54 protein-coding genes (2 of these 54 running past the window's edge) are annotated in these 55689 nt (G+C 70.5%); 31 read left to right on the plus strand and 23 right to left on the minus strand.

All coding sequences use genetic code 11. The features are described 5' to 3' along the window. Positions 1-137 carry the 3' portion of a Tm-1-like ATP-binding domain-containing protein gene (locus Hrr1229_RS04175; protein WP_123114053.1) on the plus strand. The gene continues 1087 nt to the left of window position 1, outside the view, so only the last 137 of its 1224 coding nucleotides appear in the window; its start codon lies off the left edge, out of view; its stop codon occupies positions 135-137. A 117-nt stretch (positions 138-254) separates the two neighbouring features. Further along, positions 255-2474, plus strand: coding sequence for a (Fe-S)-binding protein (locus tag Hrr1229_RS04180; protein ID WP_123114052.1), 2220 nt, complete (start codon positions 255-257; stop codon positions 2472-2474). Positions 2475-2486: 12 nt separating this feature from the next. Here the strand turns inward: Hrr1229_RS04180 and Hrr1229_RS04185 are convergent, their stop codons facing one another. Next, entirely contained in the window at positions 2487-2816 is a 330-nt protein-coding gene (locus Hrr1229_RS04185; protein WP_123114051.1) for a hypothetical protein, read from the minus strand. A 203-nt stretch (positions 2817-3019) separates the two neighbouring features. On the opposite strand from Hrr1229_RS04185, the gene Hrr1229_RS04190 reads away from it, so the two are divergent. Genes Hrr1229_RS04190 through Hrr1229_RS18385 form a run of 6 tightly spaced genes read left to right on the plus strand, consistent with a single transcriptional unit; the run spans position 3020 to position 8752 of the window. Beyond that, positions 3020-4018, plus strand: coding sequence for a PstS family phosphate ABC transporter substrate-binding protein (locus tag Hrr1229_RS04190; RefSeq protein ID WP_123114050.1), 999 nt, complete (start codon positions 3020-3022; stop codon positions 4016-4018). Between the two features lie 55 nt (positions 4019-4073). Next, positions 4074-5048, plus strand: a complete 975-nt coding sequence (pstC, locus tag Hrr1229_RS04195) for a phosphate ABC transporter permease subunit PstC (protein WP_123114049.1) — start codon at positions 4074-4076, stop codon at positions 5046-5048. Beyond that, positions 5048-6820: a phosphate ABC transporter permease PstA gene (pstA, locus tag Hrr1229_RS04200; protein ID WP_123114048.1), complete on the plus strand. Its 1773-nt coding sequence runs from the start codon at positions 5048-5050 to the stop codon at positions 6818-6820. Before pstC ends, pstA begins: the two co-directional genes overlap by 1 nt. Position 6821: 1 nt before the next feature. Further along, the gene (pstB, locus tag Hrr1229_RS04205) at positions 6822-7658 is read left to right on the plus strand and encodes a phosphate ABC transporter ATP-binding protein PstB (protein WP_123114047.1); all 837 of its coding nucleotides are present in this window, start codon (positions 6822-6824) and stop codon (positions 7656-7658) included. Beyond that, on the plus strand, positions 7659-8357 hold the full coding sequence (gene phoU, locus Hrr1229_RS04210) for a phosphate signaling complex protein PhoU (RefSeq protein ID WP_123114046.1): 699 nt from the start codon (positions 7659-7661) through the stop codon (positions 8355-8357). Positions 8358-8398: 41 nt separating this feature from the next. After that, a complete protein-coding gene (locus tag Hrr1229_RS18385) occupies positions 8399-8752 on the plus strand; it encodes a hypothetical protein (RefSeq protein ID WP_321169505.1) in 354 nt (117 codons plus the stop codon). Here Hrr1229_RS18385 and Hrr1229_RS04220 read toward each other — a convergent pair. Both Hrr1229_RS04220 and Hrr1229_RS04225 read right to left on the minus strand, forming a co-directional pair. Continuing rightward, complete coding sequence (locus Hrr1229_RS04220; protein ID WP_158606079.1) at positions 8739-11027, minus strand: helix-hairpin-helix domain-containing protein; 2289 nt, start codon at positions 11025-11027, stop codon at positions 8739-8741. The genes Hrr1229_RS18385 and Hrr1229_RS04220 overlap by 14 nt on opposite strands. 163 nt (positions 11028-11190) lie before the next feature. After that, positions 11191-12090 (minus strand): VOC family protein, encoded by a 900-nt coding sequence (locus Hrr1229_RS04225; protein ID WP_123114044.1) that lies wholly within the window; start codon positions 12088-12090, stop codon positions 11191-11193. Positions 12091-12226: 136 nt separating this feature from the next. Between Hrr1229_RS04225 and Hrr1229_RS04230 the strand changes: the two genes are divergently transcribed. The 4 genes from Hrr1229_RS04230 (at position 12227) to Hrr1229_RS04245 (ending at position 15749) form a co-directional block, all read left to right on the plus strand. Further along, positions 12227-12646 (plus strand): cobalamin B12-binding domain-containing protein, encoded by a 420-nt coding sequence (locus tag Hrr1229_RS04230; RefSeq protein ID WP_123114043.1) that lies wholly within the window; start codon positions 12227-12229, stop codon positions 12644-12646. After that, entirely contained in the window at positions 12647-13777 is a 1131-nt protein-coding gene (gene meaB, locus Hrr1229_RS04235; RefSeq protein WP_123114042.1) for a methylmalonyl Co-A mutase-associated GTPase MeaB, read from the plus strand. A gap of 109 nt (positions 13778-13886) precedes the next feature. Next, complete coding sequence (locus tag Hrr1229_RS04240) at positions 13887-14843, plus strand: alpha/beta hydrolase (RefSeq protein WP_123114041.1); 957 nt, start codon at positions 13887-13889, stop codon at positions 14841-14843. Positions 14844-14963: 120 nt separating this feature from the next. Next, positions 14964-15749: a response regulator gene (locus Hrr1229_RS04245; RefSeq protein ID WP_123114040.1), complete on the plus strand. Its 786-nt coding sequence runs from the start codon at positions 14964-14966 to the stop codon at positions 15747-15749. Between the two features lie 10 nt (positions 15750-15759). Here Hrr1229_RS04245 and Hrr1229_RS04250 read toward each other — a convergent pair whose 3' ends face one another. Beyond that, positions 15760-16278: a DUF4442 domain-containing protein gene (locus Hrr1229_RS04250; protein WP_123114039.1), complete on the minus strand. Its 519-nt coding sequence runs from the start codon at positions 16276-16278 to the stop codon at positions 15760-15762. 640 nt (positions 16279-16918) lie between these two features. Between Hrr1229_RS04250 and Hrr1229_RS04255 the strand changes: the two genes are divergently transcribed. Then, positions 16919-17899, plus strand: a complete 981-nt coding sequence (locus Hrr1229_RS04255) for a TIGR00269 family protein (RefSeq protein ID WP_123114038.1) — start codon at positions 16919-16921, stop codon at positions 17897-17899. Here Hrr1229_RS04255 and Hrr1229_RS04260 read toward each other — a convergent pair whose 3' ends face one another. From Hrr1229_RS04260 to Hrr1229_RS04275, 4 genes are all read right to left on the minus strand, one after another. Beyond that, the gene (locus Hrr1229_RS04260; RefSeq protein WP_255212556.1) at positions 17900-19036 is read right to left on the minus strand and encodes a hypothetical protein; all 1137 of its coding nucleotides are present in this window, start codon (positions 19034-19036) and stop codon (positions 17900-17902) included. After that, on the minus strand, positions 19033-20115 hold the full coding sequence (locus Hrr1229_RS04265) for a glycosyltransferase family 4 protein (protein ID WP_123114037.1): 1083 nt from the start codon (positions 20113-20115) through the stop codon (positions 19033-19035). The genes Hrr1229_RS04260 and Hrr1229_RS04265 overlap by 4 nt, the downstream gene beginning before the upstream one ends. Beyond that, positions 20112-20489, minus strand: coding sequence for a 6-carboxytetrahydropterin synthase (locus Hrr1229_RS04270; RefSeq protein WP_123114036.1), 378 nt, complete (start codon positions 20487-20489; stop codon positions 20112-20114). Before Hrr1229_RS04270 ends, Hrr1229_RS04265 begins: the two co-directional genes overlap by 4 nt. A 103-nt stretch (positions 20490-20592) precedes the next feature. Then, positions 20593-21468, minus strand: a complete 876-nt coding sequence (locus tag Hrr1229_RS04275) for a hypothetical protein (protein WP_123114923.1) — start codon at positions 21466-21468, stop codon at positions 20593-20595. Positions 21469-21590: 122 nt separating this feature from the next. Here Hrr1229_RS04275 and Hrr1229_RS04280 point away from each other — a divergent pair, with 122 nt between their 5' ends. From Hrr1229_RS04280 to Hrr1229_RS04295, 4 genes are all read left to right on the plus strand, one after another. Next, the gene (locus Hrr1229_RS04280) at positions 21591-23564 is read left to right on the plus strand and encodes an aldo/keto reductase (protein ID WP_123114035.1); all 1974 of its coding nucleotides are present in this window, start codon (positions 21591-21593) and stop codon (positions 23562-23564) included. Between the two features lie 81 nt (positions 23565-23645). Then, complete coding sequence (locus Hrr1229_RS04285; RefSeq protein ID WP_123114034.1) at positions 23646-24032, plus strand: hypothetical protein; 387 nt, start codon at positions 23646-23648, stop codon at positions 24030-24032. A 2-nt stretch (positions 24033-24034) separates the two neighbouring features. Next, the gene (locus Hrr1229_RS04290) at positions 24035-24259 is read left to right on the plus strand and encodes a hypothetical protein (RefSeq protein ID WP_123114033.1); all 225 of its coding nucleotides are present in this window, start codon (positions 24035-24037) and stop codon (positions 24257-24259) included. Further along, positions 24260-25030, plus strand: coding sequence for a CDP-alcohol phosphatidyltransferase family protein (locus Hrr1229_RS04295; protein WP_123114032.1), 771 nt, complete (start codon positions 24260-24262; stop codon positions 25028-25030). Positions 25031-25055: 25 nt separating this feature from the next. Here Hrr1229_RS04295 and Hrr1229_RS04300 read toward each other — a convergent pair whose 3' ends face one another. The 4 genes from Hrr1229_RS04300 to Hrr1229_RS04315 all read right to left on the minus strand — a co-directional run bounded on the left by Hrr1229_RS04300 (position 25056) and on the right by Hrr1229_RS04315 (position 28498). Further along, positions 25056-26096: a zinc-binding alcohol dehydrogenase gene (locus Hrr1229_RS04300; RefSeq protein ID WP_123114031.1), complete on the minus strand. Its 1041-nt coding sequence runs from the start codon at positions 26094-26096 to the stop codon at positions 25056-25058. A gap of 186 nt (positions 26097-26282) precedes the next feature. Beyond that, positions 26283-27500, minus strand: a complete 1218-nt coding sequence (gene ftsZ / locus Hrr1229_RS04305; RefSeq protein ID WP_123114030.1) for a cell division protein FtsZ — start codon at positions 27498-27500, stop codon at positions 26283-26285. Positions 27501-27504: 4 nt separating this feature from the next. Further along, positions 27505-27684, minus strand: a complete 180-nt coding sequence (locus Hrr1229_RS04310) for a ribbon-helix-helix domain-containing protein (protein WP_004595187.1) — start codon at positions 27682-27684, stop codon at positions 27505-27507. Between the two features lie 214 nt (positions 27685-27898). Further along, positions 27899-28498, minus strand: a complete 600-nt coding sequence (locus Hrr1229_RS04315; RefSeq protein WP_123114029.1) for a zinc ribbon domain-containing protein — start codon at positions 28496-28498, stop codon at positions 27899-27901. A 180-nt stretch (positions 28499-28678) separates the two neighbouring features. Between Hrr1229_RS04315 and Hrr1229_RS04320 the strand changes: the two genes are divergently transcribed. From Hrr1229_RS04320 to Hrr1229_RS04330, 3 genes are read left to right on the plus strand one after another with little or no spacing between them, the layout of a single operon-like run. After that, complete coding sequence (locus Hrr1229_RS04320) at positions 28679-29101, plus strand: bZIP transcription factor (protein WP_123114028.1); 423 nt, start codon at positions 28679-28681, stop codon at positions 29099-29101. Positions 29102-29125: 24 nt separating this feature from the next. After that, positions 29126-32716 carry a chromosome segregation protein SMC gene (smc, locus tag Hrr1229_RS04325; protein ID WP_123114027.1) on the plus strand — a complete coding sequence of 1197 codons (3591 nt, stop codon included), beginning with the start codon at positions 29126-29128 and terminating at the stop codon, positions 32714-32716. Then, complete coding sequence (locus Hrr1229_RS04330) at positions 32709-33692, plus strand: ScpA family protein (protein ID WP_255212558.1); 984 nt, start codon at positions 32709-32711, stop codon at positions 33690-33692. The genes smc and Hrr1229_RS04330 overlap by 8 nt, the downstream gene beginning before the upstream one ends. Before the next feature lie 512 nt (positions 33693-34204). Here Hrr1229_RS04330 and mtnP read toward each other — a convergent pair. From mtnP to Hrr1229_RS04345, 3 genes are read right to left on the minus strand one after another with little or no spacing between them, the layout of a single operon-like run. Next, entirely contained in the window at positions 34205-35071 is an 867-nt protein-coding gene (mtnP, locus tag Hrr1229_RS04335) for an S-methyl-5'-thioadenosine phosphorylase (protein WP_123114026.1), read from the minus strand. 44 nt (positions 35072-35115) lie between these two features. Next, a complete protein-coding gene (locus tag Hrr1229_RS04340; RefSeq protein WP_123114025.1) occupies positions 35116-36111 on the minus strand; it encodes a putative sulfate exporter family transporter in 996 nt (331 codons plus the stop codon). Beyond that, positions 36111-36362 carry a hypothetical protein gene (locus Hrr1229_RS04345; RefSeq protein WP_123114024.1) on the minus strand — a complete coding sequence of 84 codons (252 nt, stop codon included), beginning with the start codon at positions 36360-36362 and terminating at the stop codon, positions 36111-36113. Before Hrr1229_RS04345 ends, Hrr1229_RS04340 begins: the two co-directional genes overlap by 1 nt. Before the next feature lie 114 nt (positions 36363-36476). Between Hrr1229_RS04345 and Hrr1229_RS04350 the strand changes: the two genes are divergently transcribed. Next, positions 36477-37928 (plus strand): HD domain-containing protein, encoded by a 1452-nt coding sequence (locus tag Hrr1229_RS04350; RefSeq protein ID WP_123114023.1) that lies wholly within the window; start codon positions 36477-36479, stop codon positions 37926-37928. Positions 37929-38125: 197 nt separating this feature from the next. On the opposite strand, the gene Hrr1229_RS04355 is transcribed toward Hrr1229_RS04350, so the two are convergent. From Hrr1229_RS04355 to Hrr1229_RS04370, 4 genes are all read right to left on the minus strand, one after another. Further along, positions 38126-38389, minus strand: a complete 264-nt coding sequence (locus tag Hrr1229_RS04355; RefSeq protein ID WP_123114022.1) for a hypothetical protein — start codon at positions 38387-38389, stop codon at positions 38126-38128. 174 nt (positions 38390-38563) lie between these two features. Next, positions 38564-40003, minus strand: a complete 1440-nt coding sequence (locus tag Hrr1229_RS04360) for an FAD-dependent oxidoreductase (protein ID WP_123114021.1) — start codon at positions 40001-40003, stop codon at positions 38564-38566. A gap of 162 nt (positions 40004-40165) precedes the next feature. Further along, on the minus strand, positions 40166-41455 hold the full coding sequence (locus Hrr1229_RS04365) for an MFS transporter (RefSeq protein ID WP_123114020.1): 1290 nt from the start codon (positions 41453-41455) through the stop codon (positions 40166-40168). A gap of 3 nt (positions 41456-41458) precedes the next feature. Continuing rightward, entirely contained in the window at positions 41459-42571 is a 1113-nt protein-coding gene (locus Hrr1229_RS04370) for a rhodanese-like domain-containing protein (protein ID WP_123114921.1), read from the minus strand. Between the two features lie 88 nt (positions 42572-42659). On the opposite strand from Hrr1229_RS04370, the gene Hrr1229_RS04375 reads away from it, so the two are divergent. The 3 genes from Hrr1229_RS04375 (at position 42660) to Hrr1229_RS04385 (ending at position 44986) form a co-directional block, all read left to right on the plus strand. Beyond that, positions 42660-43394, plus strand: coding sequence for a helix-turn-helix domain-containing protein (locus Hrr1229_RS04375; protein ID WP_123114019.1), 735 nt, complete (start codon positions 42660-42662; stop codon positions 43392-43394). Between the two features lie 138 nt (positions 43395-43532). Next, positions 43533-44138, plus strand: a complete 606-nt coding sequence (locus Hrr1229_RS04380; protein ID WP_123114018.1) for a methyltransferase domain-containing protein — start codon at positions 43533-43535, stop codon at positions 44136-44138. Positions 44139-44176: 38 nt separating this feature from the next. Further along, complete coding sequence (locus Hrr1229_RS04385; RefSeq protein ID WP_123114017.1) at positions 44177-44986, plus strand: nucleoside phosphorylase; 810 nt, start codon at positions 44177-44179, stop codon at positions 44984-44986. 25 nt (positions 44987-45011) lie between these two features. On the opposite strand, the gene Hrr1229_RS04390 is transcribed toward Hrr1229_RS04385, so the two are convergent. Both Hrr1229_RS04390 and Hrr1229_RS04395 read right to left on the minus strand, forming a co-directional pair. After that, a complete protein-coding gene (locus Hrr1229_RS04390; RefSeq protein ID WP_123114016.1) occupies positions 45012-45659 on the minus strand; it encodes an HD family hydrolase in 648 nt (215 codons plus the stop codon). Positions 45660-45668: 9 nt separating this feature from the next. Continuing rightward, a complete protein-coding gene (locus Hrr1229_RS04395; RefSeq protein ID WP_123114015.1) occupies positions 45669-46364 on the minus strand; it encodes a phosphoribosyltransferase in 696 nt (231 codons plus the stop codon). Between the two features lie 543 nt (positions 46365-46907). Between Hrr1229_RS04395 and gatB the strand changes: the two genes are divergently transcribed. The 6 genes from gatB to Hrr1229_RS04425 all read left to right on the plus strand — a co-directional run bounded on the left by gatB (position 46908) and on the right by Hrr1229_RS04425 (position 53221). After that, positions 46908-48398, plus strand: a complete 1491-nt coding sequence (gatB, locus tag Hrr1229_RS04400) for an Asp-tRNA(Asn)/Glu-tRNA(Gln) amidotransferase subunit GatB (RefSeq protein ID WP_123114014.1) — start codon at positions 46908-46910, stop codon at positions 48396-48398. A 7-nt stretch (positions 48399-48405) separates the two neighbouring features. Then, positions 48406-48654: a ubiquitin-like small modifier protein 2 gene (locus tag Hrr1229_RS04405; protein ID WP_123114013.1), complete on the plus strand. Its 249-nt coding sequence runs from the start codon at positions 48406-48408 to the stop codon at positions 48652-48654. Continuing rightward, complete coding sequence (locus Hrr1229_RS04410; RefSeq protein ID WP_123114012.1) at positions 48642-49145, plus strand: GNAT family N-acetyltransferase; 504 nt, start codon at positions 48642-48644, stop codon at positions 49143-49145. The genes Hrr1229_RS04405 and Hrr1229_RS04410 overlap by 13 nt, the downstream gene beginning before the upstream one ends. A 77-nt stretch (positions 49146-49222) precedes the next feature. Continuing rightward, positions 49223-49672: a hypothetical protein gene (locus tag Hrr1229_RS04415; RefSeq protein ID WP_123114011.1), complete on the plus strand. Its 450-nt coding sequence runs from the start codon at positions 49223-49225 to the stop codon at positions 49670-49672. A gap of 134 nt (positions 49673-49806) precedes the next feature. Continuing rightward, positions 49807-50589: a 23S rRNA (uridine(2552)-2'-O)-methyltransferase gene (locus Hrr1229_RS04420; RefSeq protein ID WP_123114010.1), complete on the plus strand. Its 783-nt coding sequence runs from the start codon at positions 49807-49809 to the stop codon at positions 50587-50589. A 91-nt stretch (positions 50590-50680) separates the two neighbouring features. Then, positions 50681-53221, plus strand: coding sequence for an extracellular solute-binding protein (locus tag Hrr1229_RS04425; RefSeq protein WP_123114009.1), 2541 nt, complete (start codon positions 50681-50683; stop codon positions 53219-53221). Here the strand turns inward: Hrr1229_RS04425 and Hrr1229_RS04430 are convergent. Together Hrr1229_RS04430 and Hrr1229_RS04435 are read right to left on the minus strand one after the other, a co-directional pair. Then, on the minus strand, positions 53218-53793 hold the full coding sequence (locus tag Hrr1229_RS04430; RefSeq protein ID WP_123114008.1) for a dihydrofolate reductase: 576 nt from the start codon (positions 53791-53793) through the stop codon (positions 53218-53220). The genes Hrr1229_RS04425 and Hrr1229_RS04430 overlap by 4 nt on opposite strands. Positions 53794-53897: 104 nt before the next feature. Next, positions 53898-54956: an ornithine cyclodeaminase family protein gene (locus Hrr1229_RS04435; RefSeq protein ID WP_123114007.1), complete on the minus strand. Its 1059-nt coding sequence runs from the start codon at positions 54954-54956 to the stop codon at positions 53898-53900. Positions 54957-55489: 533 nt separating this feature from the next. Here Hrr1229_RS04435 and moeB point away from each other — a divergent pair. Next, positions 55490-55689 carry the 5' portion of a molybdopterin-synthase adenylyltransferase MoeB gene (gene moeB, locus Hrr1229_RS04440; protein ID WP_123114006.1) on the plus strand. It continues 613 nt past the right edge of the window, so only the first 200 of its 813 coding nucleotides appear in the window; the start codon lies at positions 55490-55492; the stop codon falls past the right edge of the window.

Below are 55689 nucleotides of genomic sequence, written 5' to 3' on the forward strand. Positions count from 1 at the left end.
ACGCGCTCCGGCGCGGCGTCGACGACGACGTCGAGGTGATCGAGGTGGACGCCGACGTCAACGACGACGCGTTCGCCCGGGCCGTCGCCGAAAAGCTCGACGAGTACATGCGAGAGGCCGGAGTGGCGCCGGAGTGACGGGGCTGGACAGGGGGGATGGACAGGGAGATCGTGCCGTCCCGCGAGCCGATCGAACCGGGAGACGCGCTCCGCGTTGTGGCAAGTTTTAACCGGGCCGTATCCGCCTGATCGATCATGACTCCGCTGCAGGCGGCCACCCGGGAGACGTTCTGGACGATCGGTCCGGTGGGGAAGGCCGCGTTCTACTGGCTCGCCGCGGTCGCGATCCTCGTGTTCTGCTACGGCGTGTACGCCCGGTTCGCCGCGTACGCCCGCGGGAGCGCGGACCCCCGCAACCGGCTGTCGGACCTCCCGTCGCGGACCGTTGAGGCGACGCGGACCGTGCTCTCGAACGAGAACCAGTTCGACGGGGACGCGTACACCGGCGTGATGCACACGTTCGTGCTGTGGGGCTTCCTCACCCTGCTCGTCGCGACGACGATCCTCGGGTTCGACATCGACGTCTACCGCCCGATCGCGGGCGAGTCGTTCTGGGTGGGCGACTTCTACCTGGCCTACCAGTTCGTCGTCGACGCGTTCGGCCTGCTGTTCGTCGTCGGCGTCGGCATGGCCATGGTCCGCCGCTACCGCGAGCGCGACGGGCGGCTGTGGGGGAAACACACCTCGCTGGAGGACGACGCGTTCGTCTGGACCCTCTTCCTGCTCGGCGTCGGCGGCTTCGTCGTGCAGGCGCTCGGCATCGTCGGCCAGCCGGCGCGCGCCGACGAGACGGTGAGCTTCGTCGGGATGGCGATGGCGGCCGGGTTCCGGTGGGCCGGGCTGACGCCCGGCGGCGCCGAGTCGATCTACGCCGTTGTCTGGTGGAGCCACTCGCTGCTCGCGTTCGCGTTCATCGCGTGGATCCCGTACGCGAAGCCGTTCCACATGATCTCCTCGTTCGCGAACGTCGTCGCCCGCGACGAGAAGGCCGGCGCCCGGCTGCCGAACGTCCCGGCCGACCTCGACCACACGAACGCCGAGTCCATCGAGGACTTCACCTGGAAGGAGCTGATGGACGGCGACGCCTGCACGAAGTGCGGGCGGTGTACCGACGCCTGTCCGGCCGACACGGTCGGTCGAAACCTCGACCCGCGGGACGTCATCCTCGATTTAAAAGCGTACCGCGAGTCCGTCACCGACGACCCGGTGGCGGGGAGCGGCGGCGGGGAAGCGGTGGCGACCGATGGTGGCCGCGCAGCCGACGACGCGGCCACCGATGGCGGCGTCGCGAGCGCAGACGGCGGCACCGTCCCAATCGTCGCCGACGAGGGCGGCGTCATCGCCAGCGAGTCGATGGAGTCCTGTATGTCCTGTATGGCCTGTATGGACGCCTGCCCGGTCGACATCGAGCACCTCACCTCGTTCACGAAGCTGAACCGCCAGCTCGTCGACGAGGGCGCGGTCGACTCGAACCTCCAGGACGTGTTCCAGGACGTGATGCAGAAGGGGAACACCTTCGGCGAGTCGCAGTCGGCCCGCGGCGACTGGGCGGACGAACTGGACGACGCCGTCGAGGTCCCGGACGCCCGCGAGACGGAGGTGGAGTACCTCTGGTACGTCGGCGACTACCCGAGTTTCGACGATCGGAATAAAAAGGTCGCCCGCGCGCTCGCCCGCCTGTTCGAGGAGGCCGACGTGTCGTTCGGCATCCTCTTCGACGACGAGAAGACGGACGGCAACGACATCCGCCGGATCGGCGAGGAGTTCCTCTACCTCGAACTGGCGGGCCACCACGTCGAGACGTTCGCGGACTGCGAGTTCGACTCGATCGTCTGTACCGACCCGCACTCGTACAACACCATCAAAAACGAGTACCCCGAGGTCGACTTCGCGGAGTTCGCGGACGACCCGATGATGCCGTTCGACCGCGAGGAGCCGTGGAACGCCGACGGCGAGGTCGACGTGCGCCACTGGACGCAGGTGGTCGAGGAGTTAGTCGACGAGGGGCGACTCGGCCTGTCGGGCGGCGAGCTCGACTACACCGTCACCTACCACGACCCCTGTCACCTCGGCCGGTACAACGACGAGTACGAGGCGCCCCGCGAGCTGATCCGGGCGACCGGCGCCGACCTCTACGAGATGCCGCGCTCGCACGACGATTCCTTCTGCTGCGGCGGCGGCGGGGGCGGGCTCTGGACCGAACACGAGGAGGACGTGAAGCCGAGCGAGGAGCGCCTCCGCGAGGCGGTCGAGGACACCGACGCTGGCGGGGCAATCGAGAAGTTCGTCGTCGCCTGCCCGATGTGCACGACGATGTTCGAGGACGGTCGGAAGACCGGCGACTTCGAGGACGACGTGGAGATCGTCGACGTCGCGGAGCTGCTGATCGAGGCGGTGGAGGCTGGATCGAATTAAAAGCGAAATCTGTCAGGCGCCGCGCCCCGCGTCCCGCGGGCCCGATCGCGGCCGGGGCTCGACCGCGTCGTCGACCCGCCGCAACAGCGCACGCCCCGGCGCCCGGTCGCGAACGGGCGCGTCGCCGAGGTAGTCGATCAGCGCGTCGCGGAGGAGCTCGGCGCCCTCGGCGTCGAGCGCGCGGTCCCGTTCGATGCGCCGGATCGGTCGGCACTGCGCGGGGGCGTCGTCGCCGGCGTCCACCGCGGCCGCGCCCGCGTCGAGCAGGGCGGCGTGCGCGACCCACGCCTCCTCGCGGGAGAGCGAGAGCCGGATCCGGTTCCCGTTCGTCGGAGGGGTCATCGTCCCGGTCTTCGCACGGAGGGTCTTAAAAATACGCCCAAGTAGCGGGTCCGGACTTCGACGAGGGCGGGGCGTTCTACGCCGGCGCAGGCGGACCGCCGCCGATGAGAACTATATAGAGTATATATCGCACCCGAGTGGTACGTCCCGAGGTGTACTCCTCATAGCATACTATTTAACTCAAAAACGTCCACGGACAGGTGATGGCATCAAGCCACGACGCGGAGACTGAGGGGATCACGCGGCGGAAATCGCTTGCGGCGCTCGCCGGTGTCGGGGCCCTCGGTCTCGCCGGCTGTACGCAGAGCTCCGGAGACGGTTCCGACGGCGGAGACGACGGCCTCTCGGGCTCGATCAACATCGCCGGCTCCTCGACCGTTTTCCCGCTGATGAGCGCGATCGCGGAGGACTTCGCCGCCGAGCACGACCAGCTCTCGATCGACATCAGCTCGACGGGTTCGGGCGGCGGGTTCTCGAACTACTTCTGTGTCGGCGACACCGACTTCAACAACGCGAGCCGAGAGATCCAGCCCGCAGAGGAGGAGCTCTGCGAGGAGAACGGCGTCGAGTACATCGAGCTCATCGCGGCGACGGACGCGCTCACGGTCGTCGTCAACCCCGAGGCCGATTGGATCGACTCGCTCACCATCGAGGAGTTGGCGACGATCTGGGAGGAGGACGCCGTCGAGACCTGGGACGAGGTCCGCGACGAGTTCCCGAACGAGGAGATCGAGCGGTTCGGCGCCGCCGACACCTCCGGGACGTACGACTACTTCATCGAGGCCATCTTAGAGGACCGCGGTCACACCAGCGACTACCAAGCGACCGAGCAGGACAACTCGATCGCGCAGGGGGTCTCGGGCAGCGAGTACGCGATCGGCTACTTCGGCTTCGCGTACTACTTCCAGAACCCCGACCAGCTCAAGGCGCTCGGGATCGACGACGGCGACGGTCCGGTCGAGCCCAGCCTCGAGACGGCGTCCAGCGGCGAGTACACTCCCCTCTCCCGGCCGCTGTTCACCTACCCGTCGATCGAGTCGCTCGGGAAGGAGCACGTCGCCGAGTTCGCCCGGTACTTCGTCGAGCAGACGACGAACGAGGACCTCGTCGCCGGCGACGTCGGGTACGTGCCCGCGACCGAGGAGACCCAGGAGGAGCAGATGGAGCTCCTCGAAGACGCCATCGAGCGGGCGCAGGAGTAACGTCCGCGATGAACCGGTGTATTGATTTACGACAGCGTTCGATACCCGACCGGTTGTGACAGATAGTACCGAGAGCCCCGATCTCCAGCGGCGGAGCGGGCTCAGACGACTGAAGGAGGGAACCTACGGCGGGCTCTTCGCCGCGTGCGCGGCGATCACCCTGCTCACGACGGTGGCGATCTTCGTGACGCTGCTGTCGGACGCGGTGGTGTTCTTCCAAGAGATCCCGATAACCGAGTTCCTGACCGGCACCAACTGGAGCCCGAACCCGGCCGGCGGCGGGCAGTCGTTCGGCATTATCCCCCTGCTGATCGGGACGCTCGTCGTGACGATCACGGCGGCGTTCATCGCGCTCCCCGTGGGGACGTTGACGGCGATCTACCTCAGCGAGTACGCGACGCCGAACGCGCGGTCGATACTGAAGCCGCTCTTAGAGATCCTCGCCGGTATTCCGACGGTCGTGTACGGCTACTTCGCGCTGGTGTACGTCACGCCGGCGCTGAAGGCGACGCTGTTCCCGGAGATGAGCACCTTCAACGCGCTCTCGGCGTCGATCATGGTCGGTATCATGACGATCCCGATGGTGTCGTCCATCTCCGAGGACGCGATGAGCGCGGTCCCGGACGACCTCCGGCAGGCCGGCTACGGACTCGGGGCGACGAAGTTCGAGGTGTCGACCGGGATCGTGGTCCCGGCCTCCATCTCGGGGATCGCCTCTTCGTACATCCTCGCGGTGTCCCGCGCCATCGGCGAGACGATGATCGTCGTCGTCGCGATGGGCGCGCAGGCGCGGATGCCGACGGTCAGAGAGGCCGCCTTCGGGATCCCGATCGTCAACCCCGCCGACGTCCTCTTGGACTCCGGGATGACGATCACCGTCGCCATGGTGCAGATCGCCGGCGGGGACCTCACGGGCGGGTCGATCCCGTACGACTCGATGTTCGCGCTCGGACTCACGCTGTTCGTGGTGACGCTCGTCATGAACGTGATCAGTGATATTATCGCACAGCGGTACCGGGAGGAGTACTGATGGCGACGGACACCGAAAACGCGAACGTTGGCGGGTTCGGCGAGGTGAGCCGGGTCCGCGGAGCCGTCTTCGAGTACCTCTCGCTGGGCGCGAGCGTGGTCGGCCTCGTCGCGCTCGGCGTGCTGCTCGTCTACGTCACGATCGACGCCTTCGACCTGGCGAGCGCCAGTCCGGAGTGGCTGCTGACGTACTTCGTCACCCTCGTCGTTCCCTTCCTCGCGTTCTGCCTGTACAGCGTGAGCGACCCGGCGGTGACCCGGCGGTCCCTCGTCGCACTCGGCGGGGGGCTCGTCGCCGTCGCGTCGATTTTTACCGCGATCGAGGCGTTCGTCGCGTCGATCCCGCGGCTCACCTGGCAGCTCGCGTACCTCTTCGTCGTCGCCATGCCGGTCGCGGCGTACCTCGCGTACGTCGGCAGCCGCGGCCGGGTCGGCGCCGTCGGCTTCGGGCTGGTGGGCCGGCTCGTCGGCGGGATCGCGATCGGCCTCGCCGTGGGGACGCTGTTCTTAGTGTTCGACCCGCTGGTGTGGTTCCTCGCGTACACGCTCGGGGTGTTCCCGGCCGCGGCGCTGTACGCGTACGGCCGTTGGCGGCCGGCGCCGCGGGCGGCGACCGCCGCGATCCCCGTCGGCGTCGTCGGTCTGGTCGTCGCCGTGGTCCTCCGCGGCGTTGTCACCACGTACCCCTCCGACCTCATCATCTACCTCTGGACGCTCGCGGTCCCGATCGCGGTCGCCGGGGGAATCGTCGTCGCCGGCCGGGGGAGCCGGACCGCTGCGGTCGCCGCCGGCGGCGTCCCGCTCGCCGTCGCGACCGCGGGCGGCTTCCTCGCCGGGAGCGTCGGGATCCCCGGACCCACCGCGCTGATCGTGCTCGTCGTGACGGGCGTGCCGACCCTCGTCTACGTCCACCGCGCGATCGACGTCGGCGAGGGACTCGTCGGGCTGGCGCTGCCGGTCCTCCTCGTCGGTGGCGCGCTCGTCGGCGCGTTCCTCGTCGAGGCGTTCGGCTTCCCGGCGCCGAACCCGTGGCTCGACGCCGGGTTCGTCACCGAGGCGCCGTCGCGGACCGCGGCCGAAGCCGGGCTGTATCCGGCGATCGTCGGCTCGGTGATCATCATCGCGCTGGTCGCGGTGCTGTCGTTCGTGCTCGGCGTGGGGACCTCCGTCTTCTTAGAGGAGTACACGGCGGGGAGCGGCCTCGTCGGGTCGCTGACGCGGCTGCTTCAGGTGAACATCGCGAACCTCGCCGCCATCCCGTCGGTCGTGTACGGGCTGCTCGGACTGGGGCTGTTCGCGAACCTGCTCGGGTTCGGGCTCGGGACCGCGTTGACGGCCTCGCTGACACTGTCGCTCCTGATATTGCCGATCACGATCATCTCGGCGCAGGAGGCGATCCGGTCGGTCCCGGACGACCTGCGCCAGGGGTCGGACGCGATGGGCGCGACGCGCTGGCAGACGACGAAGAACGTCGTCCTCCCGGAGGCGTTACCCGGGATTCTGACCGGGACGATCCTCGCGCTCGGTCGGGCGATCGGCGAGACCGCGCCGCTCATTATGATCGGGGCGGCGACGACGGTGTTCAGCGCGCCGGACAGCCTCTTCAGTCGGCTGAGTGCGATGCCGATGCAGATCTACGCGTGGGCGAACTTCCCGCAGGCGGAGTTCCGGTACGGCGTCGTCGCGGCCGGCGTTATCACGCTGCTGATCATCCTCATCGGCATGAACGGAACGGCGATACTGCTGCGGAACCGCGCGGAACGGGGGAACTAACATGAGTAACACCGAAACAGAAGCGAGCGACTCGCTCATCACGACGGACGTAGAGACCGGATCGAACGGCCGAACGGCGGAGACCGGGGGGACCGCAGTCGCCGCGCGCGACCTGGACGTCTTCTACGGCGACGAACAGGCGATCGACGACGTGTCGATCGAGATCCCCGAGAAGCGGGTGACCGCGCTGATCGGCCCCTCGGGCTGCGGCAAGTCGACGTTCCTCCGGTGTATCAACCGGATGAACGACATGATCGAGGTCTGCCGGGTCGAGGGCGACGTGGAGTTCGGCGGGAAGAACGTGTACGACGACGACGTCGACCCGGTCGCCTTACGCCGGAAGATCGGGATGGTGTTCCAGAAGCCGAACCCGTTCCCGAAGTCCATCCGCGACAACGTCGCGTACGGCCTCAAGATCCAGGGGTTCGACGGCGACGTCGACGAGCGCGTCGAGGAGTCGCTGAAGGCCGCCGCGCTGTGGGACGAGGTGAACGACCAGCTCGATTCGTCGGGGCTCGACCTCTCCGGCGGACAACAACAGCGGCTCTGTATCGCCCGCGCCATCGCGCCTGACCCGGAAGTGGTCCTGATGGACGAGCCGACCTCGGCGCTCGACCCCGTGGCGGCCTCGAAGATCGAGGACCTCATCGACGACCTCGCGGAGGAGTACACCGTCATCATCGTCACGCACAACATGCAGCAGGCGGCGCGCATCTCCGACCGGACCGCCGTCTTCCTCACGGGCGGGCGGCTCGTCGAGTACGACGACACCACCAAGATCTTCGAGGACCCCGAGGAACAGCGCGTCGAGGACTACATCACGGGGAAGTTCGGGTAGATGCCCCGCGAGAACTACCAGGAGCGGCTCGAGCAGCTCCGGAGCGACGTGGTCGCGATGGGCGACCTGGTCCTCGACCGGTACGAGACCGCCCTCCGCGCGGCCGAGACGGGCGACGACGACCTCGCCGCCGAGGTGATCGACGGCGACCACGAGATCAACGCCCGGTACCTCGAACTGGAGGAGGAGTGCACGGAGCTGCTCGCACTCCAGCAGCCCGTGGCCGGGGACCTCCGGCTGGTGACGGCGTCGTTCAAGATCATCACCGATCTCGAACGCGTCGGCGACCTGGCGACGAACATCGCCGAGTACGGCGGCGACGACGGCGGGATCCACCCGGCCGTCGACTTCCGTGAGCTCGGCGACGCGGCCGGCGAGATGGTCGCGGACGCGGTCGCGGCCTACGAGGCGTCCGACGCCGAGGCCTGTCGGGAGATCGACGCCCGGGACGACGACCTCGACGAGCGCTGCCGCCGGGCCAGCGAGGCGGTCGTGCGGAGCCTGCTCGAGGCCGACCGCGCCCGCACCGAGGCGGACGGGACCGAGGAGCCGGACCCGGACCGACTCGCGGACACGCTCGACGAGATATCCCACGCCCTGCTGGCGATCCGCGACCTCGAACGCGTCGGGGACCACGGGGTCAACATCGCCGCCCGGACGCTGTACATGATCGAGAGCGACGACGAGCTGATCTACTGAACGACGTCGTCGTCGAGGCGATCGCGGGGGTCGGCCTCGGCGTGAACGGACGAGAGCCGGGACACGTCTCCGAGGAGGCGCTCGCCGCCTCGGACTTCGTCGCCACGATGGGCTGTGCGACGCTGGAGCTGGACGGGGTCGACACCGACGACTGGCACCTCGACGACCCGGGCGAACGCCCGATCGAGGAGGTCCGCGCGATCCGCGACGAGGTCGAGCGCCGCGTGGTCGCCGTCTTCGACGAGCGGTTCGGCGAGGACGGCGGCGAGCGGTACGCGACCGGTCGCTTCTGGAAGGCCTCGCCGATCGAAAAATCGCCGGTCGCCGGTCTGACTCCGGCGATCCGACCGAGCCTCGAGACGGCTCGCGCGTCCGGGGACGCTACGCGTCCGTGATGCTTATCTGTCGGTTGAGGTGGGAGTCGACGTAGTCGCCGTCGTACTCCCAGTTCGTGGACGGGCCCCTGCCGCCGCCGGCGGGATTGAAGGCGCGACTGACGGCCCGCAGTCGGATCCGGTAGGCGCCCTGCTGGTAGCCGGCGGGCACCTCGAACACGACGGTCTGTTTGCGGCTCCGATCGCCGACCGACTGGTGCCAGTACGAGTACCGGTTTGACGGACCGCCGCTCGACGACGGCTGAGTCACCGGCGGATTCCGGCCGCAGCCGTGCGCCGACGCTCGAACGCTCCGGAAGTGTTCGCCCCACGCTCTGAAGGACACGCGGATACCGATGTCTTCCCCGGCCGGTCGCTCGATCCGCGGACACGACTCGGTGATGTCGTTGTCCCACTCCTCGGGCCGTTCCGACATCGGTCCCCAAGCGAGGTCGGTGAGCTCGAGGTCCGGCGCCCGGTTGTCGACCGTGATCGTCGAGGCGGGCGAAGTCGACAGAGGTTCCATGTCCGAGTCGGCGAGCTGGAGCCGCACCTCGTAGGTTCCGTTCCGGTAGCCGCGGGTGTTCCAGTTCAGCACCCAGAACGGGAACAACAGCGGGTTGTCGTTGAGCGTCTCGCCGTAGCACGACTCCAGATACGGCACATCGAGGATCGGGTACCAGCCGTCGGTCCCGGTCGGCTGCACGTGAACCGGGTCGCGGCCGATCGCCGGCACGTGCCACTCGTGGCCGGTGAACGGTCGCTCGGAGCCCCCCTCGTAGGAGTACAGCACCCGGTAGTAGGCCGCCTCCTCGAAGCGGTGACAGCCGTGTAGCTGTAGCGTTCCGGCGAACGGGGCGGTGCCGTCGGGCCGGCCGGTGGACGAGCCGGGCGGTTTCGGGCGGTTGATCCGCCGGGCGTAGCCGGTGGCGTCGTCGTAGATCGGGCTCCGGGTCGGCATCAGACCGATGGACTCGATGGACGGCGTCTCGCACTCGACGTTCTCGGGCGTGAGCCCGTCGCAGGTCGGGATCGAGTTCGCGTTGTCGTCGGCGACGAGGTCGACGTCCAGGGAGCCGCCCTCGTCCCAGCGGACGTCGAAGTACCCCTCCGAGTAGATCGTCTCCGGCGTCCCGTCGCCGTCGACGTCCTGCGTGACGCGGAAGGTGATGTCGGGCACGTCGACGATGGTCCGCCACTCCGGCACGGACACGTCCCGACACCGGAGGAATGGACCGGCAAGCCGGTCGGGGTCGATCGCGGCGAGGATCTCGGAATCGACAGGGATCTCGTCCCCGAGCAGTTCGACTCGTTCGTCGGGATCCGGGCGGGCGAACCCCTTCGGCAGCGGCGGCTCGGGGGGGTCGGGAAACGCCGGCCGATCGAGTAGCGCCGCGGTCTCGGGCTCGAGATCGCCGAACGCACCGCGCTCGGAGCCCGCGCCGAGCCGCAGCGCGATGTCCTCGCCGACGAGCTCGGCCGTGCGCTCGAACGCGCCCGGATCGAACAGCCGCCCGGGCCGGGGGGACGGGTCGGGTCGCGGCCGCGGAGACGGATCGGGTCGCGGTCGGGGGTCCGGCGGGATCACCGGGTCCGGGAACACCTCGGGCCGTTCGAGCACGTCCCGGAGCCGGGGACGGGCTATCTCGGGGAGACAGACGCGTTCGCGGCGGAAGCTGAGGACGCGGTCGATGTCCCAGCGCGGGACGTGGACGCAGAACTCCCCGCACTCGTTGGTCGTCGTCGTCGCGACCGTCTCCCGCGTGCAGTCGAACGGGAAGAACCAGCCGTAGCCGAGGTCCGACGGGAAATAAGAGAGGAACGAGCAGTCGGTGTCCTCGACGTGGACGGTCGCGTTCGGGACGGGATGGTACTCGTCGGTTTCCGCATCGTAGGTGACGACGCGTCCGCAGACCCGCCGGAAGCCCAGCAGGTCGGGATCGATCGCGAACTCCAGCTGGTCGCGAACGTCGAGGGCCGTCGATCCCTCCAGATCCAGCGGCACGTCGTCGGACAGCGTTCGGATGTGGTGCAGTTGTCGATCGGTCACTCGCCAGTCGTCCGGCGTGACGGCGTTGGGCTGTTTCACCGCGACGCGGTCGTCGGCGGCCGGACTGACTGTCGCTTTGATGTCGCGAGCGAGGATGTCGTCGAACATCGCGACGTCCCGGAGGTCTTCCTCCGTGGCCGCCTCCAGGTCGTCGAGCGTCTCGTAGCCGGCGACGCGGAGCGCCTTCGCTCGCTTGGGGCCGATACCAGGGATCTTCTCCAGTTCGGGTGGGTCGTTTGTGGACATTACGGACACCCTTGGTCCTGTATCCGACAGGACGATAAGTAAATATATTTTAATGACATATATTTTTAACCCAAAATGAGACATACAACATACCGAGCGTTCGAAATTGAGACCGTCGCGACGCCGACGGCCGGCGGACGCGTGCCCCGAGGTCGACGAACGCTTACTCCGGTTCGGCCCGAATCCGCACTTCGATGCCGTCGCCGTCGATAACCGCGATCCCGCCCTCCCGCTCCTCGACGGCGAACTCGACGGCGCCGTCGGACGCGACCGCGTCGAGTCGGGTCCGCACCGCGTCGAGCGCGGCGTCGTCCGGCACGACTACCTCGAACCACGCGAGCCCGTGCCCGGACGCCGGCCTCGTCCGGCCCCGCCACGTGTTCGCGCCGAGGTGGTGGTGGTAGCCGCCGGCGGCGACGAACCGGACGTCGGGTCCGGTCATGCCGACCTCGAAGCCGAGCCCGTCGACGTACACAGCCTCGAACGCCGACAGCGACGTGACCTCGAGGTGGACGTGGCCGACGTCGGTGCCGGGCGGGACGCGGTCGACGGACGAGTCCGACGCCTCCCCCGACTCCCCGCCCGCCGCCGCGGCGACCTCCTCGACGTCGAGCGGCTCGGTCGCCATCCGGACCGTGTCGTCGTCGGCGAGCGGCCACTCCTCGCGGGAGCGGTCGCGGTAGATCTCCACGCCGTTCCCCTCCGGGTCGTCGAGGTAGAGCGCCTCGCTGACGAGGTGGTCGGAGGCGCCGTCGAGCCGCCAGCGGTCGCGCACCCGGCCCAGCGCCTCGCCGAGCGCGGCTCGGGAGGGGACCCGGAACGCCGTGTGAAAGAGTCCGGCGTCGGTGGGGCCGCGCTCGGGGGCGTCCGGGTCGCGTCGCAGGACGAGCAGCTCCTCGTCGCCGACGCCGAGGACGGCCTCGTCGCCGTCGCGGTCGAGGACCGCGAGGCCGACGACGTCGCGGTAGAAGGCGGTCGTCTCGCCGAGGTCGGCGACGCGGAGCGCGGCGCGGCCGATCCGCGTCCCGGCCGGGAGGCGGTCGGCGTGAGGATCACCGGTCATACCTCTACTGAGGGGCGCCGCGCGTTCAACGCGTCGGTCGCGGAAGCCGGGGTCCGGGGATCCGCCCGCGATCGGGTCGGCGAATCCCACCCGATCGTCCGTTAGAGTCAAGCGGTGGGGCGACGCAGTACCCGACATGAGCGTCGAACAGGAGGAGCGGGCCATCCGGTGTCTGGTCGCGAAGGTCGGGCTCGACGGCCACGATCGGGGCGCACACGTGATCGCGCGGGCGTTCCGCGACGCCGGCTTCGAGGTCGTCTACTCCGGGCTCCACCGCGCGCCCGAGGACATCGTGCAGGCGGCGGTCCAAGAGGACGTCGACGTGCTCGGGATCTCGATCCTCTCGGGCGCGCACAACACCCTCGTGCCGAAGGTGATAGAGGGGTTAAAAGAGTACGACGCCTTCGAGGACACCCTCATCCTAGTCGGCGGGATCATCCCCGACGACGACGAGGACGAGCTCAAGGAGCTCGGCGTCGCCGAGGTGTTCGGGCCGGGCACGCCGATGGAGGAGACGATCGAGTTCATCCGGAACAACGTGCCGGAGCGAGCGTAGATGGACGGGCCGCAACGCGACGGGTCGGCGGCGGGAGCCCCGGAGCTGGACGACCGCGACGCCGAGCTCGTCGAGGAGCTGCTCGCCGGGAGCCACCGGGCGCTCGCCCGCGTCATCACCCGGATCGAGGACCGCGCCGCTGGCCACCGGGCGATCGTCTCCGCGCTCCACGAGCACACCGGCGGCGCGGACGTGATCGGGATCACGGGCTCGCCCGGCGCCGGGAAGTCGACGCTCGTCGACAAGCTGGCGGCCGCCTACCGCGAGCGCGGCGACACCGTCGGCGTCGTCGCGGTCGACCCCTCCTCGCCGTACACCGGCGGCGCCGTGCTCGGGGACCGGATCCGGATGGGATCGAACGTCGGCGACATGGACGTCTTCTTCCGGTCGATGAGCGCGCGCGGCCAGCTCGGCGGGCTCTCGATGGCGACCGCGGACGCCGTGAAGGCGCTCGACGCCTTCGGGAAGGACGTCGTCGTCATCGAGACGGTCGGCGCCGGCCAGAACGAGGTCGACGTGGTGCGGACCGCCGACACGGTCGCGGTACTCGTCCAGCCCGGCTCCGGCGACGACGTGCAGACGCTGAAGGCCGGCATCTTAGAGATCGGCGACGTGTTCGTCGTCAACAAGGCCGACATGGACGGCGCGGAGCGCACCCTCGCCGAGCTAGAGGAGATGGTCCACCGGCGCGAGGGACCGACGAAGGGGCTGGAGACGGGCCATCACGGGTTCGACGCGCCGGAGCACCCGGACGACCCGGATCGCTTCGACGACTCGGGCGACTCCGAGGGCGACGGCGACTCGGACGCCGACGAGTGGACCCCCGAGGTGCTCCGGACGGTCGCGAACACGGGCGAGGGCGTCGACGAGCTGATCGCGGCGTTCGACGCCCACGCCGCGCACCTCCGGGAGTCGGGCGAGATCGAGGCGACGAAGCGCCGGCGCTACGCCGAGGAGATCCGGACGCTCGTGCGCTCGGACGTCGGCGCGCTGGCGGCCGACGAGATCGAACGGCGCGGCGGGGTCGACCGGCTCGCCGAGGCGGTCCGCCGGCGCGAGACCGACCCGTACAGCGTCGCCGCCGAGGTCGTCGCCCCCATCGTCGACTGCGTAGAAACGGACCGGGAGTAACCGACCGAGCGGCGACGGCCGGGCAGCAACGGGCGGGCGGCGACGGACGGCGGCGCGACCGCCCGGTCGGGCCACGAGGTATAAGTCGCCAGCGGACCAACAGGTTTCCATGAAGCTCAGGAACCTCGCCGGGACCGCCCTCCTCGGCGTCGGCGCGCTCGCCGCCCTCAACACCGGGCTCCGGTACGAGGGAGAGCTAGAGGCCCCGCTCGACGGCGACGACGGCGTCTTCCGCTGGCGCGGGATGGACGTGGCGTTCACCGAGGCGGGAGACCCGGACGACCCGGACCTCGCGCTGCTCCACGGGATCAACGCCGCCGGCTCCTCCGGCGAGTGGCGCGCGGTGTTCGACGACCTGGCGGCCGACTACCACGTGATCGCGCCGGACTTCCCGGGGTACGGCCGCTCCGACCGGCCGCCGCTGCGGTACTCCGCCGCGCTGTACGAGGACTTCGTCCGGGACTTCCTCGCCGACCTCCACGAGCCGGCCGTCGTCGCCTCGTCGCTGTCGGCCGCGTACGCCGCCTCGGCGGCGACCGGGGAGGGCTCGGGGGACGACGGCGTCGGCCTGCGCGGCTTCGTCGGCGTCTGTCCGACGAGCACCGCGGGGCCGAGCCCGCCGAAGTCGTGGCTCCGCGAGCTGCTCCGGTCCCCGCTGGTCGGGGACGCGCTGTTCAACGTCATCGCGTCGAAGCCGTCGATCCGGTACTTCAACGCCGACCACGGCTACGACGATCCGACGAACCCGAGCGAGGAGTGGACCGACTACGAGTGGCGGACGACCCACGTCGAGAACGCCCGGTTCGCGCCGGCCTCCTTCGTCTCCGGCTACCTCAACAGCGACCTCGACCTGGCGGCCGCGCTCGCCGACCTCGACGTGCCGCCGACGATCGTCTGGGGGCGCGAGGCCGAGGTGAGCCCCCTCGCGGACGGCCGCGACCTCGCCGACGAGTCCGGCGCGCGGCTCGTCGTCTTCGACCGCGCGCGGCTGCTCCCGCACGTCGAACACCCGGACCGGTTCGTCGAGACCGTCCGAGAGAGCCTCGTCGCGGGCGCGACCGCCTGAGACGAGGCTCTCGCGCACCGGACGCCGGGACCGCCCTCGCGTCGAATAGGTCGGGATCCCAGTATCAGACCTGAGCATCGGGGAGGAATCGGTTTAGGCGGGGGTCGCCGACGCGGAGATATGACCGACCCATCCCTTCGAGTGCTCTGCGTCGACGACGAGCCGGGGCTCGCCGCGCTCGTCGCGGCGTACCTCGAACGCGACGACGGGATCGACTGCGAGGCCGTCGCCGAGACGGACCCCGAGACCGCGTTGGACCGCATCGAACGCGAGGCGTTCGACTGCGTCGTGAGCGACTACGACATGCCCGGTCGCACCGGGGTCGAGCTCCTCTCGGCCGCGCGGGAGACCGAGCCCGACCTCCCCTTCCTCCTCTTTTCCGCGACCGATCCGAACGCCATCGCGGCCGAGATGGTCCGCGCCGGCGTCAGCGACTACGTCAACAAGCGCGGGGGCGCCGACGGATACACCGCGCTCCTGCGTCGGGTCGAGCACGCCGTCGACGGCGAGGGCGGAAGCTTCGGGACGGGCCAAGTGCAGGCTGGAACCGACGGCGTCGATCCCGCGACCGACGTTGCGCTCGACGGGGTCTGTACGGTCGCCCCCGACGGCACCTTCGAGTTCGTCGGCGAGGAGTACGGGGAGCTGTACGGCTACGACCCGGACGAGCTCGTCGGCGAGCCCTGGCAGCGCCTCCACCCGGACGCGGAGATCGAACACATCCGGAGCCACGTCATCCCCGCGGTGATGGAGGGCGAACGGTGGACGGGGACGAGCGAGGGGCTCCGCGCGGACGGGACGACGTTCGCGGAGTCGAAGCTGGTGAGCACCACCGCGGACGACCGGCTCGTCATCGCGGTGTCGCCGTTCGACGAGGTCGCCGGCGAAACCCCCGCGAGCGACTGACGACCGCGCCTCACGCGTCCCGCCGCACGTACAGCGTCTTCTCGCAGGCCGCGTGGACGGTCCCCGCCTCGTCGACGAGCGAGACGAGGTACCGCCGATCGGTCGACTCGCCGGGACCGAGCGCGTCGCGGATCGCGTCGGTCTCCGCGGGCGGCAGCTCGAACTCGGCGTACAACGTGTCGCGCCCGGGCTCGATGAACTCGAGCGCGGCCGACTTGTCCCAGACGGTGAAGCCGTCGCCGAGGACCCGCCGGAGCATCGTCATGTACACCGGGTCGATCGCGGCGTAGAGGCTCCCGCCGAAGATCGTGCCGACCGCGTTGCGGGTGCGCCAGGTGAACGGCACCCTGATCCGCACGAACCGCCAGTCGGCGCCGATGTGGTCGACGCGGGCGCCGGTCCCGCGATAGGAGGGCAGGAGGTTGAAGCCGTGGCGCCACAGCCGGGTCCGGAGGCTCTCCGCCGGCGGGTCTTCGCGGAGGGGGCGGGGATCGGGGTCGCGGTCGACGCCGGTCGGCGAGTCGGTCACGACTCGGAGGCACCGCGCCGACGACAAACCCGTGTCGGAACCGGCGACAACGCGCCCGGGGTTGTCGACATCGACGTCGGACGTTTATTTAAACCGACCGCGGTGGTGCGCACCTGCGAGCGCCCACCGGGCGCGAGCAGCCTGCGCGAGGGAGTCGGTCGTCCGGAGCAGCGCGGAGGACGACCGACGAGGCTGGGGAGGTATGAGGTGCGGTCCCGCGAGCAACGCGAGCGGGAGCACGGAAGTCGCAGCCCGCGCAGCGAACGCAGTGAGCGAGCAGGAACGTCTTCCGGCGGTGGCTGTCCGGGGCGGGACTCGAAGGGGCAGTCGCGAGGACTGCGCAGGCGACGCAAGCACTGGAGGGAGCGAGCGGCGCGAGCGACCGAAGCGCGCAGCGAGCGTGCGCAGTCCTCGCGACTGGGGCTTCGGAGGCGTTCGCCGTCGATCCAGTATCACTCATTTATAAGCAAGCGACTGGGGCTTCGGAGGCGTTCGCCGTCGATCCAGTATCACTCATTTATAAGTAAGCGACTGGGGCTTCTGAAGCGCTTCCGTCGGTCTCGCTTCCATCCGATCCCGCCCCCGCTCTCACGTAGGCGGCCCGAAACGGGTATCAGCGCGCGTCCGCAACCCGACACCGATGGAGTGCGACAAGTGCGGGGCCGACGCCGTCCACCACGCCGCCTACTCCGGGGCGCATCTCTGCGGCCACCACCTCCGCCGGTCGGTCGAGAAGCGCGTGAAGCGCCGGATCCGCGAGGACTCCCTCCTCGATCCGGAGGCGACGCCCGAGGATCCCGACCGCTGGGTGATCGGCCTCTCGGGCGGGAAGGACAGCGTCGCGCTGACCCGGATCTTAGACGACGTGTTCGGCGAGGACCCCCGCGTCGAGATGCTCGCCTTGACGATCCACGAGGGGATCGAGGGGTACCGCGACGAGAGCATCGACGCCACGATCGAGCTGGCCGAGGAGCTCTCGCTGCGCCACGAGGTCGTCTCCTACAAGGAGGAGTTCGACGTGCGGATGGACGACGTCGTCGAGGACGACCCCGAGAACATGGCCGCCTGCGCGTACTGCGGCGTGTTCCGCCGCGACCTGCTCGAGGAGTACGCCGCCGAGTTCGACGCCGACAAGCTGCTCACCGGCCACAACCTCGACGACGAGGCCCAGACGGCGATGATGAACTTCCTCGAGGGCGACGTCCGCCAGGTGGCGAAGCATTTCGACGCCTCGCTCGGTCCCTTCGACGAGCGCGAGGAGACCGACGCGTTCGTCCCGCGCGCCAAGCCCCTCCGCGACGTGCCCGAGAAGGAGATCGCCCTCTACTGTCACGTCCGCGACCTCCCGACACATATGGCCGAGTGTCCCCACTCCTCGGAGGCGTACCGCGGCGAGATCCAGTCGACGATCCACGAGCTAGAGGAGAACCACCCCGGCGCCCGCCACTCGATCATGGCCGGCTACGAGGAGCTCTCCGCGCTCGCCGCCGAGGCGTACCGCGAGGGGGGCGACGCCGCCGACGACTCGCCCGACCTCGGCGAGTGCGAGCGCTGCGGCTCGAAGACGAGCCGCGACGTCTGCCGGAAGTGCCGGCTGCTCGACTCGATCGAGGCGGCCTGATCAGGCCGAAGAGGCGCGCTCCCGCTCCGGATCGACCCGGCCGAGCAGGTCGAGCTGGTGGGTGAGGTAGACGAGCTCGCCGGCGTCGACCTGTCGCCGCCGGCTATCGAGCCAGTCGTCGAGCGCCGCGGTCGGGTCGACGTCCGAGTTCTCCGGATTTCCACCGTCGTCCTCCGAATTCATCCCGCCGTCCTCCGGCGACTCCCCGACGCTCCCGTCGATCACCTCGCCGACCGCCGCCTCCACGGTGCCGAGGATGTGCCGGAGGAAGAACGCCTCGTCGTCGGGATAGCGGGAGTCGGGAGCGGACCGCCGGTCCCGCCCCTCGACCGGCCGGACCACCCAGTCCGAGCCGGCGACGCCGAGGAGCGACGCCCTCTCGATCTCGCGGAGCCGCTCGACGGCGTCGCCGCCGGCGCGGCTGCTCCCCCCGGGCTTGGCGTCCATGTGCGCGTGGTAGCGGCGCTCGATCGCCCGGTCGGCCGGGTGCGACGGGCGGAAGCGCGTCCCGCCGTCGAACGTGATCGGGAAGTAGTACGTTCCGCCGGGCGCGAGCGCGTCGAGGAGGCTCCCGAGCCCGTCGAGGTCGAGCACGTCGAGCAGCGCCATCCCGATCAGGGCGTCCCACTCGCTCGCGCGCTCCGCCGCGTACGCGACCGCGTCGGCGGCGACCGGCTCGACCCGAACCGTGCGCGCGTCGGTCTCGACGACGAGCGCGTCGCCGTCGGCGCTCCCGTCAGCGTCGGAGACGACGATCGACCCCTCGCGGTCGGCCGCCCACGCTCGCAGAAACGGCTCGAGCCCGGCGAGCGTCCCGGCGTCGCGGTCGACGGCGACGTACCGCGTCTCGCCCGGCGGAAGCACGTCCCAGTCGATCAACCGGGCGATCATCGTCCCGATCCCGGCCCCGACCTCGAGGACGCGGAGCGGTTCCTCGCTCGCCGCGGCGCCGTCGGCGAGTCGCTCGCGGAAGATCCCGAGGAGCCGCCGGTCGAGCGCCCGGTCGTCGACGGCCCGCTTCGCCCGGAGGTAGCGCCGGAAAGCGAGGGTATCGTCGGCGAGAGCGTCGTCGCCGAGGGCGCCGTCGCCGGGAGCACCGTCGCCATCGACCCGGGACCGGTCCCCGTCCCCCGTCACGTCGCCACCTCCGGCTCGACCGCGTCGGACGCGCCCGCCACGTCGGCGAGAAGCCGGCGGACGCGGGCCGTGGATTCGTCCCAGCTCGGGTGGCGCTCGTACCGTCGTCTGGCGGCGCGACCCATCTCGGCGAGCCGGTCGGGATCGGCCGCGAACCCCTCGAGCGCGCGGGCGACGGCGTCGGGGTCGTCCGGGTCGACGAGGACGCCCGTCTCGCCGTCCGCGACCGTCTCCGCCGCGCCGCCAGCCCGGGAGGCGACGGCCGGCAGGCCGAAGCTCATCCCCTCCAAGTAGACGATTCCGAACCCCTCGTACCGCGAGGGGACCGCGAGGACGTGGCTCTCGCGGAGCGTGTCGCCCAGGTCGGCGTCCGACAGCCGACCGGCGAAGCGCACGCGGTCGCCGAGCCCCCGCTCTCGGACCAGTCGCCGAACATCCGCGACGTGGCCCTCGTCGACCGCTCGGCCGACCACGGTGAGCTCGACGGCGGCCTCGGCGCGGGCCACCCCCTCGACGAGCGTGTCCAGCCCCTTTCGCGGGGCGATGTTCCCGACGAACGCGACCCGGAGGGGGCGCTCGTCCGCCCGTTCCCCGATTGCGGCGTCGTCGATGGCAGGGTCGAACCGGTCGCCGGCGGGCGGGGCGACGACGGTGGCGTCGGGGTCGACGCCGAGGGCGGTGACGGCGTCGCGGGTCGCCGCGCTGTTGCAGACGACGCCGTCGACGGTGGCGAGGTACCGGCGCTCGACGGCGCGGTACAGCGGCGAGAGGCGGCGCGGCTCGCTCGCGCGCAGGTGGTGGACGACGCTCACGATCGGGTACGGCAGGTCGCGGTTGGCGAGGACCAGCGAGGGGTGCGCGAGCTCGTCTTGGAGCATCACGTCGACGTCGACGCGGAGGCGGTCCCTGATGGTCGGGCTGGCGTTGTCGAGGAGCCCGTGCGGGTACGCCCGCCACGGGAGCTCGACGACCTCGACGCTGTCGCCGGCCCGACGGAGCCCCTCGACGAGCTTCCGGTCGTAGCGGAACCCCCCCGACCGCTCGTCGAGGCTCCCGTACAGCGCGAGGCCGACCCTCATACCGGCGCGTCGTACGTCGCGGCGGCCGCGTCGTCCTCCCAGACCGTCACGGCCAGCTCGGTCACGGTGTCGTCGGTCACCGCGTCGGTCACGCGCTCGAAGACCACCCGGGCGAAGCGCTCGACGCTCGGGTTGCGCCCCTCGAACTCGGGGAGGTCGTTGAGCAGCTCGTCGCGGTAGCGGTCGGCGAGGTCGGCGAGCGCCCCCTCGGCGTCGTCGATGTCGACGAGGTAGTCGTACTGGTTCAGCTCCGGGCCGCGGAAGGTCAGCTCCACCTCGAAGTGGTGGGAGTGCGGCACGCCCTCCGGCCCGGGGTCGGGGACCGTGAGGTAGTGCTGGGCCACGAAGTCCGTCAGCACCGTCGTCGCGTACATGTAACCGATCCACGGGCGCGACCCACCTAAATCCGGAGGGCGGCGGAAGGGCGCTCGGCACGCCGAGGTTTTATAAGTAGAGGCGAGCGGAGGCGACGACCGTTTATAAATATCCGAGCGCGCGCAGCCGGTCCCGGTCCGTCTCGCCCTCGCCGCCGTGGACCCGCGACACGGGTAGCGGTTCGGGGGGTTCGAGCGTCGGGTCGCGCGTCCCGCGGTCGACGCCCGTCGCCTCCGCCCACGGGACCGCGAGCAGCGCGGGAACGGGCGTGTGCATCGGGTGCCCGTACAGCCCCCACTCGCCGAAGCAGTTGCCGTGGTCGGCCGTGATCGCGACCCGGCCGTCGACGTTGTCGACGAGCGTCGCGACCTCGCCGAGGACGTGCCGGAGGTTCGCCTCGTAGGCGTCCCAGACGCGCTCGGCCGAGACCTCGCCGCGCCGGAGCATGACCCACGGGTTCCCCTCGTTGCTGTGGCTCCCGGTCCGGGCCAGCCCGTCGTCGCCGTCGAGGGGGTCCGGGACGAACGGGTGGTGCGGCTGCATGTAGTGGACGACGAGCCGGTCGGGGTCGCGCTCGCGGGCGAGGGCCACGGCCCGGTCGGTGACCGCCGCCGCCGGCACGGTGCCGGTGTCGTCGTCCCACGCGTACTTCCACACCTCGTCGAGCGCGGCGAACGCGTCGGCGTCGAGGTAGCGGTCGGTCCACGTGTTGCCCGTGACCATCGCCGTCCGCGCCGTCTCCGGGCGATCCCCGAAAGTGTTCTCCAGCCACTCCGAGGACGAGCTGCCGACCGACCGGACCGTCTCGACCTCGCCGAGGAAGCCGAAGTCGGGCGCGACCGAGCGGAACAGGTCGGCCCGACAGGCGTCGAGGACGACGAGCACGTCCCACTCGCGGTCGAAGGCGTTCGTCCCGTAGTCGAGCCGCCGGCCGACCGCCTGCAGCCCGCGCAGGTAGGCGGTCCCGAGGCGGCTCATGCCCGGCTCTCTCACGACCGTGCGTTGGCGCGAGGCGACAAAACCGCTCCGGCGGGAGAGAACGCGAACCCCTCGACGGCCACCGCCGGGACACCTATACGTCTCGCCCCCACGGTACGACCGTGAACTGTCTGTTCGTCGGGGCGGGGTCGATCGCGCCGGAGTACGCCGCCGGGCTGTCCGGGAGTTCGCTGTCGCTCGCCGGCGTCGTCGACCTCGACGAGGAGCGCGCCGCGTCGCTCGCCGCGGACCACAGCTGCCCGTCGTTCACCGACCTGGAGACGGCGCTGGAGCGCGTCGACGCGCCGCTCGTCGTGAACCTGACGAGCCACGCCGCCCACGCGCCGGTGACACGGACCGCGCTCGAGGCCGACCGCCACGTCTACTCGCAGAAGCCGCTCGCGCTCGACGCCGCCGAGGCCGGAGACCTCGTCGCGCTCGCCCGCGACCGCGGCCTCGCGCTCGGCTGTGCGCCCGGGACGCCGCGGGCGCCCTCCCAGCGCCGCGCGGGCCGGCTCCTCGCCGACGGCCGGCTCGGCCCGGTGGGGCTGGGGTACGCGCACGCCCACGTCGGCCGCGTGACCGACTGGCACGACCGCCCGGACTCGTTCCTCGAGATCGGCCCGCTGTACGACGGGGCGGTGTACCCGCTCGCGCTGCTGGTGTCGTGGTTCGGGCCCGTCGACCGCGTCCGGGTCGCCGACGCCCTCGACGTTTGGCCCGAGCGGGAGGAGCGCCGGCCGTCGACGCCGAGCCACGTCGAGGCGACGCTGGCGTTCGCGGCGGGCCCGACCGTCAGGCTGACCGCCAGCTTCTACGCGCCCCACCGGAGCCGGGAGTTCTACGGACTGGAGCTCCACGGCGACGACGGCTCGCTGTACCTGAAGGGGACCGGCGCGATGGACGACGACCGCGACGCCGTCCGGTTCGGGCGCGTCGGCCGGGAGTACGTGAGCGCGCCCCCGGCCTCGCCCGAGGGCCCCTACGAGTACGTCGACGCGGTCGAGCGCCTCGCCGCGTCGGTCGAGGCGGGCTCGCCGTCCCGGGCCGGCGGCCGGCGAGGCGCCCACGTCGTCGCCGTCTGCAACGCGATCGAGGCGGCCGCCGAGGGGGGCGGCCCCGTCGCCGTCGACGACCACGGAGCGACCGCCGACCCGCCGGCGGCGCCGGTCGTCAGGCCGGAGGCGACCACACCCGACGGATCGGGCGCCGCCGCGATCCGCCTCCCCGCGGTCGGCTTCGGCTGCTCGCGCTACCGCGACGGGGAGTACGTCGAGCGCGCCGACTCGATCGCGACCGCGCTCGACGCCGGCTACCGCCTCCTCGACTCCGCCGAGCTGTACGGCAACGAGCACCGGATCGGGGAGCTGCTCGCCGCGCCGGGCGCGCCGGACCGCGAGCGCGTGTTCCTCCTCGGGAAGGCGTGGCGCACCAACCACCGCCGCGAGAACCTGCTCGCCGCCTGCGCGGGCAGCCGCGAGGAGCTGGGGATCGACGCGTTCGACTGCTACGCGCTCCACTGGCCCTCGGCGCTCGAACACCGCGGGGAGCTGACCCGGCTCGCCGAGAAGCCGGTCGAGCGGCAGGAGGCGCTCACCTTCCCCGAGGGCGCGGACGGCGAGCCCGCGACCGCCGACGTGTCGCTCGCGACGGCGTGGGAGAACCTGGAGGCGGTCCACGACAGGGGGTGGGCCCGGACGCTCGGGATCTGTAACGTCTCGCGGGCGCAACTGGAGGCGGTGCTGGAGGCTGGCGAGGTCGACCCGGCCCTGGTGCAGGTGGAGCGACACCCGTACCACCCCCGGAACGGGCTCGTCGAGTTCTGTCACGAGCGCGGGATCCGAGTCGTCGCGCACTCGCCGCTGTCGGCGCCCGGGCTCCTCGACGAGCCCGTCCTCGGCGAGATCGCCGCCGACCGCGGGCTCTCGCCGGCCGAGGTCGTCGTCGCGTGGAACGCCTCCCGGGGGGTCGTCCCCATCCCGTCCAGCACGAGCGAGCCGCACGTCGTCGCGAACCTGGCCGCCGGGAGCGTGCGACTGACCGCCGACGAGATCGCCCGGATCGACGCCCTGCGCGACCCCGACTTCGAGCGGTAAGGCGACCTAACCGGACCCTAACTGACCCGACCCCGCCGGTTCGGGCGGTATTCCTATGTGACAGAAGTCCGTGTGTGTGATATGGCAACGACCGAATCACAGGGGTCCGCGATAGACATCGGCTCGCTGAACGGCCTCCACTGGGTAGGCATCGTCGCCGCGTTGATCACCGCCGCCGTCCACCTCCGTCTCGGCCTCGGCGGACTCCCGTTGCCGCTGCGGGTCAGCTTCCTCCTCGCCGGACTCGGCTTCCTCGGCGCGGTCGCGCTCGTGTTGCTCGACTACCGTCGGCGCACGGTGTACGCCGTCGGGATCCCCTTCACGCTCGTCCAAATCGTCCTGTGGTACGTCCTCAACTTCGCGGGAGGCGGGAAGTCGTTCCCGGCCGACGTCGGGACGCTCGGCGCCGTCGACAAAGTCGCGCAGGTCGTGCTGATAGCCGTCTTGGTCGCCCTGTTGCGCCGATAGCCGTGCCGGTCCGGAAGCGCCGACCGCGACGCGATCACCGGGGCGCAGTCATCGACGTGACTGCCGGCATCGCGGTCGCCGGGGCGGCCGCCGGCACCGCAGTCATCAAGGCGACCGCCGAGGCCGCGGTCACCGAAGCGCCCGTAAACGCGGCCGTTCGAGGCGTAAACGCGGCCAGCGGGGACGTAAACGCCGCCGGGGCGAACGCGGCGGCGGGTGAGGCGTAGATGGCCGAGACCCGCCGGCGGCGCTCCGTCCGCGTCGGGGTCGGTCTCGGGCTCCCGCTCCTCGCCGCGATCGCGCTCGCCGCCCTCCTGTCGCGGCTGTTTCCGGCGGACGTGACGGGCCGGTGGGGGGTCTCGCCCGCCGTCGTCGCCGGCGTCTGCTGGGCCGGACAGCTCTGGTACGTCGGCTACGGGCTCGATCCTAAGGGGCTGACCGACGGGTTCTGGCGGCGGCTGTTCGGGCTCGCGAACGCGGTCACGCTCGTACGGGGGGCGCTGTACGCGGTCGTCGCCGGGTTCGTCGTCGTGCCCCCGGAGACACCGCTCGCGTGGGTGCCCGCGCTGTGTTACGGGACGGGCGTCGCCCTCGACAACCTCGACGGGACCGTCGCCAGGACTGTCGGCCGGGAGACGGAGGTCGGCCGGCGGCTCGACATGGCGTTCGACACGTTCGGGTTCGTCGCCGCGCCGCTGGTGGCGGTGCTGTGGGGGCTGCTCCCGGTCTGGTACCTCTCGATCTCCGCCGCGCGGTACGTCTTCCGCGGGGCCGTGTGGCTGCGGCGCGCCCGCGGGCTCCCCGTCGGCGACCTCCCCGACAGCGACCTCGGGAAGTACCTCGCGGGCGTGCAGATGGGCTTCGTGACGGTCGCGCTCGTCCCGCCCGCGCCGACGGAGCTCGTGTGGACTATCGCGCCCGTCGTCCTCGCGCCGTCGCTGGCGGTGTTTACGCGGGACTACCTCGCCGTCAGCGGACGGCTCCCGGGTCACCGCTGACCGGTCAGACGTCACCGGCCCGCCGTCACGAGTACTCCAAAATGACTTGCACCGCCTCGTCGGATCCCGAATCGAGCAGCTCGTACGCCTCCGGCGCGCGCTCGAACGGGATCCGGTGGGTGATCAGCTCGTCGGCGGGGATCCCGTCGAGCCGGTCGAGCGCCGCGTCCATGCGCCGATCGCGGTCCCAGCGCCCGCGGAGCTCCGGGCTGATCGTCGACACCTGACTGGAGACGATGTCGATGCGGTCGCGGTGGAACCGCCCGCCGAGGTCGATCGGCGCGCGCTTGGTCCCGTACCACGAGCCGACGACGATCCGCGCGTCGTAGCCGACGGCCCCGATCGCGTCGTCGAGCGCGCTCGGCTGGCCGGACAGCTCGATCGCGAGGTCGGCGCCGTCGGCGGGGAGGGTCGCGTCTGCGAGGCCCGAACCGGCGGAGTCGGCGGAGTCGGCGGCGCCGACTTCGGCCGGCGTCGTCGTCCGGTCGGCGCCGAGCGCAGCGGCGAGGTCCCGACGGCGTTCGATCGGGTCGACGACGACCAGCGACTCCAGCGGGAAATCGGCCAGCAGGCGAGTGACGCAGAGCCCGATCACCCCGGCGCCGAACACCACGACCCGCTCTCCGAGCCGCGGCGCGGCGTCGAGGACGACGTTCGTCGCGGTCTCGACCGAGGGGAGCAGCGACCCGGCGGCCGGGGTCGTCCCCGACGGGAGCGCGACCACCGAGTCGGGCGTCGCACGGAAGCTCGTCTGGTGGGGGACGAACGAGAACACCGACCGGCCGACCCAGTCCGGGTCGACGTCGGCGCCGGCCGCGCGGACGACGCCGCTCGCGGCGTAGCCGTACCGGAGGGGGTACGAGAGGTCGCCGTCGAGCGCGTCGAGCGCCTCGTCGGCCGGGAGGTCGTCCGGGGTCTGATCGCGGTACACGAGCAGCTCCGTCCCGGCGCTTATCGCCGAGGCGCGGGTGTCGACGAGCAGCTCGTCGGCGTCGGGCTCGCCGACGGTCGCCGCTCGGACCTCGACGGTCTCGGGGCCCGTGAAGTAGAGCGCGGCGTCGGTCATCGCGCGTCGCGTCCGGCTCGGCCGCGGGCGACGACCGCGCGGCGCCGCGGACCTCGGATCGGCTGGTGGCGTGACACGTACCGTCCCACGGACCCTGCGATGTTAAGTCCTCGCGCGGTCGGGCAAAGCGACGTCGGGTCGGCAGAAAAAACGGAACCGAACGGCCGCGTCGGCTTCGAGCTCGTCTTAGCGGATGACGTCGAGGCCGTTGTTCTTCTCGACGGGCTCGGTGCCGCCGTCAGACTCCCAGGCGCCCTGATCGGCGCCGCCGGAGGCCGTCGCGCCGGCGGTGCCGTTCGTCTCGGCGGCGCGCGAGCGGGAGTCGCCGAGGTCGTCGGCGTCGACCGCGGCGCGAGACTTGTCGGCCTGCTTCTGCGTCGAGGGGCCGAGCACCTGCGCGCTCTGGACGCCCGTCATGATCGCCATGACGCGGACCTTCCCCTTGTACTCGTCCTGGATGCGGGCGCCCCAGATGACGTTGGCGCTCGCCTCCAGCCGCTCGGTGATGTTGTTCGCGATCCCCTCGGCCTCCTTCAGCGTGAGGTCCGGACCGCCCGTGATGTGGACGAGCCCGCCGGAGGCCCCGCGGTAGTCGACGTCCAGGAGCGGGTGGTTCATCGCGTCGTTGACCACCTCTTGGGTCTTGTTCTTGTCCTGGGTCTCGCCGACGAGCATGACGGCCACGCCGCCCTGGTTCATGATGGTGGACATGTCGGCGTAGTCCAGGTTGATGAGGCTCGGCTGGGTGATCGTCTCGGAGATCCCCTTCACCGTCTCCGCGATGATCTGGTCCATCACGGAGAACGCCTTCCCGATCGGCAGGTTCGGCACGTAGTCGAGCAGCCGGTTGTTGTCGAGGACGATGATCGAGTCGGCCTCGTTGCGGAGGGTCTCCAGGCCCTCCTCGGCCTTCACGGTGCGGGCGCGCTCGACGTTGAACGGCGTCGAGACCATCCCGACGACGATGGCGCCCTGCTCCTTGGCGATCTTCGAGACGACCGGCGCCGCGCCGGTCCCGGTGCCGCCGCCCATCCCGGCGGTGACGAAGACGAGGTCGGCGTCGCCGAGCACCTCCTTGATCGTGCCCTGGGCCATCTCGGTGGCGCGCTCGCCCATCTTGGGGTCGCCGCCGGCGCCGAGCCCCTGCGTGAGCGACTTGCCCACGAGGATCTTGGTGTCGGCTTCGACCATCTTGAGGTGCTGTTTGTCCGTGTTGATCGCGACGGTGTCGGCGCCGTCGACGCCGATGTTGTACAGCCGGTTGATCGTGTTGTTCCCGGCGCCGCCGGCGCCGACGATGACGATTCGGGGGTCCCCGAACTCGTCGTCGTCCATGTCGACGGAGTCCATGTCGCGCTTCTCCGCTTCCGCGTTGTCGAGGGCGTCCTGAACGAGATCTTGCATCAGTTTACACCTTCGCCCAGTTGCGGTTGCGGCCGCGCTCGTCGCGCTCGCCGTCCTGTTCGTTCAACATGTCGCGGACGGCCGACCGGATCGCCTCGCTCCGGTTCGGGAACTCGCCCGTCTCGACCATCTGTTCGACCTCGTCTATCTGCTGTTTCGGGATTCGTAGTGTCACACGCTCCATTGGTATTCCCCCGGTAAGACGGCGAACACGCGACGCGTGTGTCTTACAGCGACGGGTCGCCCGTCGGCGGGGTCATCCCCGCCGCGGACGGCCGCTGTAAGACGACCGTCTTACGCAATTCAAATCACCGAGGCTATCATTATAAAACTACCGGCGGTTGTAAGACAGCCACCGAACCGGGCGAATACACCGTCCAGAACGCCGCTATCTATTGTTAACGATCGTTTAGCACGTCCGCAGCCGGAGTTCGGCGGCCGCAGCCGGGGCAGAACGCCCAGTCGGTCCGCAGCTCGTCGCCGCACTCGCAGAACGCCCTGTGGGACTGCTTTTCTCCGCAATTCGGGCAGTACACGTGGTCAGCGGGGACGTTTTCTCCGCATCCTCCGCAGGCGTTTTCGCCCTTAGTGACGTTCGGCGGCGTCTTACGCGCCTCCGTCTCGGCGTCCGTCGTCGTCTCACGTGTCACACGCGCGTCGTCGGCGTCGGCGTCAGAAGCGTCGAGCGAGACGTTCACGTTGATCTCGGCCGGGTTTCCGCGCGCATACGCCGCGTCGGACGGCCCCGACCGTCCGCCGAGGCGATCGTCTAACGCGGCGTCGAGTCGGTCGGCGATGAGGTCGTCGACGCGGTCGGCCAGCGCGGCGTCGACCGTCTCGGCGGCGGCCGAGTCCGCGTCGGCGGCGGCGGCCGACTCGGCCTCCGCGTCGTCGAGGTAGGTCCGGAGCGCCTCCCGCATCACCTCGCTCTTGGAGGCGTCACACGCTTCCAGCCGCTCGACGAGATCGTCGTCGGCCCGGAAGGTGATCTTGCTCATACGGACGCCATATCGGCCGCACTACAAGTATCTTCCCCACGATATCGGACGATAGCGGCACGACGTTTCAGCCCTCGGAAACGTGTGCGCCGAGCCGCCGCCCTCGGCGAATATCATGCGACATGGTCACACATGTGTCTGACGCAGATTTATACGGCCCGCGTGGGCATACGTGTGTATATGAGTAACCGCGTCGAGGACCTCGAACGACAGGTCGCGGAGCTGCAGGCGGCGGTCAACGGGCTCACGGAGGAGCTGGTCGAAATGAAGGAACGCGTCCGACAGGTCGAGGACGCCCAGGAGGTGTCCGTACGGGCGGACGCCGCGGGCGACGAGGCGCGGGACACCGCCGAGCCGGACGAGGAGCCGGCCGAGGCGACCGAGTCGGCCGGGGGCGAGACGCGGACCCACTCCGACGACCACGTCGAGGTCGTCGAGCGGACGGGCGACGGGAACGCGGGCGCCGACGACGGGAGCGCCGAGACCGAGGGCGACGACATGGTCGTTCCCGAGCAGGAGGCGACGACGCCGGACGCCGAGGCCGGCGAGTCGGAGGCAGAGAGCGACGACGAGGAGTCGGACAGCGACATCATCGTCGCGTAATCCGCCTCCACATCCCCGCGTCACATGCATATCACTGAAGTCGTTTTGGACGGGTTCAAGAGCTTCGGACGAACGACGAGGATCCCCTTTTACGACGACTTCACGGTCGTCACGGGGCCGAACGGCTCCGGGAAGTCGAACATCATCGACGGGGTCCTCTTCGCGCTCGGCCTGGCGCGCACCCGCGGGATCAGGGCGAAGAAGCTCACCGACCTGATCTACAACCCCGGCCACGACGGCGGGGAGAGCTCCGGCGGTCCGAACGAGGCCTCGGTGACGGTCGTCCTCTCGAACGAGGACGGCACCCTCGACCGGTCGCAGGTCGTCTCCGCGGCGGGCACGGAGAACGTCGGCGACGTCTCCGAGATCACGATCAAGCGCCGCGTGAAGGAGACCGAGGACAACTACTACTCCTACTACTACCTCAACGGGCGCTCGGTGAACCTCTCGGACGTGCAGGACCTGCTCGCGGCCGCCGGCGTGACGCCGGAGGGGTACAACGTCGTGATGCAGGGCGACGTCACCGAGATCATCAACATGACCCCCTACCAGCGGCGGGGGATCATCGACGAGATCGCGGGCGTCGCCGAGTTCGACGAGAAGAAGGAGGCCGCCTTCGAGGAGCTGGACACGGTCGAAGACCGGATCGGCGAGGCGGACCTCCGGATCGGCGAGAAGCAGGACCGGCTCGACCAGCTGGCAGACGAGCGCGAGACCGCGCTCCAGTATCAGGAGTACCGCGACGAACTCGAGGAGTACCGCGGCTTCCTCAAGGCCTCCGAGCTGGAGGAGAAGCGCGAGGCGCTCGCCGGCGTCGAGGGCGACATCGACGACGCGGAGGCCGAGCTGGAGGAGCTCCGCGAGGAGCTCGACGCGAGACAGGGGAAGCTCACCCGCCTAGAGGAGGACCTAGCCGACCTCAACCACGAGATCGAGACGAAAGGCGAGGACGAGCAGATACAGATCCGCTCGGAGATCGAGGAGGTGAAAGGCGAGATCTCGCGGCTGGAGGACAAGATCGAGGCGGCCGAGGAGCGCGCCGCGGAGGCGGAGACGGAGCGGCGCGACGCGTTCGTCCAGATCGACCGGAAGGAGGAGACGATCGAGGAGCTCGACGAGGAGATCCGCGAGGCGAAAGTCGAGAAGGCCTCCGTCAAGTCCGAGATCGCGACGAAGCGGTCCGAGCTGGCGGACGTCGAGGCCGAGATCGAGGGCGCCGACACCGAGTTCGACGAGCTGAAAGACGAGCTCGCCGAGAAGAAGGAGGCGATCGAGTCGCTGCGCGAGGAGAAGAACGAGAAGCAGCGCGAGAAGGACCGCCTGCTCGACGAGGCGCGCCGGCGCTCGAACGCCGTGAGCGAGGCGCGGACCGAGCTGGAGGAGGCCCGCGAGTCGCTGCCGGAGCACAAGGCGCGGATCTCCGAGCTCCGCAGCGAACTCGACAAGGCCGAGAAGAACGAAGAGAAGATCGAGGACGTCGTCGCGGACCTCTTCTCGGAGAAGGCCGAGCGGAGCGAGGAGCTCGAGGCGGTCGAGGAGGAGCTCCGCGAGAGGCAGAACGAGTACGCGAAGCTGGAGGCCGCCGCCGACCAGCGCGGCGACACCTCGTGGCCGCGGGCGGTGACCGAGGTGAAGAACGGTGGCATCGACGGCGTCCACGGCGCCGTCGGCGAGCTCGGCTCGGTCGCGGCCGAGTACGCGGAGGCGTGCGAGACGGCCGCCGGCGGCCGGCTCGCGAACGTCGTCGTCGACGACGACGGCGTCGGTTCGACGTGTATCGACTACCTGAAGCGCCGGAACGCGGGCCGGGCGACGTTCCTCCCCATCACGGAGATGGACGACCGGAGCCTCCCGCGGAAGCCCTCGCTGCCCGGCGTCGTCGACTTCGCGCGCAACCTCGTCGACTACGACGCCGAGTACGCCTCGGTGTTCTCGTACGTGCTCGGCTCGACGCTCGTCGTCGAGGACATGGACACCGCCCGCGAGCTGATGGGCGATTACCGGATGGTCACCCTCGACGGCGACCTCGTCGAGAAGTCCGGCGCGATGACGGGCGGGTCCGGCGGCGGCTCGCGGTACGCGTTCACCAAGTCCGGCGGCGGGAAGCTGGAGCGGCTCGCGACCGAGATCTCGGAGCTGGAGGACGAGCGGCAGTCGCTGGAGTCGGAGGTCGACGAGCTGGAGGCGGACATCGACGACGCGCGCGACCGCAAGGCCGACGCCGCGGAGCGCGTCCGGTCGCTGGAGGCCGACGTCGAGCGCGCCGAGGAGGACCTCGCGGACGCCGAGGACCGGATCGACGAGTTAGAGACCGAGCTCGAGGAGCTGGAGGCGGAACGCGAGTCGGTCGACGAGGAGATGAGCGAGCTGGACGCGGAGCTCGACGATCTCGATGCGGAGATCGCGGAGCTGGAGGGCGAGATCGAGGAGATCGAGGCGGAGCTCGCCGACTCGAAGATCCCGGAGCTCTCCGAGCGCGCCGACGAGATCCGCGGCGAGATATCGGACTTAGAGGACCGGATGGACTCGCTCGACGGGCGGCAGAGCGAGCTGGAGCTGGAGAAGGGGTACGCCGAGGACGCGGTCGACGACCTCCACGACACCGTTGAGACGGCGCAGAACCGGAAGGCGGAGGCCGAGGAGGCGGTCGCCGAGCACGAGGCCGCGATCGAGGAGAAGGAGGCCGAGCTCGAGGAGAAGAAGGCGGCGATCGCCGACTTAGAGGAGGAGCTCACGGAGCTGAAGGCCGACCGCGAGGACCTCCGGGAGGAGATCAAGGCGGCGACCCGCGAGCGCGACGAGCAGCGCTCGCTCGTCGCCGAGGCCGAGTCCGACCTGGAGGACCTGACGGACCGCCGCGACCGGCTGGAGTGGGAAATCGACGAGCTGGAGTCGCAGGTGGGCGAGTACGACGCCGAGGAGATCCCGGACCTCGACGAGGTCGAGTCCCGGATCGAGGAGCTGGAGGCCGAGATGGAGGCGTTAGAGCCAGTCAATATGCTCGCGATCGACGAGTACGACGAGGTGCAGGAGGCGCTCGACCAGCTCCAAGAGCGCCGGGACGTACTCGTCGAGGAGCGGGACGCGATCGAGGAGCGCATCGAGGGGTACGAGGCGGCGAAGAAGGAGACGTTCATGGCGACGTTCGAGTCGATCAACGACCACTTCGAGGACATCTTCGCGCGCCTCTCGGCCGGCAGCGGCGAGCTCCTCTTGGAGAACCCGGAGGACCCCTTCGAGGAGGGGCTGACGATGAAGGCGCAGCCCGCGGACAAGCCGGTCCAGCGGCTCGAGGCGATGAGCGGCGGTGAGAAGTCGCTGACCGCTCTCTCCTTCATCTTCGCTATCCAGCGGCACAACCCCGCGCCGTTCTACGCGCTCGACGAGATCGACGCGTTCCTCGACGCGGTCAACGCCGAGCGCGTCGGCGAGATGATCGAGGAGCTGGCCGCGGACGCGCAGTTCGTGGTGGTCGGCCACCGCTCCGCGCTGCTGGAGCGCTCCGACCGCGCCATCGGCGTCACGATGCAGGGCGACAACCTCTCGGCGGTCACCGGGATGCAGTTCGGCGACGAGGGTGGCGACGGCGACGGAGAGGTGAGCGCGGATGACTGAGCCGCCGGAGTCGGTGGGCGCGCACGGGAGCGGACCGGGCGACGAGTCGGCGGCCGCGGGCGACGCCGACGGCGTCCCGAGCCTCGACCTGACGAGCGAGCGCGACGGGGGACCGTCGGGGGAGCCGGAGGCGGAGGCCCCGGGCGACGTCGACGGCGCCGGGGGAGACGGGGCCGAGGAGGACGGCGAGGTCGAGCCCGTCGAGCTCCTCGTCCAGCTCGCCGAGGAGGGCGAGATCGAGCCGTGGGACATCGACATCGTGCAGGTGACGGACGCCTTCTTGGAGCGGCTCGACGAGACGGACCTCCGGACGACTGGGCGGGCGCTGTTCTACGCCAGCGTCCTGTTGCGGATGAAAAGCGACGGGATGTTGGCCGACGACGATGACGACGAGGAGCCCGAGCCCGAGCCGTGGGAGGTCGCGATGGAGGGCGGCGCGCCGGACCCCGCCGACGGTGACTTCGACCCGGTCGACGAGCTGGAGGCGGAGATGGACCGTCGGCTCGACCGGAAGAGCACCCGGGGCTCGCCGGAGACGCTCGACGAGCTGGTCCGCGAGCTCCGGGAGGCCGAGCGCGGCTCGTGGTGGAAAGAGTCCCGCGAGTACGACACCTCGGAGTCGCCGCACGGGTACGACCGCGGCACGCAGACGCTCGACTACCACACCGGCGACGAGTTCCGGCGGGACGGCGAGCCGACCGCCGGCGAGGCGACCGACCGCACCCACGACGAGGACATCGAGGAGGTGATAGTGGAGATCGACAACGCCCTCCGGACCCACTTCGACCGCGGGCGTACGGAGGTGCTCTTCGCGGAGATCGAGGGCGCGGGCGGGCGCCCGTTCATGACGTACCTCGCGCTGCTGTTCATGGCCCACCGCGGCTCGGTGCGCCTCCAGCAGGACGACCTGTTCGGCGATCTGTGGGTGAAAGACCCCACGGCGATGACCGGTGAGTCGGAAGCGATAGCGGATTAGTACGTTTTCGAGAGCGTAGCCGGTTCCAGCGCCGTCCGATCGCTTATAAACAAACGGCTGCGAATCGGCGGTGAATACCGTCAAAGCCTCGGGCGATCATTTATACGAAACTGAAGCGGTGGCGCGTGCCTCCGAGCGGTCGCCCTCGGCGACCGCGAGGAGCGCGCGCGAGGGACGCGGCGAACGCGAGCGGCGAAGCCGCGAGCCGTGAGCCGCGAGGCTGGGGAGGCGTGAGGTGCGGTCGCTGTGCGGTTGGGTGGGACTCAAAGGGGCAGTCGCGAGGACGAAGCACGGCGACGCAAGCAGCGTGGCGCTACGCGCCACGGGCAGCCGGCGGCGGAGCCGCCGGCGACACCGCAAGGAGCGAGTGGAACGAGCGACTGAGGAGCGCAGCGAGCCGCGCGAGTCGTCGCGACTGGGGCTTTGGAGGAGTTCACCGCAGAGTTGTCGATCACGTACCGCCGAGCGGCTGGGGCTTTGGCGGTGTTCTCCGTCGATCCGGAGTTAGCGATTTATAAGTAATCGCCCAGCAGCGGCTCGACGCGCTCTTGGGTCTCCTCGGGGATCGCGTCGGTCGGCGTGTTGACGGTACCTTCGAGCGAGGTGTGCGCCTCGCACTCCAGGTCGTCGGGGAGCGTCCGGACCGCCTCCTCGACCGCGGCCTTGATCGCTTCTTGGTTCTTTTCGGCGTTCTCTAACACCTCCTCGAGCGTCACCTCGCTGTCCTCCTTCCAGACGTCGTAGTCGGTGACGCCGGCGATCGTCGCGTACGCGATCTCGGCCTCGCGGGCCAGCTTCGCCTCCGGGATCGCGGTCATGCCGACCAGGTCCCAGCCTTGGCTCTTATAAAACTCCGACTCCGCGCGCGTCGAGTACTGCGGGCCCTCGATGCAGACGTAGGTGCCGCCCTTTACGACCTTCGTGTCAGGGGACGTGGAAGCCTCCGCGGCCTCTGTCAGGTGGTCGACCAGCTCCGGACTGTACGGGTCCGCGAACGGCTGGTGGACGACGACGCCGTCGCCGAAAAAGGAGAGGTCGCGGCGCTTGGTCCGGTCGTAGATCTGGTCGGGGACGACGAGCGTGCCGGGCTCTAACTCCTCTTTTAAACTTCCCACCGCGTTCGACGCGAAGATGTGTGTGACGCCCGCCTTTTTCAAGGCGTACATGTTGGCGCGGTACGGGAGGTCGGTGGGCGAGACGCCGTGCTCTGATCCGTGCCGCGGGAGGAAGGCGACCTCTTTGCCCGTGTCGGCGAACTCGCCGATCGTGATCGCGTCGCTGGGCTCGCCGTAGGGGGTGTCGTACTCCACCTCGCGCACGTCGTTCAGGGGCAGCGCCTCGTAGATGCCGCTGCCGCCGATGAAGCCGATGGTGCTCATACCCGGAGTGCGTCCGCCCGCTACTTATACGGACTGAAGCGGGACTACAGCAGCCACCGCACCGCCGCCAGCGCGAGCGCGCTCACGACGAGCAGATGGACGAGGACGGCGCCGACGGCGGCGCCGCCGACCTCGCGCATCTCGCGGAACCGGATCGAGAACCCGAGGCCGACGAACGCCAGCGTGAACAGCGCGTCCGACACGCGCCCGATCGACTCCAGCGCGGCCGGCGAGAGCAGCCCGCTGTTCGCGACCACGGCGACAGCGAGGAAGCCGAGCAGGAACTTCGGGAACTCCGCCCACAACCGGCGCACGCCCGGCTCGGTCGCCGACCGCGCGGTGTACGCCAGCGAGTAGACGATGGCGACGCCGCCCAGCAGGGAGTTGCGCGCGAGCTTCGTCACGGTCGCCCACTGGCCCGCCTCCGGCGAGTGGGCGAACCCCGCGGCGGCGACGGGTCCGGTCGAGAACATGCTCACGCCGGCCCAGACGCCGAACTGGCGGCCGGTGAGCCCGAGCCACTCCCCGGCGATCGGGAACGCGACGAGCGTGACGGCGTCGAACAAGAGCACGGTCGCCGCCGCGAACGTGATCGCGGCGCCGCGGGCGTCGAGCACGCGCCCGATCGCGACGACGGCGGAGACGCCGCAGATGCTCGCGCCGGCGGCCAGCAGCGAGGGCGTCGTCCCGTCTAACCGAAAGAGCACGCGCGCGATCAGTTCGGCGAGCAGCAGCCCGCCGCCGACCGCGACGACGACCAGCCCGAGGACAGTGGGCCCCGCGGCGATGAACTCCTCGACGACGACCGCGGCGCCGAGCAGGACGATCCCGGTCTCCAAGAAGAGCTTGTCGACGCCGACCCCCGGTTTCGCGGCGTCGGGCGTGCCGACCGCGTTGCCGACGAGCGCGCCGAGCCCGACTGCGACGACGAGCGGCTGGAGCCCGTCCACCGCGCCGGCGACGAGGTGCGAGAGGAGCGCCCCGGCGGCCAGCAGCGCGAGGCCGGGGAGGTACGGGCTGGCGGCGTCGACGACGCGCATCAGAGGACGCCCGCGGCCTGTCCCGCGGCGTGAGCGGCGACGATCCCCAGCCCGAGCGCGAGCGCCTGCCAGCCGCGGTCGAGCGCGGTCCACCGGTCGACGAGCGGCGATCCGGTGCCGCGGTCGGCGCCCGTCTCGGCCGTCGTCTCGTCGGCGCCCGTCTCGGCCGTCGTCTCGTCGGCGCCCGTCTCGGCCGTCGTCCCGTCGGCGTCGTCGGCGTCCGTCGCTTCGCGGCCGGCGTCCGGTGCCATACCCGCGGGTCGGCGCGCTCGGTACTTATAAGGACGCACTCCGGCGACCCGCGGGGGCCTCGTCGGCGCGACCGAAAGAGGCAGGTTCCGGGCGGTCGTCTGTCGGACACCCGGATGCCGACCACACAGATCAAAGACCCCGTCCACGGCTACGTGGAGCTGCCGGACGCGCTCGTCGACGGCGTCGTCGACACCCGACCGTTCCAGCGGCTGCGGTACGTCCGCCAGCTCTCGGCGACGCACCTCGTCTACCCCGGGGCGAACCACACGCGGTTCGAGCACTCGCTCGGCGTCTACCACCTCGGCCGGACCGTCTTCGAGAACCTCCGCCGGCAGTCGTACTTCACGCGGGACGCGACGACCGACGAGCTCGAGGAGATCCAGCGCACGCTGGAGTGCGCCTGCCTGCTCCACGACGTCGGCCATCCGCCCTTCTCGCACCTCTCGGAGGGGTTCCTCGACGAGGGAGTCTTACGGGAGCGGGTCGTCGACACCGGGCTGGTCGACGCCTTCGACCGAGCGGGCGTCGGCGGGGCGCCGCTCCGGTCGGCGAGCCCGCACGAGCTGCTCGGCTGCGTCCTCATCGTCGAGGAGTACGGTGACGCGCTGCGCTCGTTCGACGTGGACCCCTTCGAGGTGTGCGCGTACGTCCTCGGCTACAGCCTCGCGTACGAGCGCGGCGACCCCTGGCAGTGCGGCGTCGGCGCGCAGCTGCTCCACTCGCCCATCGACGTCGACCGGCTCGACTACATCACCCGCGACAACCAGATGACCGGCGCGGGCGTGTTGAGCTTCGACGTCGACCGCATGGTCGACGCCTACACGGCCCACCCCGAGGCGGGGCTCGCGCTCACCGAGAAGGCGCTCTCGACCATCGGCAACTACCTCGAGGGCCGGATCGCGCTGTACATGTGGGTGACTCAGCACCACAAGGCCGTCTACGCCAACCGACTCCTCCAGGAGCTGCTCGGCGAGTACGAGGCCGTGACCGGCGAGAGCCCGGTGACCGTCGACGGCGTCCTCTCGCGGGAGCTGGACGACAACGCCGTGCTCGAACGCCTGCGGGTCGCCGCCCGCGAGCACCCCGACTCGACGCTGGCGTCGATGTACGACCGGTTCCGCGGGCGCCGCTTCCCGGCCACCTGCTGGAAACACCGGATCGCGCTCGCCGACCGGATCGGCGGCGACCTCGCCGGCGGCGAGACCGGCGACGGCGACGAGGAGGGCCGCGACGACCGCGGCCTCGACCTCGACGACTTCACGGCGTGGCTCACCGAGGGCGACGAGCGGCTGGAGCGGCTGCTCGCCGACGCGCTCGGCGTGCCGGTCCACGAAGTGTGGATCGACCGCTCGTACGTGCCGGCCTACGACCCCGACGAGCTGGAGGACATCCCGATCGCGTACGGCGGGACGACCCGGTCGGTCGGGGACTGGGGGCTGTACGGCGACCGCGCGTTCGACGTGCCGATCCCCTTCGTCTTCGTCCCCGATGGGACGAAGCGGCGGGCGATCCGCGTGCTCCGGGCGGCGTTCGAGCGGGAGGTCGTCGAGGAGACGCGGGCGTGATCCGGCACGGACGCTCGACCGACTCTCCGGTATTTAAACAGACGCGCGAAACGGCGGAAACGAGCGTCGCGGTCTACGCGGAAAGGAGCCGGCGAGCGGCGAAGGGCCGAACGGTGTCAGCGAAGGGCCGAACGGTGTCAGCGAGGGGCCGAACGGTGTCGGTCGGGAGGCGACCGTTATCGGTCAGGGGACGACCGTTATCGACCGGGGGCATTCCCCGCGGCGCCGCCGGCGGCCTTACCCGCGCCCTCGGCCGCGTCACTGCCGCCGGGCGTCATGCCGCTGATCGTCTCGCCGATTCCGCCGGCCGCGTCGCCGGCGGTGGAGCCGACCTCGGCGAGGATCTCCTGGACGAACGCGGGGGCCTGCGCGGCGACATCGGCCGGCGGGCCGGCCTGCAAGGCCACCTGCGCCGCGTCGGTTGCGAGCGTTGCCGTCGTGATCGGGTCTGTTTCGAACATCGCGACTCGACGTAGTGGGTGAGTAAACAAAAGGGAGGAAGGCCCTGCAGCCGATTTTGGCGGGATTTCCGCCGATTTAAGCCGGTCGAATCCGGCTCAATTCGGATAGCGGCGCCGCGCCCCGGTATCAGACGGAGATCCGGTCGGTTCCGCGCGGCGCGCGCTGCACCCGGCTCAGTCGTCGGCCTCGGCGGGGACACGGTCGTCGGCGGCCTCGGCAGCGTCGGCGGCCTCGGCAGCGTCGTCGCCCTCCGCGGTCGGACTCGCCGCCGCGTCGTCACCGCGCGGGAAGTTCTCGATCGTCGCCTCGCGGAACGCCGCCTCGTCGAACTCGTGGTCGGCGTCGAAGAAGTCGAGGACGGTCCGCACGTCGGTCATCGCGTTCTTCAGCGCGGTCGAGGCGCCCGGCGAGGGCGTGATGTTGAACAGGACGCCGTCGCCCGTGATCTTCGCCTCGCCCATGTCGAGCTCCCTGTTCTTCGTGTCGACGATCTGGGGGCGCACGCCGCCGTACCCCTTCGCGCGCTCGATGTCGTCGACGTCGACGCTCGGCACGACCTTCTGGACGTCCGGCAGGAACGCGCGCTTGCCGACCTCGGGGATGTCGTACACGAGGTTGCGCACGACGTAGGGGAAGAGGACGCGGTCCGAGAGGATGTTGACGTAGCTCAGGATCGACGCGGGCGAGAAGCCGAACACGTCGGCGAAGTCGCTCACGGTGGAGAGCTCGCCGCGTTCGAGCGCGGGGACGAGCTTCGCCGTGGGGCCGAACCGGGTGACGCCGTCGTCGTGGACGTCGGCGTCGCCGTGGACCGCCGCGAACGGGAGCTTCTTCATCTGCAGCGTGTACACCTTCCCGTTCAGCAGGTCGTCGGCGAGGAAGAAGCTCCCCGCGACCGGCAGCAGCGACATGTCCTCGCCGTACCCCATCTCCTTGGCGAACTGGAGGCTGTGGGAGCCGGCGGCGACGACGACCGCGTCGGCCGCGAAGTCGCCGTCGTCGGTCTCGACGGTGAAGCCGTCACGCCCCTCGTCGACGTTCTCGACCGCGGTGCCGAGGTGGACGGCGACGCCGTCCTCGGCGCGGGCGTCCTCCACGAACGACTCCGCGACCGCGCCGTAGTCGACGACGTAGCCGTCCGGCGTCTGAAGCGCCTTGAGCGCGGTGTCGGGGTCGCGCCCCTCGACGACCTTCGGCTCCAGCTCCGCGATCTCCTCGCGGCCGATCTCGCGGAGCTTCGGGAAGAGGTCGCCGAACCCGTTCTCGTGGTAGCGCTCCTCCAGCTTGGCGACCTCCGCCTCGCCGACGCCGAGGACCATCTTGCTCCGCTTGCTGTGCATCTCGCGGTCGGGGTCGGTCCCCTCGAGGTACCCCGCGAGCAGCTCGGCGCCCTCCTTGACCTCCTCGGCCTTCTCTAAGGTGTAGTTCGTCTCGATATCGCCGAAGTGGAGGGTCTGAGAGTTGTTCGTGCGATCGGAGTTGACCGCCGCGATCTCCCGCTCCTTCTCGATCAGCGTGACGTCGTCGACGTCGGTGAACTTCGCGACCGCGTATAAAAGCGACGCCCCGCTGATACCCCCGCCGACGATGACCAGATCAGTGTGTTTGGACATGCGTGATGAACGCTCTCACTCCCCGAAACGAATTCACCCGTTAACGGTCTTGCTATCTCGATCGGCTAATCGGCCGACAGCGAGGCTACAGTCGTCGTTTTAGAGGTTCGACGAACGTCGATTTTTCCGTCGGTCGAGGGGGAGGGGATCGCCGCCGCTGAACTAGTCCTGCGCGGTCGGTCCGGCCGGCGGTTCCGACGCGGGGGCGGGCGGCTCGTGGGTCCCGAACTCGGGGTGGGTCTCCTCCATCCAGACGTACACGACCGCGCCGGACAGGAACATCAGGACGGCGGTCAGATAGAACGCCGCCTCGGCGCCGGCGAACTCCATCGAGAGCCCGATCAGGACCGCGCCGACGGCGTAACCCGAGTCGCGCCACATCCGGTAGACCCCCATCCCGGCCGACCGCCAGGTCGGGTGGGCCGCGTCGCTCGGGACGGTCATCAGGTTCGGATACAGCAGCGCCATTCCCAAGCCGGAGACGGCGGCCAGAGCGGCCCACGGGAGGAACCCCTCGACGAGGACCATCCCGAGCACGCCCGCGCCGGCGAGGAACATCCCGGCGATCACCGGCGGCCGGCGACCGATCCGATCCGCGAGGCCGCCGGTGCCGATCTGCAGGAAGTACATCGCGCTGTGGACGCCGACGACGGCCCCGACGGCCGCGATATCGAGCCCCTGATTCAGCAGGTACAGCGGGACGGCGATCCAGAACAGCGTGTCGACGAAGTTCTCGATGTGACCCGCTTGCGCCGCCGCGAACAGCGTCCGATCACCGTAGGTCGCCCGCTTTACCACCTCCTTGAACGGGAGGTTCGCGTCGCGATCGTCGTCGTCGCCCTCGGCCTCCGCGTACTGGACGGTCTCCTTGATCAGGAAGACCGAGATGAGGAACGCCAGCGCCACGACGACCGCGAGGAAGTAGAACGGCTCCGGTCGGAGGCTCCACCGGCTGGCGATGACGCCCGTGACCCAGGCACCGACGGCCACGCCGGTGTAGCCGAACGACTCGTCGATGCCGACCGCGAGGCCGCGCTGGTCGGGGCTCGCGAGGTCGATCTTCGCGTTGATCGCCATGCTCCACGTCAGCGCTTGGTTGACGCCCAGCAGGACGTTCCCGACGGTGATCCAGCCCCAGCTCGGGGCGAAGATGAGGATGACCGGCAGGGGGAGCGCCGTGACCCACCCGGCGATGAGCACCGGTTTGCGGCCGTACTCCTCGCCCCACTTCCCGGCGTAGAGGTTGAGGATCGACTTCACGATCCCGAAGGAGACGACGAACGAGCCGATCACGAGGAACGACTCGACGCCGAGGACGTCCTCACCAAGCGCGGGGACGACGGTGCGCTCGGACCCGATGGTCAGCCCGGTCGCGAAGACGAGCAGGACGTGGAGGGAGAACTGACCGAGGTGTTCGCGGATTCCCTGTTTGATGTCGGTTGCCGTGCTCATGGGTCACTCGGCCGCGCAGTTGTTCGGCCCCAGCTCCAGCTCGGCCAGTTCGTCCGCCGGAACCGACTCCTGTCCCACGTTCGTGCGCTTGACCCGCTCGAAGTTCGGCGGGTGGTCCGGGACGTCCGACGCGAGCGCCGCGACGAACGCCTCGCGGTCGCGACCGAGGTCCGCGTTCCGCGCTTTGACTTCCGCGAGCGTCGCGGCTACCGGCGGCTCCGGCGAGCCGGGGTCGTGCGCCGGGAGCACGACCGCGTCGTCCGGTCGGTCCAGCAGCCGCCGGAGGCTCTCGTACAGCGTCGCGGCGTTCCCCTCGACATCGGAGTCCTCGATGCCGGCCTCGACGCCGAGCTCGACGCGGCCGACGCTGTCGTGGAACAGGGTGTCCCCCGTGAGCAGCGCCGCGCCGCCGACGTCGAACGAGACGCTTCCCTCGCTGTGTCCGGGCGTGTGGATGACCTCGACGGCGAGCCCGCCGACGGTCACGACCTGGCCGTCCTCGATCGGCGTCGCGTCGAGCGCGAGCGCGTCCTTCGGGTGGAGGGAGTAGGGGACGCCGTGGCGGTCGGCGAGCGCCGCGGCGCCCGAGACGTGGTCGGCGTGGGCGTGCGTGTCGAAGACGCCGACGACCTCCGCGTCGTACTCGTCGAGGACCGCGTCGTACTCGTCGAGGTAGTGCGACGGGTCGAAGACGGCGGCATCGCCGTCCGAGACGAGGACGTGCGAGAGACAGCCCTTTCCCGGGCGCGCGATCTGAACGAGCGTCCCGTCGAGGTCGACCGGCACCTCGGCGTGTCGGTGGACGCGGCTCCACCCGCTCATCCCGTCGGCGAGCGTCACCGCGTCGTAGCCCAGTTCGCGGAGGACGTCCGTCGCGGTCTGCGAGACGACGCCCTCGGCGCAGACGGTGACGATCTCCGTGTCGTCGGGGAGCGCGGAGAGCGTCGGCTTGGCGCGGTCGGGGTCGCCGGTCAACTCGTCGTACACGTCGACGTTGACGCTGCCCGGGACGTGCCACTCCTCGAACTCCGGTTCGTGGCGGATGTCGAGGACGAGCGGGCCCTCGTCGTCGTTTCGCAGCTGTTCGCTGAGCGCGTCCGGCGATAGCTCCTGCATCGTACTCTTGAATAGCGCGGACGGGGGGATACGGTCGCTGCCGGACATGACCGGCACTATTAATTACGGACGAGCCCAAATCCGCTCGATGAGTCTGTACGAGGCCTCCGTCCGGGTCAAACACGAGTGTCCGTACCGGGAGATCTCGGAGCGGCACCCGGATCTCACGATACGAGAGTGGCCGCTGAGCGACTGCCAGGTGCTCGAGATCACGACCGAGACGACCCCGACGGACGCGCTGCTCGACGACATCGACCGACTCGGGACCGTCCTCCACCAGTCCGAGGACGGCGACGGGTACCACGTCGTCACGCAGTCCTGCCTCTGTTCGCTCGAGGAGTCCGTCATCGACCGCTTCGAGGCGCACAACTGCCTGTATCAGTCACCGACGATCTACCGGCAGGGCTGGGAGCACTACACGGTGGTCGCGTTCGACGACGCGGACGTCCGGGATCTGCTCGACGACCTGCGGGCCGACAGGGAGATCGAACTGCTCTCGAAGACCTCGATCTCGGAACAGCAGGTCCCGCACAGCATGCTGGCGCCGGCCAACCAGCTGTTCGAGGGTATCACCGACCGACAGCTGGCGGCGCTCCAGTTGGCGCTGGAGCGCGGCTACTACACCCAGCCGCGGAAGACCTCGCTGCGGGAGCTCGCCGACCAGACGGCCGTCGCTCGCTCGACGTACGAGGAACACCTCCGGAAGGCGGAGAACAAGCTGCTCACGAGCGCGGGACAGTACCTGCGACTGGTCACCGCGACGTCGACGGGCGACCCGCTGGAGGTCGAGGAGACCCGTCGGGCCGATCGCGCCGCCGATTAGTCCGCCGTTAGCACACCGCGACCTCCGAGACACGGAACCTCAAGACACGATGGCTACGAGAACCACACCGGAGCGCGGTCTCGCGGCCGCTCGGTGCATCGAAGGTCGACGAACGCGCGTCTTCGAGGGGCCCGCGCCGTGAGCGACGTCGAGAGCTTCGTCCGGTTCTGCGACAGCGAGTTCGGGAGCGCCGTCATGGACCGCGAGGCGGCGTACGTGCGCCGACACGTCGCCGCGGGCGACCGGGCGCTGGACGTCGGGTGCGGCATCGGGTCGCTCGAGGAGCGAGTCCCCGACCGCGGTATGATCGGACTCGACCGGTCGGCGGCGATGGTCCGGACGGCGCGGGACCGGGTCGACGCGCCGTTCGTCCTCGGTGACGCGACCGCGCTGCCGGTCGCGACCGGGTCGGTCGACGCCGTGGTCTTCGTCTCGACGCTCGAGTTCCTCCCCGACGCCGAAGCGGCGCTGAGCGAGGCGACCCGCGTCCTCGCGTCGGACGGGACCCTCGTCGCGCTCGTGTTGAACACGCGCTCCGAGTACGTCCGGTCGAACCTGCGGCGAGAGGGCTCGTACTTCCAGCGGATGGTCCACCGCGACTCGGCGGCCCTGACGGAGCGGATACTGGAACGCGTCGACGGCGAGCGGGAGTACTTCCTGGGGGTCTCCGGCGAAGAGGTGTTCGAGAGCAGCGACCCGGAGACCGCGGCGATCGCGGCGGTCGTCGGCGAGCCGGTCGACTGACCGCAACACCCTTTCGTCGGTTCCGCGAACGCCGGCACATGACCGACCCGTCCGACTCGGACGCGTCCCCGCTCTTCGAGGCGAAGGCGTTCGACGAGCCGTCCGTCTTCGCGCCGGAGGCCCTCATGGAGAACGCCCGACGACAGAAGGATCTCCCGGAGCGGCCGGTCCCGGACGTCTGCGTGCTCGACCCGGACGGAGACGTCGTCCGCCAGTTGGCGGCCACGGGCGCGGCGCGGGAGGACGAGACGTGGCCGGGGTACCACACCGACCTCTATCGGTTCGAACGGGGCGGCGAGGAGTTCGGGATCGTGGGGCGCGCCGTCGGGGCCTCGTTCGCCGTCCTCGTCGCGGAGCAGCTGTTCGCCGCCGGCTGCGACCTCCTCGTGAGCGTCACCTCCTCGGGGCGGATCGTCCCGAGGGAGGACCCGCCCTACTTCGTGCTCATCGAGCGCGCGCTCCGGGACGAGGGGACGAGCCATCACTACCGGTCGTCGGGTCGGTACGCGCGCCTCGATCCCGACCTCCGAGACTCGGTCGAGCGGGCGTGCGAATCGGTGTCGCGGCCGGTGTACGCGGGCGCGACGTGGACGACGGACGCCCCCTTCCGGGAGACCGAGACCGCGATCGAACGCGCCCGGTCCGAGGGGGTCCTCGCGGTGGAGATGGAGGCGGCGGCGCTGTACGCGTTCGCAGAGGCTCGGGACCGGCCGGTGGTCTGTTTCGCGCACGTGACCAACCAGATGGGGCAGACCGAGGAGGACTTCGAGAAGGGTGAGGCGGACGGCAGCCGAGACGCCCTGGAGGTGATCGACGCGGCCGCCGCGGCCTGGCGCGGGTCGGACTGAGCGCCCTCGGAGCCGACCGGGGCGCTCACGGCCCGTCCCGCGCGGCCCGGTACCGGTCGTGGAGTCGCTCGAACAGCGCGCGACCCGTCTCGGTCCGCAGTCGGGGCCCGGTCGTCGCGAAGAACTCGTCGAGGTCGTCGTACTCGCGGAAGGCGTCGGGGTCGCCGGCGGCGGGGTCGTACCGGTCGCCGCGCTCGTAGATCACCGCCTGCAGACAGACGTCGAGCAGGTCACACTCCTTGACGAGCACGGCCTCCGGCGAGTCGCGGACCTCGTACGCCTCCCACGCGTCGCGGACGCGGTCGGGGAGCGGTCCGGCGAGGTCGGCCATCGCCTCGCGCTCGGCGGTCTCCTTCGCGGCCGGGTCCACCGGGTCAGCGGTCGAGTCGGCGCGCGTCGCGACGTCGCCGGTCTCCGCCTCGGCGACGTCGTGGACCACGGCGAGCCGGAGCGCGCGGTCGAGGTCGACGTCGGGCAGGTCCGTCCGGAACCGGTCGCCGAGCGTCAAGACGAGGTACGCGACCCCCCACGCGTGCGCGGCCACCGACTCGGGGGCGTCGACGCCGCGGAGCTGCCAGCCCGTGCGCCGCTCGTCTTTGAGGGCGTAGGCGTCGAGGAGGGCGTCGATCGCGGGGTCGGGGTCAGCGTCCGATTCCGGGTCGTCTCCGGCCATCGCGAGCGGTCACTCGGCGAGCGTCCAGGCGTCGTCGCCGGTGCGGTCGGCCACGCCGCGGCGGACCATCTCGTCGAGCACCTCGTCGAGGCGGCCGGGCTGGGCGACCTCCATCTCGATGCGGCCGATGCTGTGGTACTCGTCGAGGTAGTGGCGGACGGCCTCCCGGTCGAAGGCGTCCTGGTCGGCGCGCTCCATCGCGCCCTCGGTGAGGTCGATCATGTCCTCGAGGAAGTTCCACGGGTAGACGACCCACGTCCACTGTTCGAGCCGCTCGCCGACGAAGTCCGGCTGGAACTCGGAGGTGCCGAGCAGCTGGAGCGTCGCGGTGCGGATCTCGGCGGCGTCGCGGTCGTCGACGTACTCCTCGGCGCGGCGGATCGAGCCGCCGGTGTCCGCGATGTCGTCGATGATCAGGACGTTCTTCCCCTCGACGCTGCCCTCCGGCATCGGGTAGCGGATCTGGGGCTCGTCGGTCTTCTCCGCCGCGCCGACGTAGTGCTCCATCTTGAGGCTCGTCAGGTCGTTGAGCCCGAGGAAGTCGCAGACGCATCGGCCCGCGAACCAGCCGCCGCGGGCCAGCGCGACGACCATGTCCGGCTCGAAGTCCGCGCGCTTCACTTCGTTCGAGACGTTGCGGCAGAGCCCGTAGATGTACTCCCAGTTGGTGAGGGTGCAGTCGAAGTCGTCCGGGAGGTCGCTCATACGGCCGTTCCTCCCACCCGCGCGCTCATAAGGGTTTAGCAACGCCGCCGGGGGGAGATCGGCCGCGGCGAACACTGCGACATAGCTCAACACGAACACCCGCGGTGGCGCGTGCCTCCGAGCGCCCGCAGGGCGCGAGGAGCACGCGCGAGGGAGTCGGCGGTCCGGAGCAACGCGGAGGACCGCCGACAGGGCGAGAGCGAAGCTCTCGCTTGCAACCGGCGCTACGCGCCGGTGACGAGGCTGGGGAGGCGTGAGGTGCGGGGCGGTTGCGGGCGGGTGGGACTCAAAGGGGCAGCCGCGAGGATGGCGCAGACGACGCAAGCACCGCAACGAGAGAGCGCCAGCGACCAAGTGAGGAGCGCAGCGAGTGTGCGCCATCCTCGCGGCTGGGGCTTTGACGGTGTTCACCGTCGATCCGCTGTCGAGGACGTATCGCCGAGTACCGTGAAAGCGAACATCCAGATCCACGCCGACTCGACTGTAATACACCACGTATCGCTCCCGACACGATTTAGGTGGCCCGCCCGCAACGAGTCGGTAATGAGCACTCAGGCCGCGACGGAGGAGCGGACGGTCGTGATCGGGCTGGAGGTCCACGTCCAGCTCGAGACCGACACGAAGATCTTCTGCGGCTGTTCGACGGAGCCCACCGAGGAGGACGAGGAGCCGAACACGCGCACGTGTCCCACCTGCCTCGGGCTGCCGGGCGCGCTGCCGGTCCTCAACGAGGCCGCCGTCGAGGCCGCCGTGAAGGTGGGGAAGGCGATCGACGCCGACATCCCCGAGACGACGACGTTCCACCGGAAGAACTACTACTACCCCGACCTGCCGAAGAACTTCCAGCTCACCCAGTACGACGCCCCGATCTGTCAGTCCGGGGAGCTGGAAGTCCGCGTCGACAGCGAGCCGCGGACCATCGGGATCACCCGAGCACACCTCGAGGAGGACCCCGGGAGCCTCCAGCACGCCGGCGGCTCCATCGAGTCGGCGACGCATACGCTCGTGAACTACAACCGCGCCGGAACGCCACTGATGGAGATCGTCACCGAGCCGGACTTCCGGTCGCCGGCGGAGACGCGCGCCTTCCTCGCGAAGTTAGAGGAGGTCCTCGAGTACCTCGGCGTCTTCGACCCGACCCGCGACGGGAGCCTGCGCGTCGACGCCAACGTCTCGCTCGTCCCGGAGGGCCAGGTCGCCGACGACGGGGCGATCACCGACGACGCCCTCGCGGAGGTGAACCGCGCGGAGGTGAAGAACATCTCCAGCCACAAGGGCGCCGAGCAGGCGCTGGCGTACGAGGTCACCAGACAGGAGAACGTGCTCCGGCGCGGCCGCGAGATCGAGCAGGAGACGCGTCACTGGGACGAGGCGCGCGGCGTCACCGTCTCGATGCGCTCGAAGGAGGCCGAGAAGGACTACCGCTACTTCCGGGAGGCCGACCTCCCCGCGCTGGAGGTGTCGGACTGGAAAGAGCAGATTCCGATCCCGGAGCTGCCGGACGCCCGGCGGGAGCGCTTCCGCGAGGAGTACGGGCTCGACCGCGAGTCGGCCTCGAAGCTCACCTCGACGAAGGCGGTCGCGGACTTCTTCGAGGACGTCGCCGAGTCGTTCGACCCCGACCTCGCCGCGACGTGGGTCGCCGACAACCTGCTCGGCGAGCTCAACTATCGGGAGATGCAGATCACGGACGTCGAGGACCGGCTCGACGAGTTCACGCGCCTGATCGAGCTCGTCGCCGACGGGGAGCTCACCGTGAAGAACGCCGAGGAGGTCGTCCTCCGCGAGATGCTCGACGCGGGCGAGGACCCCGAGACGGTCATCGACCGCGAGGGGCTCGGCGTGGCCGACTCCGGCGAGGTCGAGACCGCCGTCGAGGCCGCCATCGACGACAACCCCGACGCGGTCGCCGACTACCACGACGGCGACGAGGGCGCGATCAACTTCCTCGTCGGGCAGGTGATGCAGGAGACGGGCGGCAGCGCCGACCCCGGCCAGGTGAACGGGCTGCTCCGCGAACGGCTGGACGGGTAGGTCCCCGATGAACGTCACCGTCGAGGTCGTCGGCGAGGGAGCCGCCGAGTACGACCTCGCCGACGACGCGACATACGCCGACCTCATCCGCGAAGCGGGGTACCACCCGCAGGAGGCGTCCGTCCTCGTCGACGGCTCGCCGGTTCCCGGCGACCGCGTCGTCGACGCCGACGAGGTCCGACTGCTCCGACTTATAAAGGGCGGAGCGACGGACGACGGCGCGACGGACGACGGCGCGACGGATTGCGACGCGTGAGCCCACCGACGGAGCCGCCCGACGATATCGCGATAGCGCCCGCCGGGCCCGACGACCGGCTCGACGCCCTCCGCGTGCTCGACGCCGCCATGCTGGAGACGGACCCCGGGGTCGTCGACGCCGCGATCGACGCCGGCGACGCGCTGGTCGCCCGATTTAAAAGAACGGACGCGGTCGTCGGCGCGCTGGTCGCGACGCGCCCCGAGCCGGACCGGCTCCACGTCGACGCCGTGGCCGTCCGGCGGGCCCGTCGCGGGCGCCGCATCGGCTCCGCGCTGGTCGCCGCGGCGGTGCGGCGCGCGGAGCGCGACCCCGCGCTCGCGGTCGTCACCGCGGCGTTCGACGCCGACCTGCGGGCGTTCTACGCGGACCTCGGATTCGCGGTCCGACCGGCCGGACGCCCGAGCGAGCGAGGAGTCGCCGACGCGACCGGCGCCGACGACGAGGACCGCCTGTGGGGCCGCGTGGTGGTGGACCGCTCGTCGCCGTGAACCGGACGTACGCGGCGCGTCCGACTCGCGGCTGACTGAGCTTTTTCCGTGTGGTACGTGTACACATATCTCCCCTCATGATGCCCTCTGCATCCGGCTCGCTCGACTCCGGTGGTATCGACGTCGAGACGGTGGACTCGATCGACGGACCGCGGCTTCAGTCGGGCGCGTCCGTGAGCGTCCGCTCGGAGAGCGACCGTCCCCCGAGCTATCACCGTCGCGTCCGCGTCGCCGCGCTCACGGCCAAGGTGGAGGAACTGGAGGCGGAGGTGGACGCGCTCGAACGGGCCGTCGAGTCGGAGGAGCGACGGCGGCAGCAGGTGATCGACAGCTACGAGGCGATCGTCGCGGCCCGATCGGAGGCCGACCGCGCGCCCAGCGCGGAGACCGACCGCGCGCCCAGCGCGGAGGCCGCCACGGCCGCTGAGACCGCCGCGTCCGCCGAGACCGCGGGGTGGCGGCCGTTGGACGCGGTCGCCTCCGGTCTCGAACGGGTGGCGGCGTGGCTGCGGCGCTCGAACGAGTGACGGTTCTCGCACCGTTCACCGGCGAGCCTCGCATCCGATGTCCATTTCCGGGTCGGTCCCGTCGTTCCGGGTATGAACGCCGATTCGTCCGCGATTTCGAACGACAGTAGGCCGCGAGCCGCGGGGAGAGACAGATGAGCGGAAAAGACGAGTACTACAACCGGTCGAAACAGCAGGGGTACCGGAGCCGGGCCTCCTACAAGCTGAAACAGCTCGACGAGGACGCGGACCTGTTCGAGCGCGGCGACACCGTCGTCGACCTCGGCGCCGCCCCGGGCGGGTGGCTGCAGGTCGCCGCCGAGGAGGTGGGCGAGTCGGGCACCGTCGTCGGCGTCGACCTCCAGCGCATTAACGACCTCGAGGAGCACGACGTCGAGACGATCCGCGGCGACATGACCGAGGAGCGCACCCGCCACTACCTGCGCGAGGCGGTCGGCGAGCGCGGCGCCGACGTGGTGCTCTCCGACATGGCGCCGAACATGACCGGCGAGTACTCCCTCGACCACGCCCGGTCGATCCACCTCGCGCGGCAGGCGTTCGACGTGGCCGAGGAGCTGCTCGCGCCCGGCGGCGACTTCGTCGTGAAGGCCTTCCAGGGCGAGGACCTCGACGCCTTCCGCGAGGACGTCCGCGCGGAGTTCGAGTACCTCCGGACCGTCTCGCCGCCCGCCTCCCGAGACTCCTCCTCAGAGGTGTACCTCGTCGCGAAGGGGCTGAACACGGCTCCCGTCGCGGCGGGCGACCGACTGGAGGTGACCGTCGAGGAGCTCGGCGACGAGGGCGACGGGATCGCCTACGTCGAGGGGTACTCCCTCTTCGTCCCGGACGCCGCGGTCGGCGAGACGCTGACGGTCGAAGTCGAGGACGCGAAGCCGCGGTTCGGCTTCGCCGAGCGCGTCGGTGGCGGCGAGGAGTAGCCGGTCGCTCCCTCCCCGGCCGTCGCGCCCGTTATCAGCTCCGAGAAACCGGATCGATCCGTTATATACTCCGGTCCGAAACCGGCGACAGATGAGTCGAAACGGACACGGCGGCGGACCGGACGGAGGCGGGGCGTCCCGAGAGGGCGGCGAGCGTTCGAACGGCGCGACCCGGAGCGGTACGGCCGAGAACGGGACCGCGACGAACGCGACCCGGAGCGGCGGCGACCGGAGCGACGCGGGAGACGGGGAGGTCCCGACCGAGGCGTTCCGCGAGGTCGCGGCGCGGCTCGCCGACGGCGACCTCGGCGCGCGGTTCCCGGAGCCCGACGGGGACGGGAAGGAGACCGAGGCGGCCGCGCTCGCGAGCGACCTCAACGCCTTCGTCGCCGACGTCGCCGACACCCTCTCGGCGGCCGACGGGTTCGGCGACGAGGTCGCGGGGGCGTCCGAGCACGTCCGGTCGAACGTGGCGCGGGCGAAGGAACACAGCGAGGACGTGTACGCCGCGGTCGACGACATCGAGGCGGCCGCGACGACGCAGCGCGACGACATCGCGGAGGCGACGCGGGAGCTCCAGAGCGTCTCCGCGGCGACCGAGGAGGTCGCCGCCTCCGCCGAGGAGGTCGCGACCACGGCGGCGAGCGTCGCCGAGCGCGCCGACGAGGGGAACGACGCGGCCACGGCCGCGATCGACGAGCTCCGGGTCGTCGACGAGCGCACCGAGACCGCCCGCGAGCGCGTCGAGTCGTTAGAGAGCGAGGTCGCCGCGATCGAGGACGTCACCGACCTCATCCGCGACATCGCCGACGAGACGAACATCCTCGCGCTGAACGCCTCGATCGAGGCCGCGCGGGCCGGCGAGGCCGGCGCCGGCTTCGAGGTCGTCGCCGAGGAGGTGAAGTCGCTCGCGGAGGAGGCGCAGGAGGCGACCGCCGAGATCGAGTCGTCGATCGACGCCGTGCGCGGGGAGACGGACGCGACCGTCGCGGAGATCGCCGACATGCGCGAGCGCGTCGGCGAGGGGATCGACACGGCCGAGACCGCGCTGGAGGCGTTCGCCGACCTCGCCGAAGACGTCGAGGAGACGACGAGCGGGGTTGAGGAGATCAGCGAGGCGACCGACGACCAAGCGGCCTCGATCGAGGAGGCCGTCGACATGGTGGAGTCGGTGGGCGCGCTGGCCGACGACACGGCCGCCGACGCCGCCGACGTGACGACGATCGCCCACACGCAGAAGACCTCGCTGACCGAGGTGGCCGCGGGCGCGTCGACGCTCTCGGACCGGACGGGCGCGCTCGACGAGGAGCTGGGGGCGTACGCGCTCGACGGGGCCGCCGCGGACGACGACGCGACCGTCGTCGAGTTCTGGCACGCCCTCGGCGGCCGGAAGGCGCGCCTGCTCGACGAGTTCGTCGCCGAGTTCGAGGCGGCGACCGAGGGGATCGAGATCCGGCCGTCCTCGAAGGGGAGTTACCGCGGCGTGTTCGACGCGACGCTGGCGGCCGCCGAGCGCGGCGAGCCGCCGACGATCGCGCACCTCTACGAGATCGGCACGAAGCGCGCGCTCGACAGCGGCGCGTTCGCGCCGGTCGAGGGGCTGCTAGAGGAGGTCGACGGGCGCCGGTTTGGCGGCGTCGACGCCCTCGACGAGGCCACCGCCCTCGATCCGGACGACCTCCTCGATCCGGTCGCGAACTACTACCGGACGGACGGGGCGCTCCACTCGCTCCCGTTCAACGCCTCGACGCCGGTGCTGTACTACGACCGGGCGGCCTTCGAGCGCGCCGGGCTGAACCCGGACGACCCGCCGACGACGTTCGCCGAGGTGCGCCACTGCGCCGAGCGGCTGGTCGAACGCGGCGGGGTCGAGACCGGCATCACGTTCGCGAACTACTCGTGGTTCGTCGAGCAGTGGTTCGCCGAGGCGGGGCAGCCCCTCGTCGACGCCGAGAACGGCCGGGCAGGGACCCCGACCGAGGCCTACTTCGACGCCGAGGCGGGCGAACGGGTGTACGAGTGGATCGCCGAGATGGCGGCCGACGGGCTGTACCACGACCCCGGAATCGAGGCGCGCGGGCAGGCCAGAGAGGCGTTCCACGCGGGCCGCGCCGGCATGCTGATCGGGTCGACCTCGGCGATGGTCGGCGTCCACGAAGGGGCGTCGTTCCCCGTCGGGACGGGGTACTTCCCGGTGGCCGACGAGCGCCACGGCGTCGTCGTGGGCGGCGGGTCGCTGTGGATCGCCGACGGCGCGCCGACGGACGCGCAGCGCGCGGCCGCCGCGTTCCTCGGGTGGCTCGCGGCCCCCGAGCGGCAGGCGCGCTGGCACCGCGAGACGGGCTACTTCCCGGTCCACGAGGGGGCGGTCGACCGGCTCTCCCGAGAGGGCTGGTTCGACGAGAACCCCGGCTACCGGACGGCGATGGACCAGCTGGCGGACGCCGAGGACCGCGTCGCCACGACGGGGGCCCGGATGGGACCGTTCGACACGGTCCGGACGCTCGTCGCCGAGGCGTCGGTCGAGGCGCGCGAGCACGGGGTGAGCGAGGCGCTCGACAGGCTCACCGAGAGCGCGAAGTTACAGCTCCGGTCGTACGCGGAGTCGAAAGACGACGCAGGCGGCCGCTAACGGCGGGTCCACTCGCGGAGCGTGAACCCCTCGTACTCGGTCTCGTCGGCCACGCGCCACTCCGACTCGTTCCACGCCGGGAACCGGGTGTCGCCGTCGTAGGCGCCGTCGACGTGGCTGAGGACCATCCGGTCGACGCGCGGCTGGAACAGCTCGTAGATCGTGCCGCCGCCGAGGACGTAGACGGCGCCGTCCGAGGGGGCGTCGTCGGGGAGAGCGTCGACCGGTCCCGTTCCGGCGGGCGACGTCTCGCCGGCGACGCCGTCGACCGCGCCGGCGTCGGGTCGATCGCCGACGAGCTCGCGCGCGAGTTCGATCGCCGCGTCGACGCCGTCGGCGACGACTGCGGTCGGCTCGGCCACCGCGTCGACGCTGCGGCTCACGACGATCTGCCGGCGGCCGGGGAGGTTCCCCCGCATGGACTCGAACGTCCGGCGACCGAGGACGACGGGCGAGCCCGCGACGCGTGCGCGGTACTGGCGGACGTCTTCGGGGAGGTCCGGCCACGGCACGCCGCCGTCGTTCCCGATCACCCGGTTCTCCGCGAGCGCGGCGACGCTGACGAGTTGCACGGGATCAGTAGGGCCGGCGGCCGTAAAAAGCGGTCGGCGGTGGATGGGTGGAGACCGCGGCCGACGAGGGCGGGGCGAGACCGCGGCCGACAGGTGAGCCCCGGCTACTCAGCGAGTCCGAGCAGGTCGAACGGGTAGCCGTTGTCGTTGTCGTCGGCCTGCTCGTAGACGACGCGGGCGGCCGCGACGTCCTGAATCGCGAGCCCGGTGGAGTCGAAGACGGTGACGCCGGTGACGCCCTCCGCGCCCGTGCCGGGGGCGTTGCCGCCGGCGTCGACGTCGGCCCGGCCCGGGCGGGTGCCGACGACGATCTCGCCGATCTCGCCGTAGATGTCCTCGTCGGTGAGCGTCCCCGCCGCGTAGGGGACGTTGATCTCGCCGGAGTGGGTGCACTGCTCGTGGTCGTCGATGACGACGGTCGCGTCCAGCAGGAGGTCGTCCGTCAGCTCGTGTTTGCCCTCGGCGTCGGCGCCCATCGCGTTGACGTGGGTGTGTTCGCCGACGTCGTCGGGACCGACGACGGGGTCCTCGACGGGCGTCACCGTCGAGAGCACGTCGCAGTGGCCCGCCTCGCTGATCGAACCCGCCCGGACGTCGAACCGGTCGTCGAAGGCGTCGATGAAGTCCGCGACGCGCTCCTCGTCCAAGTCGCTGATCACGACCTCCTCGATGTCGCGGACCGCGGCGATCGCCTCCAGCTGGGTGTACGACTGGACGCCGGCGCCGACGATCCCGAGCGAGGTCGCGTCGGGGACCGCGAGGTGGTCGGTGGCGACCGCGGCGGCCGCGCCCGTGCGCTTCATCGTGAGCGTCGTGCCGTCAAGGACCGCCAGCGGGAACGCGGTCTCCGGGTCGGAGTAGATCATCGTCCCCATCACGGTCGGGAGGTCGTGGTCGGCGGGGTTGTCGGTGTGGACGTTGACCCACTTGATCCCGGCGGCGTCCCACCCGGTCTCCTCGGCGGTGTCCTCGGTCCGGACGTCGAGGTAGGCCGGCATCGACCGGAAGTCGCCGTTGTACTCCGGGAGGTCGATGTACGACTTCGCCGGCATCTTCGCGTTCCCGCGCTCGTAGGCCGTGAACGCGCCGCGCACCGCGTCGATGACGCGGTCCATGCGGGCGTTCTCGTCGACGTCGTCGGCGTTCAAAAGCAGCGTCTGCATGCCGCGAGTTTTGCCGGTGGGGTACTTGAACCCTACTGGATCGACGGCGGGGACGGGGGCGACAGCAACGACTGTTTATAAATGAACGGCGGTGCAGTGGCGCGCCCCGGTGAGCGGCCTACTGGGCCGCTCACCGACGGTGCGAGGGAGTCGGTGGTCCGGAGCAACGCGGAGGACCGCCGACAGGGCGAGAGCGAAGCTCTCGCTTGCAACCGGCGCTACGCGCCGGTGACGAGGCTGGGGAGGCGTGAGGTGCTGTGCGGTTGCGGTCGGGGGGGACTCAAAGGGGCGGCCGCGCTCGGCGAACCCCAGCGACGCAAGGACCGCAGGGAGCGGCGCGACCGAGGACCGCAGCGAGCTGTGGGAGCCGAGCGCGGCCGGGGCTTTGCAGGCGTTCGCCGCTGGATCGGTGTCATTTATTTATAAGCGACCGACCGAAGCGCCCAGCTCTGGAGACGCTGAAACATCGTATAGTCGGGAACACGCGTATACTCGGGAACACGATTATACCGGCTCACGACGCATATCGACCCATGAGTCTCTCGCTCGACGCCGACCAGCTCGACCGGTACTCCAGGCACGTGATCATGGACGAGGTCGGCCCGGAGGGGCAGAAGCGCCTCCTCGACGGCCGCGCCCTCGTGGTCGGGGCGGGCGGGCTCGGCGCCCCGGTCATCCAGTACCTCGCGGCCGCGGGGGTCGGGACGCTCGGGATCGTCGACGACGACGTCGT

Origin of the sequence: Halorubrum sp. CBA1229 (genome assembly GCF_003721435.2) — an archaeon.
Lineage (GTDB): Archaea > Halobacteriota > Halobacteria > Halobacteriales > Haloferacaceae > Halorubrum.

Excerpts from the sequence above, each read along its gene's own strand:
- Hrr1229_RS04180 (WP_123114052.1), top strand. The coding sequence starts at position 255 with ATGACTCCGCTGCAGGCGGCCACCCGGGAGACGTTCTGGACGATCGGT.
- Hrr1229_RS04185 (WP_123114051.1), bottom strand. The coding sequence starts at position 2,816 with ATGACCCCTCCGACGAACGGGAACCGGATCCGGCTCTCGCTCTCCCGC.
- Hrr1229_RS04190 (WP_123114050.1), top strand. The coding sequence starts at position 3,020 with ATGGCATCAAGCCACGACGCGGAGACTGAGGGGATCACGCGGCGGAAA.
- pstA (WP_123114048.1), top strand. The coding sequence starts at position 5,048 with ATGGCGACGGACACCGAAAACGCGAACGTTGGCGGGTTCGGCGAGGTG.
- pstB (WP_123114047.1), top strand. The coding sequence starts at position 6,822 with ATGAGTAACACCGAAACAGAAGCGAGCGACTCGCTCATCACGACGGAC.
- phoU (WP_123114046.1), top strand. The coding sequence starts at position 7,659 with ATGCCCCGCGAGAACTACCAGGAGCGGCTCGAGCAGCTCCGGAGCGAC.
- Hrr1229_RS04220 (WP_158606079.1), bottom strand. The coding sequence starts at position 11,027 with ATGTCCACAAACGACCCACCCGAACTGGAGAAGATCCCTGGTATCGGC.
- Hrr1229_RS04225 (WP_123114044.1), bottom strand. The coding sequence starts at position 12,090 with ATGACCGGTGATCCTCACGCCGACCGCCTCCCGGCCGGGACGCGGATC.
- Hrr1229_RS04230 (WP_123114043.1), top strand. The coding sequence starts at position 12,227 with ATGAGCGTCGAACAGGAGGAGCGGGCCATCCGGTGTCTGGTCGCGAAG.
- meaB (WP_123114042.1), top strand. The coding sequence starts at position 12,647 with ATGGACGGGCCGCAACGCGACGGGTCGGCGGCGGGAGCCCCGGAGCTG.
- Hrr1229_RS04240 (WP_123114041.1), top strand. The coding sequence starts at position 13,887 with ATGAAGCTCAGGAACCTCGCCGGGACCGCCCTCCTCGGCGTCGGCGCG.
- Hrr1229_RS04245 (WP_123114040.1), top strand. The coding sequence starts at position 14,964 with ATGACCGACCCATCCCTTCGAGTGCTCTGCGTCGACGACGAGCCGGGG.
- Hrr1229_RS04255 (WP_123114038.1), top strand. The coding sequence starts at position 16,919 with ATGGAGTGCGACAAGTGCGGGGCCGACGCCGTCCACCACGCCGCCTAC.
- Hrr1229_RS04265 (WP_123114037.1), bottom strand. The coding sequence starts at position 20,115 with ATGAGGGTCGGCCTCGCGCTGTACGGGAGCCTCGACGAGCGGTCGGGG.
- Hrr1229_RS04270 (WP_123114036.1), bottom strand. The coding sequence starts at position 20,489 with ATGTACGCGACGACGGTGCTGACGGACTTCGTGGCCCAGCACTACCTC.
- Hrr1229_RS04275 (WP_123114923.1), bottom strand. The coding sequence starts at position 21,468 with ATGAGCCGCCTCGGGACCGCCTACCTGCGCGGGCTGCAGGCGGTCGGC.
- Hrr1229_RS04285 (WP_123114034.1), top strand. The coding sequence starts at position 23,646 with ATGGCAACGACCGAATCACAGGGGTCCGCGATAGACATCGGCTCGCTG.
- Hrr1229_RS04295 (WP_123114032.1), top strand. The coding sequence starts at position 24,260 with ATGGCCGAGACCCGCCGGCGGCGCTCCGTCCGCGTCGGGGTCGGTCTC.
- Hrr1229_RS04300 (WP_123114031.1), bottom strand. The coding sequence starts at position 26,096 with ATGACCGACGCCGCGCTCTACTTCACGGGCCCCGAGACCGTCGAGGTC.
- ftsZ (WP_123114030.1), bottom strand. The coding sequence starts at position 27,500 with ATGCAAGATCTCGTTCAGGACGCCCTCGACAACGCGGAAGCGGAGAAG.
- Hrr1229_RS04310 (WP_004595187.1), bottom strand. The coding sequence starts at position 27,684 with ATGGAGCGTGTGACACTACGAATCCCGAAACAGCAGATAGACGAGGTC.
- Hrr1229_RS04315 (WP_123114029.1), bottom strand. The coding sequence starts at position 28,498 with ATGAGCAAGATCACCTTCCGGGCCGACGACGATCTCGTCGAGCGGCTG.
- Hrr1229_RS04320 (WP_123114028.1), top strand. The coding sequence starts at position 28,679 with ATGAGTAACCGCGTCGAGGACCTCGAACGACAGGTCGCGGAGCTGCAG.
- smc (WP_123114027.1), top strand. The coding sequence starts at position 29,126 with ATGCATATCACTGAAGTCGTTTTGGACGGGTTCAAGAGCTTCGGACGA.
- Hrr1229_RS04330 (WP_255212558.1), top strand. The coding sequence starts at position 32,709 with ATGACTGAGCCGCCGGAGTCGGTGGGCGCGCACGGGAGCGGACCGGGC.
- mtnP (WP_123114026.1), bottom strand. The coding sequence starts at position 35,071 with ATGAGCACCATCGGCTTCATCGGCGGCAGCGGCATCTACGAGGCGCTG.
- Hrr1229_RS04340 (WP_123114025.1), bottom strand. The coding sequence starts at position 36,111 with ATGCGCGTCGTCGACGCCGCCAGCCCGTACCTCCCCGGCCTCGCGCTG.
- Hrr1229_RS04345 (WP_123114024.1), bottom strand. The coding sequence starts at position 36,362 with ATGGCACCGGACGCCGGCCGCGAAGCGACGGACGCCGACGACGCCGAC.
- Hrr1229_RS04350 (WP_123114023.1), top strand. The coding sequence starts at position 36,477 with ATGCCGACCACACAGATCAAAGACCCCGTCCACGGCTACGTGGAGCTG.
- Hrr1229_RS04355 (WP_123114022.1), bottom strand. The coding sequence starts at position 38,389 with ATGTTCGAAACAGACCCGATCACGACGGCAACGCTCGCAACCGACGCG.
- Hrr1229_RS04360 (WP_123114021.1), bottom strand. The coding sequence starts at position 40,003 with ATGTCCAAACACACTGATCTGGTCATCGTCGGCGGGGGTATCAGCGGG.
- Hrr1229_RS04365 (WP_123114020.1), bottom strand. The coding sequence starts at position 41,455 with ATGAGCACGGCAACCGACATCAAACAGGGAATCCGCGAACACCTCGGT.
- Hrr1229_RS04370 (WP_123114921.1), bottom strand. The coding sequence starts at position 42,571 with ATGCAGGAGCTATCGCCGGACGCGCTCAGCGAACAGCTGCGAAACGAC.
- Hrr1229_RS04375 (WP_123114019.1), top strand. The coding sequence starts at position 42,660 with ATGAGTCTGTACGAGGCCTCCGTCCGGGTCAAACACGAGTGTCCGTAC.
- Hrr1229_RS04385 (WP_123114017.1), top strand. The coding sequence starts at position 44,177 with ATGACCGACCCGTCCGACTCGGACGCGTCCCCGCTCTTCGAGGCGAAG.
- Hrr1229_RS04390 (WP_123114016.1), bottom strand. The coding sequence starts at position 45,659 with ATGGCCGGAGACGACCCGGAATCGGACGCTGACCCCGACCCCGCGATC.
- Hrr1229_RS04395 (WP_123114015.1), bottom strand. The coding sequence starts at position 46,364 with ATGAGCGACCTCCCGGACGACTTCGACTGCACCCTCACCAACTGGGAG.
- gatB (WP_123114014.1), top strand. The coding sequence starts at position 46,908 with ATGAGCACTCAGGCCGCGACGGAGGAGCGGACGGTCGTGATCGGGCTG.
- Hrr1229_RS04405 (WP_123114013.1), top strand. The coding sequence starts at position 48,406 with ATGAACGTCACCGTCGAGGTCGTCGGCGAGGGAGCCGCCGAGTACGAC.
- Hrr1229_RS04415 (WP_123114011.1), top strand. The coding sequence starts at position 49,223 with ATGATGCCCTCTGCATCCGGCTCGCTCGACTCCGGTGGTATCGACGTC.
- Hrr1229_RS04420 (WP_123114010.1), top strand. The coding sequence starts at position 49,807 with ATGAGCGGAAAAGACGAGTACTACAACCGGTCGAAACAGCAGGGGTAC.
- Hrr1229_RS04425 (WP_123114009.1), top strand. The coding sequence starts at position 50,681 with ATGAGTCGAAACGGACACGGCGGCGGACCGGACGGAGGCGGGGCGTCC.
- Hrr1229_RS04435 (WP_123114007.1), bottom strand. The coding sequence starts at position 54,956 with ATGCAGACGCTGCTTTTGAACGCCGACGACGTCGACGAGAACGCCCGC.